Genomic DNA, 57,671 nt, shown 5'->3' on the forward strand with positions numbered 1-57,671 from the left:
ACGGCCGATCAGATTACTGAAACTGCTACCAGAAAATTTGCCTCGCCGGATGAAAAAACGGCCTGGAATGCAAAGCAGGATGCATTACTCTCTGGCACCACTATCCGCACTGTCTTTGGTCAATCGCTGCTGGGTAGCGGTGATGTTTCACCGACACCAGCGCAAATGGGCGTTGCGGGCGCGGATCACTCGCACACCACCGCGGAAATCACTGACTACACGCAAAAAACGAAGCAGCTTATCCATTCCTCGCTGGAAGCCGGGGCGGGCGTGACGCTGAGCTATAATCCGGTGGATGAGAAAACCATTATCAGCGCGGTTGGTGGTTCGGGCACAGGCGGTTCTGGCTATATTGTTGCCGATCGTCAGGGTGCAACAGCGGGACAAAATCATGCATTCAGCATTAGCCCACAAAGTACGTTTAATCTCGCAGCATACGCGCTGAAAGAAGTCGCAGGCGCGGCGAATCAGACTTATGTGGTTGATGATTTCAATGCGTCGAGTGAACAAGGTTATAACGCGACGAATGCGGTTATGTTTGGTGATCTACTACATCTTTACACCGGTGTATCGGTACAGCTGGAAAAAAACGGTGAGTTTTATTCATCGCCAGTTCGCGCGGATGGGAGATTTATCTCGATCGAGCTACCTGATGTTAAAAGTAATATTATCCCTACAATGTCTGCAAATGATTACGAAGGGTTTAGTGCTGCATCCAGTAGTCAATTAAATGAAAACTCACCAGCATATAAGGCTATGAATGGCACAACAATAAATAATCTTGATGCGTGGTGGTCATCAAAAAAACCAACATCAGAATTTCCCCAATGGATACAGGTGAAATGCCCGAACTCAACCAAGATTGATGGGTTACGAATAACCAACATGAATACCCCGTATGCCAATGACTTGGCATCACCAAAGTCATTTCTATTACAAGGGAGTAATGATGGGGTAAATTGGGATGAAATATATTCAGTAGTTAATGATAGTCGAAATGGTAATCAACAGCTGCGAGAGTGGTCATTCCCCAAAAGTGAAGCGTATATTTACTTTAGACTTAATATAACCGATAGCAATGGTAGTGGTAACTTTGTCCAAATTGGAGACCTGAAATTACTTTCAGCTAATGATAGTGTTCTGATAAAAACAGGAACAGGAGAATATTTTACGGCGAGTAACGGTATGTTATTTCCGGCTGAATTAAAATCATTTAATGGATTTTCCGATAGTGGGAAAATCATGGCATCACAGCTGGCTGGAAAATTACCGATATCTATTGTGTCTACATCTCAGCTGAATGTGCCAGTGAAATACGCACCTTACTCACAAATAGCCATTCAAAAATCACTGACGTCCGCAGTATGGTCACAGATTAATTCCGCAACGCTAGCAGCTACACAGACGGGCAACGGCAAGGTGCGTGTTGCTGTAACACGTGATCTGGTGAACTGGTATGTCTTGCGGAACGGGGTGTGGATTGATGTTGGTGCGCTGTCAGCCGATACCGCAGGCGCAGAAGCACTGATTGCGGACGGCATGACGCCAGCCGATCTCGGCGCTATTACAGCGGCGCAGTGGGCGCAACTGTTTTCATCCAATAACGGCGTGCCGGACTCACTCGCGTTTGCGTTTGCACTCGATATCACTGACCCGGTCACCGACGTGGCGACCATTGACCGTCTGGTGCTGAACGTCAACGACGCCTCAAGCTGGAAAGTGCAGTCATCTTCGGAAGTGGAAATCCGCTGGCGTACCAACAGTGTGACATTCCGTACCGTGACGGCAGGTAATTACAAACTGGCGTATCAGGCTCCATAACCCTTCGCCCGATGACCTATTTCAATAGCCGCGTATATCGCGGCCTTTTCGTTTTATACCGCCCAATTTATCCCCAGCCACTTACTGCGTCATTCTAACCGCTTAGCTCGCTATTCTGCCGCCTACCCAAATACCCGCCCCACGCGCGTACGCGATGGCGTAATGTGCCGCCACTATTTTCTTTTATCTGAAATACGCGATAACCCGCGTTATCGCACGACGCATTACCAGGGTTTATTTTTCTAAAGCTAACAAAATCAAACGATTGTTATTTTTAATTGAAGGATGTCTTATGAAGAGCAGTTCCATTCTTAAACACATCCCCTGGATGATTCTTGGAATCATCGGGGCTGCCTGCCTCGGCGTAGTCGCACTACGTCGCGGTGAGCATATCAGTGCATTATGGATTATTGTTGCTTCTGTCGCCGTTTACCTCGTGGCCTATCGATACTACAGCCTGTATATCGCACAAAAAGTCATGCAGTTAGATCCGACCAGAGCAACTCCTGCCGTTGTGAATAACGACGGCCTTAACTATGTGCCGACGAACCGTAATGTTCTGTTCGGGCACCACTTTGCCGCTATCGCAGGGGCGGGTCCGCTGGTTGGACCGGTACTGGCCGCGCAGGTCGGCTACTTGCCGGGTACCTTATGGCTGCTGGGCGGCGTGGTGTTGGCGGGGGCCGTGCAGGACTTCATGGTTCTGTTTATTTCGACCCGTCGTAACGGCGCGTCGTTAGGCGAAATCGTTAAGAAAGAATTAGGCCCGGTACCGGGTACGATTGCGCTGTTCGGCTGCTTCCTTATCATGATCATCATTCTTGCCGTGTTAGCGCTGATCGTGGTGAAAGCACTGGCAGAAAGCCCGTGGGGCGTCTTTACCGTGTGTTCTACGGTGCCGATCGCGCTGTTTATGGGCGTCTACATGCGCTTTATCCGTCCGGGTAAAGTCGGTGAAATCTCGGTGATCGGGATCGTGCTGCTGGTGCTGGCAATCTGGTTTGGTGGCGTAGTGGCACATGACCCGTACTGGGGCCCGGCGCTGACCTTCAAAGATACGACCATCACCTATACGCTGATTGGTTATGCCTTTGTGTCCGCACTGCTGCCAGTATGGTTGATTCTGGCACCGCGTGACTATCTGGCAACCTTCCTGAAAATTGGTGTCATCGTCGGTCTGGCGATTGGTATCGTCATTCTGAATCCTGACCTGAAAATGCCAGCGGTAACGCAGTTTGTGGATGGCACCGGTCCGGTCTGGAAAGGTACGCTGTTCCCGTTCCTGTTTATTACTATCGCCTGTGGTGCCGTGTCTGGTTTCCACGCGCTGATTGCTTCCGGTACTACGCCGAAATTGATGGCTAACGAAAACGATGCACGTTTCATCGGTTACGGCGCCATGCTGATGGAGTCTTTCGTGGCAGTGATGGCGCTGGTTGCGGCGTCTATCATCGAACCAGGTCTGTACTTCGCGATGAATACCCCGCCGGCGGCATTAGGTATTACGATGCCGGATCTGCACCGTCTGGGCACAGCGGATGCGCCGATGATTCTGGCACAGTTGCAGGATGTATCCGCACACGCGGCGGCGACCGTTAGCTCCTGGGGCTTCGTGATTTCTCCTGAGCAGATTCTGCAGACGGCGAAAGACATCGGTGAACCTTCTGTTCTGAACCGTGCAGGCGGTGCACCTACGCTGGCTGTTGGTATTGCACACGTGTTCCACCAGATCATTCCTGGTGCCAACATGGGCTTCTGGTATCACTTCGGTATTCTGTTTGAAGCGCTGTTCATTCTGACAGCACTGGATGCGGGTACGCGTGCGGGTCGCTTCATGCTGCAAGACCTGTTGGGTAACTTCGTTCCGTTCCTGAAGAAAACCGACTCTCTGATTGCCGGTATGATCGGTACGGCTGGCTGCGTCGGTCTGTGGGGCTACCTGCTGTATCAAGGCGTGGTTGATCCGCTGGGCGGCGTGAAGAGCCTGTGGCCATTGTTCGGTATCTCTAACCAGATGCTGGCTGCGGTAGCGCTGGTACTGGGTACGGTTATCCTGATTAAGATGAAACGTACGCAGTACATCTGGGTAACGCTGGTTCCGGCGATTTGGCTGCTGATTTGTACTACCTGGGCGCTGGGTCTGAAACTGTTCAGCGACAATCCTCAGTTGGAAGGCTTCTTCTACATGGCGAACATGTTCAAGGGCAAAATTGCGGAAGGCGGTGCCGATCTGAGCGCGCAGCAGATTTCGAACATGAACCATATCGTGACTAACAACTATACCAACGCCGGTCTGAGCATTCTGTTCCTGATCGTGGTGTACAGCATTATTGCGTACGGTATTAAAGCGGCACTGGCTGCACGTAAAGTAGCTGAACGTACCGATCAGGAAACCCCGTATGTTCCGGTTCCTGAAGGTGGCGTGAAAGTCTCTTCCGGCCACTAAGTGATTCGCGCCCGTCAGATTTTGCGAGACAGCTAGCAAGGCTGAACGTGAAAGATGACGGGTACAGATACCCTGTATAATGTATAACGTTATACAGGGTATTTTTTATCTAGCCGCTATTGCAGGCGATGGTCTGGAGGTAATGATGTTTGGCAATCTGGGAAAAGCAGGAAAATATTTGGGCCAAGCGGCGCGTATGCTGGTCGGTATGCCAGATTATGATACCTATGTGCAGCATATGCAGACTAATCATCCGGATAAACCTGCGATGACGTACGAAGAATTCTTCCGCGAACGCCAGCAGGCGCGTTATGGTGGAGACGGCAAAGGCGGGATGCGCTGCTGTTAACGACTTGGGACCTGTTATGACTCAACCTTTATCCTCTGATGTGACGAAACCCGTGTATGTCACCATTCTGACCGGGTTTCTTGGTGCAGGAAAAACGACCTTATTACGGCATATTCTGAATGCCGAGCACGGCTACAAGATTGCCGTGATTGAAAACGAATTCGGCGAAGTCCCGATTGATAATACGTTAATCGGCGAACGGGCCAGCCAGATTACGACGCTGAGCAACGGGTGCATCTGCTGTACGCAGTCCAATGAGCTGGCCGATGCGCTGCTCGATCTGGTCGATGGCGTGGATAACGGCACGTTGGATTTTGATCACGTCATCATTGAATGCACCGGTATGGCCGATCCGGGGCCGGTGGCGCAGACCTTCTTCTCGCATGAAGTTATCTGTGAACGCTTTGTTCTGGACGGGATTATCACGCTGGTGGATGCAGTACATGCGCAGCAGCAGCTCGATCAGTTCACCATCGCCCAGTCGCAGATTGGCTATGCCGACCGCATACTGCTAACCAAAACCGACGTGGCAACCGAAGACGACACGCTGCTACCGCGTCTTCAGCGCATCAATGCGCGTGCACCGATCTACTCTGTGGTACATGGCGATATCGATCTGAGCGTGCTGTTTAACATCGACGGCTTTGTGCTCAGCGATAAGCTGGACGTGAAAACACCGGTATTTCGCTTTGTTGCTCCTACGCAAAATAACGTGCAATCGATTGTTGTGTATCTCGATAAGGCGGTTGAGCTTCAGTCTGTTTCCGATGTGATGGAAAACCTGTTGCTGCAATTCTCCGATAATCTGCTGCGTTATAAAGGTATTCTGGCCATCAATGGTGATGACCGCCGCCTGCTGTTTCAGGGCGTGCAGCGCTTGTATAGCGCTGACTGGGACAGAGAATGGCAGCTTGATGAAGAAAGAAAGAGCGTGCTGGTGTTTATCGGTGTGGATTTACCTGAACAGGAAATCCGTGACGCTTTCGCTCGCCTGACGGCATAACGCCATTTATCTTCTCTGTGCTGGTCGCTCAGGCCAGCACGATTCCCCCTCGGTTCTACTTTCTTCTAACTACTCCCTTGCACTGTTTACGCGATGCACTGCCTGACAAGGTCGGCCTCTGTCATACGTAAATTTTCTGGATGGGAATAGGGCAATTGCACGAAAAAGATCCTACCTTATTGTAATTATTACGAATACATCTAAAACGTGATCGCCTCTCGCTTTTTAATGGAATAGGGGTGGTATTTTATTAAAACGATATTTCATTTTTTAGTGAGGTTAAGTATGCGTAGTGGTCTTGCCCTGTCATTAATGGCTTCCTGCATCACGTTGGGTATTCAAGCGGGTACCGCACAAGCGGCCAGTTCAGTGAAGTTTCCCGATAAAACCTGTGACGTAACGCAATACGGGGCCGAAGGCCACCGCCTACAGATCGCACTGAATACTCAAGCTTTTCAGAAAGCAATTGATGATTGTGCTGCGGCCGGCGGCGGAACGGTACACGTTCCTCGCGGTAACTATCTGGTCGATCCGCTGTTCCTGAAAAGTAACATCAGACTGGACCTGGCAAAAGATGCGACCATCGTTGCGTCGACCGAAGAAGCGGCGTATCGCGCGACGGAAAAAACCAAGTACGCTGAAGCGGAAAATGGCTGGCTTCCCTTTATCAGTATTGCCGATGCACAGAATGTGGCTATCACTGGGCAGGGCACGATTGATGGACAAGGTGCTGTCTGGTGGGAGCGCTGGCGCGAGAATATTCGTGCAACTGGTAAGAAGGGCGGCACCGATCGTCCACGTCTGATTTATATCAAAAGCTCTAGTAACGTGCTGGTGGATGGCGTCACGCTGACACATTCCCCGAGCTTCCACGTTGTGATGCGTTACTCGCGTGATGTGGATGTGAACGGTACTCGGATTCTGTCGCCGTGGCATGCGCCAAATACCGATGCGATCGACCCGATCGACAGCCAGAATATCCGTATTACCAACAACTATATCGACTGTAATGACGACCACATCGCGATAAAAGCCGAGAAGCCGGATAGCCGCTTCCCGAATGGCGTCGTGGATAACATCTATATCGCCAACAACATCCTGAAGCAGGGGCGCGGCATCTCTATCGGCAGCGAAACCTCCGGTGGCGTGAATAACGTGCTGGTGGAAAATAACCAGTTCGAAGGTTCCATGTACGGTATCCGCATTAAAACCCACCGTGGTAAAGGCGGCGAGGTGAAAAACATCACCTACCGTAATACCAAAATGGTGGATGTTGAAATCCCGCTGGTCTTTGCCGCTTACTACAAAGCCGCGCCGATTGTGCAGGCTGAAGTAGATAAGATGCTGGCCGAAGGTGGCTTCACGATGGGTGAGCAAATTTACCCGCCGGATACCGATCCAGAGCAGCCGTTTGATCAGTACAAGACGCCGCATTTCAGCAATGTGACGATCGAGAATCTGGAGTCGACCGGTAAGACTAAGGCCGCTGCATATATCATCGGCGTACCGGAAGCGCCGCTCAGTGGTTTCCACTTTGATAATGTGCGCATTGATGCGGACAAAGGCATTCGCGTGAGGAATGCGGAGCTGCAAACCAAAGGCCTGACGCTGAATGTGAAAGAAGGCCCGGTGATGCAGTTGGATAAAGGGGCGAAAGTCGATCAGTAATCGATCATACCCTAAATAATTCGAGTTTCAGGACAAAAACGGCAAGGCGTTTTTGAACAGCGCTTGCGCTGACCCCGAAGGGGGAAGGCCATAAGGCCGAATAACGCGGCAAGAGAAGGCATCCCGATGAGCTTACTTAAGTAAGTGATTCGGGGGCGTGAACGCAGCCAACGCACATGTAACTTGAAGTATGACGAGTATATGAAGCGGTAGCAGGGGACACACTGGCCGTGGAGTCCTCTGCTATCTGCTTCGCTTTGATGCTACATCGCCTGGCTGGCTATGTTCGTTTAATAGCGAACATTAATCATGCTTGGCGATATCGGCAAAAGTGGCGCGCAGCAGGCGTGCCAGATCGTCAGCCGACAGCTCAATATCCAACCCACGTTTACCACCGGAAATGAAAATAGTACCGAACTGGCGCGCCGGTTCATCAATCACGGTCGGCAACAGTTTCTTCTGCCCTAGCGGGCTGATTCCACCTACCAGATAACCCGTGACACGCTGAGCGATGATCGGATCGGCCATATCCGCTTTTTTAGCTGACAGCGCGCGAGCAACTTTCTTGAGATCCAGCATGCCAGCGACTGGCGTGACGGCCACGGCGAGATTTTTCGCATCACCATTCAGAGAAACGAGCAGCGTTTTATACACCTGTTCTTTATTCAGCCCCAGCTTTCTGGCTGCTTCTTCGCCAAAGTTGGTTTCGTCGCTGTCGTGGTGGTAGCTGTGTAGCGTAAAAGCGACCTTATTCTTTTCGAGCAGATTGACTGCGGGTGTCATGATTTCACTATCCTTAACCCTGTAGCGGGCTTTATCTTGCGGACGCGGCTACGCGCCATAACGTGTTTTTTCATGGGATTGCGGTATGACCGTTTTTGAGCAGCGTGGGTAAATTCTCATCGCCATACAGATGCAGTGCGCCGACGGCCACAACATAATTGCCGGGTGGCAACGCCTGAAGCTGCTGTTGCCAGCGGCGGTTACGTTGCCCCATCAGCAGGTCGGTCATTTCATTGCTGAATGTCGCGGGGATATCCGGCGTATATTTGCCCGGCCTGCTGTCTAGCCACCAGCCCACCATCGTTTGTAGTAAATGCGCGTTGGTGCGCCAGTGTTTAATCGTATCTTCCAGCAACAGCAGGCCGCCCTGCGGCAGTTGTTGTAACAAATCAACCTGCGTCTGCTGTCCTTCCAGTTCGATAACCTGAATACCGTGAGATTTCGCAGCGTTAATCAACTGATAATCGATGCCATAGTCGGGGCGTAGGCCCAGCAGCTGTGCCTGTCGCGCTTGCAGCATTAGTGCGGCCTGCCAGGCAGGAAGCGTACTGATATTGCTCTCATCGAAAGAGAGCGACTCGCAGATTTTTTGCAGTTGGTGGTAGTTTTCCGGGCTGAGGCGTTGCACGAGCGGTGGCTCGGTGTCACTGTGGCCGAAGGGGGAATGTGAATCGGATATATCGGCTTCGACGATAAGTGCGGTCGCCTGCCGGAGCTGTTGCAGCAGCGTATCGGGCAGCGGTGCCATATCTTTGCTACCCATATGAATACTGCCGACCAGATGCAACTGCCGTTCATTGGCAAGCTGAACGTCTATCGCCGGGTAGGCATAAGCCAGCGGTGAGATAAAGCCAAGAAAAGTCGCGATTCTACGCAGCAGTTGCCCCATTGATTCTGTCTCCTGATGTGGAAGAACTATGCTAAACGCTAGATACGGAACAATACAAGGTATACCGAAGCTGGAGTAAGCGCGGTTGAATGGGTCTGGTTGCCAGCGATAAAAATCGTGACGAAGTTCGGCAAAGGAAAACGCGGCGCGTTGTTGAGGCGCGCCGCGTTTGCATTACTGACTTTTAGGTTTAAAACGCAGCAGGCGGTTGGCGTTGCTGACCACCGTGATGGAGGAGAGCGCCATAGCGGCACCGGCTACCACTGGGCTGAGTAGCGTTCCAGTCAGCGGGTAAAGCACGCCTGCGGCAATTGGGATCCCCAGCGAGTTATAGATAAACGCGCCCAGCAGGTTCTGTTTCATGTTGCGCAGCGTGGCATTGGACAGTGCCAGCGCATCGGCGACGCCGTGCAAGCTGTGGCGCATCAGCGTGATAGCGGCGGTTTCAATCGCGATATCGCTGCCGCCGCCCATCGCAATGCCGACATCGGCCTGCGCCAGTGCTGGCGCATCGTTGATGCCGTCGCCAATCATCGCCACGCGCTTGCCCTGAGCCTGTAGCTTTTTGATGGCTTCCGCTTTGCCGTCTGGCAGCACGCCAGCAATCACCTGATCGATACCCGATTCTTTCGCGATACTCTTCGCCGTGAGCGGGTTGTCTCCCGTTAGCATGACGAGCTGGTAACCTTGCTGGTGGAGACGTTGCAGGGCGCTGACGCTATCGGCTCGCAGCGGATCGTGGATAGATAACACCGCAATGATGTGACCATCTGCTGCAAGCAACACGGGCGTAATACCACGCTGAGCCTGCTCGTTGATCAGTGTTTCGCCTGCGGTGATATCGACCTGATGCTGTTTGAGCAGCGCCGGATTCCCCAGCAGCAGGTCGGCGTCACCAATCTTGCCGCTGACGCCGAGACCACGCAGCGTACGGAACTGTTCGGTTGGCGTGAGCGTCAGATTCTCTGCTCGTTCAAGAATCGCTTTTGCCAGTGGGTGATTTGAGCCTTGCTCCAGCGAGGCCGCCCAGGTCAGCGCCTGAGCTTCCGTCACGTCACCGAAGGTATGAATCGCCACAACGCGCGGCTGCCCTTCGGTTAGCGTACCGGTTTTGTCAAACACCAGCACATCCAGCTTGCTGGCCTGCTGCAAGGCATCGGCATCCCGCACCAGCACGCCAAACTCCGCGGCACGTCCGACGCCGGAAATAATCGACATTGGCGTTGCCAGCCCAAGCGCACAAGGGCAGGCAATGATCAGGACAGTCGTGACGATAATGAGTGTGTAGACAATCTGCGGCTGTGGCCCGACGAAGAACCAGACTGCGCCGCTGAGAAGTGCGATAGCCACGACGACGGGAACAAACACGGCAGAAATACGATCCGCCAACTGGCCGATAGCGGGTTTGCTGCTTTGCGCCTGCCGGACCAGTCGGATAATGCGCGATAGGGTGGTTTGGTTGCCGATCGCATCTGCACGAAAGAGGACGCTGCCGTCGGAAACCAACGTGCCTGCGTGAACCGTATCGCCAGCCGTTTTGGATTGCGGGATCGGTTCCCCGGTCAGCATGGCTTCATCCACCCACACTTCGCCTTGCAAAATCTCACCGTCGACAGGAATACGATCGCCGGTTGTCAGGCGTAACGTCATACCGGACTGCACGTCGGACAGCGGAATGGATTTCTCACCTTCCGGCGTCACGACGCGGGCGGTGGGGGGCGTCAGATCCAGCAGTCGTTCCAGCGCCCGCGAAGATCGCTGACGAGCGCGCTGTTCCAGCGCATGACCGAGATTGATTAAACCGATGATCATCGCGCTGGCTTCGTAGTAAAGATGACGCGCCGCCATCGGGAAAAGATCCGGCCACAGGTTAACGGTAATCGAGTAAAGCCAGGCGGCACCCGTTCCCAACGCGACCAGCGTATCCATGGTAGCCGTGCCATTTCTCAGGCTGCGCCAGGCGTTACGGTAAAAATGACTGCCCGCGAACACCATCACCGCCAGCGTCAAAATACCGATGACCAGCCACGGCGTTTGGCTTTCTGGCGTCAGACTCATGCTGCCGCCCAGCACGCCCCACAGCATTAGCGGTACACCGAGCAGCAAGCCCAACGCGGCCTGCCATTGGAAACGGCGAATAGCTTGCTGAGAGGTTTGCTGCTGGCGCGTGCGGCGTTCTTCTTCGTCCTGAATAATTTCCGCGCCATAGCCCGCTTGCTCAACGGCAGCAATCAGCGCTTCCGGCTCGGCATGACCGCTGACCAACGCGCTACGTTCGGCCAGATTGACGCGTGCCTGTGTGACGCCGCTGACGCTTTGCAGCGCCGTTTGTACGCGGTTTACGCAGCTGGCGCAGCTCATGCCCTGAAGCAGGAACTGCACGCTGTCGTCATCGCTAGTGGATGATGTTGTTGCCGGAAGAATACTCTCGGCCGCTGGCAGCGCTTCCGGCGTCGTCGCTACCTGTGCCAGCGGCTCAGTTTTTGGGTGAACGTTCTCCTGCACGCTGGCGTGATAGCCGGCTTCTTCAATGGCACTAATTAGTGTCGTGGCCTCAACGTTGCCATACACGGTTGCCTGTTCTGTGGTGACATCCGTTGCCACAACGCCGGGAATGGCTTCCAGCACTTTACGCGTAGCGGCGACGCAGTGGTTGCAGCTCAGACCGGAAAGCTGGAGAGACACATCCGGTGTGGTAGCAAGCTGTGCTTCGTAGCCAGCCTGCTCAATGGTGTCGATCAACGTCTGGGAATCCACGTCGCCGCTTACGCTGGCGTACTGTTGGGTGACGTCGGTTTGTTCGACCGCAGGCAGCGCATCCAGTGCTTTTTTAACGCGTTGGACACAGTGTCCGCAGGTCAGTCCCTGCAATGACAACAAGACGGTTTGTGACATAGTAATTTTTCTCCCGTGATCACAGCCGGCGGCGAAAGACGTTGACCGGCCATCTGATTTCTACTAGTTATTGGGTAAGGTAAACCTTCTAGCAAGGGGAGGGTCAAGGGGGAAATCATGAATATCAGTGATGTTGCAAAAAAAACCGGTCTTAGCAGTAAAACCATTCGCTTCTATGAAGAGAAAGAACTTCTGACTACGCCGCTGCGTTCTGAAAATGGTTACCGCAGCTATGATGATCATCATGTCGAAGAGCTGACGCTGCTGCGTCAGGCGCGTCAGGTTGGCTTTAATCTGGATGAATGCCGAGAGCTGGTTACGTTATTTAACGATCCGCTGCGGCGAAGTGCGGATGTAAAAGCGCGAACCTTGCAGAAAGTGCAGGAAATCGAGATGCATATCGAAGAGCTGAAAACGATGCGTGAACATTTACTGGCGCTGGCAGAACAGTGTCCGGGGGATGGAGGCGCAGACTGTCCGATAATCAATAATCTGGCGGGCTGTTGTCAAACGAGAAAAGAGTGATAAAGGGGAGACAAGCTCCCCCAAATAATGCGTTATGTTAGCGCTCAACCGGTCGCACATGCAGCGTGATACCATCAATGGCAATCACTTCAACATGCGTACCAACCGGCAGATCCTGTTCTGATTTCACGCGCCAGCTGCTGTCACCGATGTTTACCCGCCCGAAACCGTTGATCACCGGGTCAGTCAGCGTAGCGCGCAGGCCAATCAACTGCTGCCCGCGCTGGTTGAGCGTTGACTGTGGGCGTGACAGCGTCCGTTTACGTAGCCAATACCACCAGAGCAGCGCCGTGACGATCGTCAGGATGGCAAAAATCGTTCCCTGCCATGGCCAGCCCATCGGCATGACCCACGTTAGTAGCCCAACCAATACCGCTGATAAGCCGCTCCACAGTAAATAACCACTGGCGCCCAGCATTTCGGCGGCTAACAGCAGGCCGCCGAGCGACAGCCAGAACCAGTGCGCATTTTCCATCACCAGTTCAATGCCCATTATTTACCTCGGCTTTCTTTGCTGTCTTTAACCAGTTCTGCAATCCCGCCGATGGCGCCCATTAAATTGCTGGCTTCCAGCGGCATCATGATGACTTTGCTGTTATTGGAAGAACCAATCTGTTGCAGCGCGTCGGTATATTTCTGGGCGATGAAGTAGTTCACGGCCTGAATGTCGCCTGCTGCGATGGCTTCGGACACCATTTTGGTCGCTTGTGCTTCCGCTTCCGCCGCACGCTCACGCGCTTCGGCCTCCAGGAACGCGGACTGACGCAAACCTTCCGCCTTTAGGATCTGCGACTGTTTTTCCCCTTCGGCTTTCAGGATCGCGGCCTGACGTACCCCTTCGGCTTCCAGAATGTCGGCACGCTTGTTACGTTCTGCTTTCATCTGTGCGTTCATCGCGGCAATCAGCTCTGTCGGCGGACGGACGTCGCGGATCTCAATACGGGTGATTTTAATGCCCCACGGGTTGGTCGCTTCGTCCACGATGTGCAGCAGGCGAGTATTGATGCTATCGCGCTGAGACAGCATTTCGTCCAGCTCCATAGAACCCAGTACGGTACGGATGTTGGTCATCGTCAGATTGACGATAGCCTGTTCCAGATTGCTGACTTCATAGGCGGCGCGCGCCGGATCGATAACCTGGATAAAGCACACGGCGTCGATAGTGACGTTGGCGTTATCTTTCGAAATGATTTCCTGTGAAGGAATATCCAGCACCTGTTCCATCATATTAATTTTGCGGCCGACGCGATCCATAAATGGCACGACCAGATTAAGCCCCGGCATCAGCGTTTTGGTATAGCGACCAAACCGTTCCACAGTCCATTGATATCCCTGAGGTACAATTTTGATGCCTGACCAGACAATGATGAGTGCAACAAAGATCAAAATAGGAATGACGGTAAACATAGTTTTCACCTCCAATGGCGTTTACGTGTGTTTATTTGTAATAGTATTTATTAACTATTTGAAAGGGATGGTTTTATTTTCTTTCCTTGCGGGCGCATTCTAACGCTTTCGCTCAGCAAAGCCTATCTTTTCGTCATATTGCTTTTTCAATCCATGGAAAAAGAATAGAGGCAATGACATTACGCCATGGTGGCTGAATGCCACCTGTTTTTATGAGCGAGCTAAAAAAGCTCGCGCAGATAGGCAGCCTTTTAGCGTGGTGGACGTTTTATTACTTCGGGAATCGGTATTCAAATTTATCCAGTGTGAGATCGCCCGCTTGCTGGATAACTTGCGATAATTCAGCGTAATACTTCTCTAACCCATAATCTGTGATTTTCTGTAGCGTGGTCTGAATCGGTGCGCAAAACACCTCTGCGTGGCCCGCTTCAACCTTCTTATTATTCGGTGGCAGTTCGCCAGTGATAGCCTTGAACCAGGTACGGACCGCGCCCTTCAACGGTGTAGACACTTTGGTGAGGTTCTCTTGTCCGGTCAAAACCTGCATGGTAGGGAACTGGTTAGCGATCACCGACTCTTCAAGATTTGAATAGAACTGGCGGAACATGTCGAACGAGTTCAGGTCATTCACTTTTGGCTGAGTCGATAATCTGTTTTTATTCCCAATCTTCCCTGCTGGCGGCTTGGTGCTATCGGCAGACTTTGCCGCGTCGATTTTATCCAGTTGCAGATCAAACAGCAGATTGCCGTGAACCCTGCGATCTTTCACGTTGGGGTACATTTCCAGGAAGTTACGGAGAAATTCAACAATGGTCTGATCGTGCATTTCCTTGTTCATAAGCCATTTTTCACGCAGGAATTCACCGCGATCGGGGTACCAGGCTGGTGCTACGGTGGCTGCTGGCTGCACGTTGCCTTTACTATCAATTTCTATAAATTCCGCTCCGTCGGCAAAAGCAATGCGACAATTTTTGAGCAGCGTGAGTTTCTGGCCTTTGAATGCCTGCAACGTTTGCTTGAACCATTGTGCAACTTCCGGGCTAATTGAAAAAGCGGTGTCATCATCTTTGCGTAACACATAGTGCAGATCTTCCAGAGTCTTAACTCCTGGATCGATGTTTGCGAATTCAAGAAAAACGTGTGACATTTTATAGATTTCCTGTTTTGTCTACCCGCACCAGAATAGCACGAAAAGTTTCAACGGTGCTTTAACTACCAGTGCGAGATAAGTCTTCACGTTTGCGATGTTGTGTAAAAAAATGCGTCCTGGCATATAAACGCATTGTTGCTTTTTTGCTATCAATGCGCATGAGAAGAAACCATCAGCGATCCCGTGTGTGGCGTAGTATTAGTTTCACGTTATCGTTGATAAGAGGAAAACAAAAAAGGCCACCGAATGGCAGCCTTTTAAAAGTGTTGATGAGGGCTTACCAATCGCCGTGGATACCCGCGCCGACCATGTAATCACCAGACAGTGAGTCAGAGTACTGGAAAGTTACCGCGGTGTGTTCAGTCAGTGACTTTTGCAGACCGCCAGCCAGTGCCGCGCCTTCACCATTCGCTGAACCTGTAGACAGTGCCCATGAATCATGATTGCCGTTGAAATGCAGTGAAGACATAGCAGCAGCATTATTCAGGCCGCGTTTCAGATCCTCTTTAGTCTCGTCAATACGTTTCACGTTCTGGTCAATGCGCTGGCTGTTTTGAGCGATAGCGGCGGAGTCCTGATCGAGACGTGCTGAATGTTGGTTGATGACTGTTGTCTGGCGTTGTACAAATACGCCTTGTACAGCCTGTTCTGAGCGTACAGCGCGGAGCGATATCGCGTTGTTACTGACCTGCTGTGTTGTGGCGGTATCGGTTTCAACTTTGGTAATAACCGTCGTCACGCCATCCTTACCGTTCGCACCGTTAACGCCATCGTGGCCAACGACAGGTTGTACGCGCTGGTTAGCAGTACGATCGCGGTTCGCCTGTTGCAGTTGTAAACCTTTCAGATCGTCGGTGTTCACATTCACCTGGTTTTGTGTGGCGGTATCGGTTTCAACTTTGGTGATAATCGTGGTCACGCCATCCTTACCATCCACACCGTTAATACCATCTTTACCCGCTGCGCCGTCTTTACCGTTAACCCCATCAGCGCCATCGTGACCCACGACAGGCTGTACGTGCTGGTTAGCCGTACGATCGCGGTTCATCTGTGTGAGTTCGTCGCCCTGTAATTTCGCATTCGCTGCATTGATCTGGTGTTGCAGATTCGCGTCCGATACTCGGCGTAAGTTAGACTCGCCGAGGAGCTCAATTTCAGTACCTGCAATGGCTTTTGTATTGGCTTTAACCTGGTTTTGTGTGGCGGTATCGGTTTCAACTTTGGTGATAATCGTGGTCACGCCATCCTTACCATCCACACCGTTAATACCATCTTTACCCGCTGCGCCGTCGATCCCATTTTTGCCGTTAGCACCGTCTTTACCGTTAACCCCATCAGCGCCATCGTGACCCACGACAGGCTGTACGTGCTGGTTAGCCGTACGATCGCGGTTCATCTGTGCGAGTTCATCGCCCTGTAATTTCGCATTCGCTGCATTGATCTGGTGTTGCAGATTCGCGTCCGATACTCGGCGTAAGTTAGACTCGCCGAGGAGCTCAATTTCAGTACCTGCAATGGCTTTTGTATTGGCTTTAACCTGGTTTTGTGTGGCGGTATCGGTTTCAACTTTGGTGATAATCGTGGTCACGCCATCCTTACCATCTACACCGTTAATACCATCTTTACCCGCTGCGCCGTCTTTACCGTTAACCCCATCAGCGCCATCGTGACCCACGACAGGCTGTACGTGCTGGTTAGCCGTACGATCGCGGTTCATCTGTGTGAGTTCGTCGCCCTGTAATTTCGCATTCGCCGCATTGATCTGGTGTTGCAGATTCACGTCCGATACACGGCGTAAGTTAGACTCGCCGAGGAGCTCAATTTCAGTACCTGCAATGGCTTTTGTATTGGCTTTAACCTGGTTTTGTGTAGCGGTATCGGTTTCAACTTTGGTGATAATCGTGGTCACGCCATCCTTACCATCTACACCGTTAATACCATCTTTACCCGCTGCACCGTCTTTACCGTTAACCCCATCAGCGCCATCGTGACCCACGATAGGCTGTACGTGCTGGTTAGCCGTACGATCGCGGTTCATCTGTTCAAGTTGTTGACCTTGCACTGTTTCAGTAACTGCCACTATTGCCTTATCAGCTCTCTGAATCATATGCAGTGCAGCCGTTGCGTTAGCGTTCGCATGGTTAGCTCGCTTTTCAACACTATCAACATGATTAGAGACAGTCTGAATAAGGGAAACTTCTTGCGAAGCGGTACGCTTTTGGTTAGCAGGTGTTAGAGCCTTCCCGTGTCCAAAGGCCAACTGTTTGAAGCGGTCTACACGAGCAGCATTAAGAGCATGAGGTTGTGACGCTGCGGTGGCATTAGGAGCTGCGGCAGCAGTTACAGGTGCAGCATGTGCCGCGGTCACAGGTGCAACAGCAGCGGTAACAACCAGAGCGATCAATGTTTTGGTGGTATTGGTTTTCATCTTTATTATTCCTAAAAGAAAAAATTAAATAAGTCTTGAGTGCACCAAGAGTAATTGGTGGCTTTTGATGTTGCGAATCCTACTCTTTGATTAGTGATTCTCAAGTCTTTTTTTAGTGATTTTGATGTGTTTTATTGAAGTGTTTTAAAAGTTAATGATTTTAATTTCTTTTAAGGGTTTTAAATGAAGGGTAGGGTGAGGGAGATAGTGGGGATTAATTTATCATTGCAGGCTATCTATTTTTTTGACGGAAAATGACAATTGTCATTTAAGTCTTTTTGGTGACTTATTGGTGTTTTTATTTGGTTGTGTTATGGCACACTGAATGCCATCATGTTTTTTTACAAGCGAGCTAAAAAAAAAGCCCTTTATGCGAGATAAAGGGCAAATCACCAGGAAAGATAAACCACAAAGAGAAATACGTTCTATCAAGTAATCAGAGGAAGCTGAGTAAAACCTCTGATGATGTCACACTCAAATAACCAATAACAAAAAGCCACTCACGCAGAAAGTTACCTCAAGTCTCCAACAAATTGTCCGTTACGCATTAACACGACTCTTCCCGTTTTGTAGAAAATCAGCGTGTTTAGCCCCTGAGAGTAAACCTGAGCATCTTTATTCCACTCATCTAGCGCAGCGGGCTTTCCATCGACGGTGATGATGCCATCTTTCTCCCGAATCACTGTGATGCCAAAGCCTGCCCATGAGGATTTGGTCGTATTCTTCTGCGTGGCCTTTATGGCTTGATGAGAAGCATGATCAGAGTGTGGTGTACCCGCTAATTCCTTACCGTAGCTGGCTACGGCGATCAGAGAGCCGGTCAGCACCAGTACGCAGAGTGCTACTGTTCCGTTTTTCATATGGGTTAATTCCTTAGCGTACTGCGTGCGCTGCGTTTTCCAGCGCCTGCTTTTCCGCACTGGCATTAATTGTCGCCTGACGGTTCTTTTCCGCGATGTAACAGGCGTCGCGACTGATGCCTTGTGCTTCACATTCCGCCATCCGCGAAGCCTGGGAGGAACAACCGGCTAGCAAACCAAACGTGACTGCGCCGAGGGTGATTACAGCGATTCTTTTCATATTTTTTGCTCTGTTGATGATTAACCTAACTGTTCCCACTTATTGGCTTTGTCGGACAGCTGACATCCAGCACTGATTTCCCGATCCAGGGTACGTCGATCTGAATATCAGGATGTGATGCGAAATAAGTGCTTTATGAAATTAACTCATTGTCATTGAAGATTTTTCTGGCTATCAATGGAACGCCTGCGGCAATCACAGCGAATGATTAGCGTAATTTTTGCATGACAAGCTTTGCCAATGACTTACATGAGTTAATCTTGTCTTCAATGGAGTTGATTTTAGGTGTGTTATTTTGATGTGAAGTTATTTTGTCTTGAGTAATATCTTGAAACTCAAGGCCTAATTGCCCTCAACTGGAAAGAGCTCAGGTGATAAGATAAAATACGCTCCTTTATTGACATGGATCATGTTTTAATGGCGATGTTTTTTCGCTGCATTGGAGACAATTAATATTATGAATGATGCGGATGTGTTCAAAGAGACCTTTGAGCAAATGGGGATTGAGAAGGGGGTTCTGCAAACGATGATGAACCTGCCCAGAGCTACACTATGGAAATATCTTGAAGGGAAAACAACGAACTTTCCTGCTACCGCATTGACGCTGATAGAGTTATTACGCTTCCTGCAACAACGCGATGAAGAATTACTGAGAGAATGGGTTGTGCTTCAAGATTATGGTCTTCGCTCCGAAGTCTATCTTGATAATCCCGAGTTGTGGAAAGAGTGGAAATACTCTAATCAGGAAAAAATTAAAAAAGATGTCCTGCAATACCTGAAATCTACGGAAAAAGACGCTGGAAAGTAAATGCATGGCGGACACGCTGCAATAAGGTGTCCTCCATAGTAGAAAGTGCGTCTGCAAAATGATGATTTTTTGTTTCCATTGGCGAATTTCGCCATACCATTTTCGCTAATTTCTTCGCTAGATATCGAGTTCGATATCGCCCTGAGGCATACAGCAGCAGGGGAGGATTTCATCCTGTTGGATGCAGGCCAGCGGGGTTTGCCGATATGCTACTCTGCCTTTTACCAGACGCAGCCGGCAGGAGCCGCAATAGCCGGATCGGCACTGATATTCAATGCTGACGCGGTTGGATTCCAGCACATCCAGCAGGGAAGGGCCATCGTCTGAACAGGAAAACTGCGCACCGGATGTGCGCAGTGTGATCGTTGGATTGCTCATCGATTACAGTTGGAAATCGCTCAGATCGTCGTCGCTGATTTCTGAATCGATCTGACCGACCAGATAGGAGCTGACTTCGACTTCCTGCGGCGCAACCTGCACGTTATCGGACACCAGCCAGGCGTTGATCCACGGGATTGGGTTGGTGCGCGTCTGGAACGGCAGCGGCAGCCCAACCGCCTGCATACGGATGTTGGTGATGTATTCCACGTACTGGCACAGAATATCTTTGTTCAGACCAATCATCGAGCCGTCGCGGAACAGGTATTCAGCCCACTCTTTTTCTTGCTGAGCAGCAAGCACAAACAGGTCATAACACTCTTGCTGACACTCTTCGGCAATCTGCGCCATTTCTGGGTCGTCATGGCCGGAACGCATCAGGTTCAGCATGTGCTGCGTGCCGGTCAGGTGCAACGCTTCATCACGGGCAATCAGCTTGATGATTTTGGCGTTGCCTTCCATCAGTTCGCGTTCTGCAAAAGCGAAGGAACAGGCAAAGCTGACGTAGAAGCGAATCGCTTCCAGCGCGTTTACGCTCATCAGACAGATATACAGCTGCTTTTTCAGCGTATGCAGATTTACGGTCACGGTCTTGCCATTAACCTGATGTGTCCCTTCACCCAGCAGATGATAGTAGCTGGTCATCTCAATCAGCGAGTCGTAGTAACCGGAGATATCCTTGGCACGTTTCAGAATCTCTTCGTTCGTTACGATATCGTCAAACACCAGCGACGGATCGTTCACGATATTACGAATGATGTGCGTGTAGGAGCGTGAGTGAATGGTTTCCGAGAACGCCCAGGTTTCCACCCAGGTTTCCAGCTCAGGGATAGAAATCAGCGGCAGCAGCGCCACGTTCGGGCTACGTCCCTGAATCGAATCCAGCAGCGTTTGGTATTTCAGGTTGCTGATGAAGATATGCTTTTCATGATCGGGCAGCGCCTGATAGTCGATGCGATCGCGGGACACGTCGACTTCTTCTGGACGCCAGAAGAAAGACAGCTGTTTTTCGATTAGCTTTTCGAAAATTTCATACTTTTGCTGATCGAAACGCGCCACGTTAACGGACTGACCGAAGAACATCGGTTCTAGCAACTGGTCATTTTTGTTCTGTGAAAAAGTGGTATAGGCCATGAGTCTCTCCAAAAAAATGCCGGGAGCATTTTTTAACGTCGCTTGTGAAGGCCCATAAGGGGCGGGCTGCGACGCCTGCTATAAAAGATGAAAGGCTGCATCGGCAGCCTTTCATTAATTGGCTTAAATCTTACACGCGCCGCCTTCGCAGCCGTCGTCCTGTGGTTCTGCTAACAGGTCATCTTGTACGTCTTCAGCGCCGTCACGGGTGTTTTGGTAATACAGCGTTTTAACACCAAATTTGTAGGCCGTGACCAGATCTTTCAGCAGCTGTTTCATCGGTACTCGACCTGATGGGAAACGTGACGGATCGTAATTGGTGTTGGAGGAGATCGCCTGATCGACAAACTTCTGCATCAGACCAACCAGTTGCAGATAGCCGTCGTTACTTGGCATATCCCACAGCAGTTCGTAAGCATCTTTCAGCGTTTCGTACTCTGGCACCACTTGGCGCAGAATGCCGTCTTTGGATGCTTTGACGCTGATATGGCCGCGCGGTGGTTCAATACCGTTGGTGGCGTTGGAGATCTGAGATGACGTCTCAGACGGCATCAGCGCCGACAGCGTGGAGTTACGCAGACCGTACTCTTTGATGTCGTTACGCAGCGCTTCCCAGTCGAGGTGCAGCGGTTCGTTACAGATCGCATCCAGATCGCGCTTATAGGTATCGATAGGCAGAATACCCTGCGAATAGGTGGTTTCATTGAACCACGGGCAAGCACCTTGTTCGCGTGCCAGCACATTCGACGCCTTCAACAGGTAGTACTGAATAGCTTCAAACGTTTTGTGTGTCAGGCCGTTGGCGCTGCCATCGGAGTAACGCACGCCATTTTTCGCCAGATAGTACGCGAAGTTGATCACGCCAATCCCCAGTGTGCGGCGACCCATTGCGCCACGCTCTGCCGCTGTAATCGGGTAATCCTGATAATCCAGCAGGGCATCCAGCGCACGCACGGCCAGCGTCGCCAGCTCTTCCAGATCGTCTAAGCTGTTGATGGCGCCGAGGTTGAAAGCAGACAGCGTACACAGCGCGATTTCACCGTTTTCATCGTTCACGTCGTTCAGCGGCTTGGTCGGCAGTGCGATTTCCAGACACAGGTTGGACTGGCGAACGGGTGCAACCTGCGGATCGAACGGGCTGTGTGTGTTGCAGTGGTCAACGTTCTGAATATAGATGCGGCCCGTAGAAGCACGTTCCTGCATCATCAGGGAGAACAGTTCGACCGCTTTGATGCGCTGTTTGCGGATGCTGTCATCCTGCTCATATTGCACATACAGGCGCTCAAACTCATCCTGATCGGCGAAGAACGCGTCGTACAGCCCCGGTACGTCAGACGGGCTGAACAGCGTGATGTCCTCACCTTTTACCAGACGCTGATACATCAGTTTGTTCAACTGCACGCCGTAGTCGAGGTGACGAACGCGGTTGCCTTCTACGCCACGGTTGTTTTTCAGCACCAGCAGACTTTCCACTTCCAGATGCCACAGCGGATAGAACAGCGTGGCAGCCCCGCCGCGTACGCCGCCCTGAGAGCAGGATTTCACCGCTGTCTGGAAGTGTTTATAGAAAGGAATACAGCCGGTGTGGAATGCTTCACCGCCGCGAATTGGGCTGCCGAGCGCACGAATACGGCCCGCGTTGATGCCGATACCGGCACGCTGGGAAACGTATTTTACGATCGCGCTGGAGGTCGCGTTGATGGAATCCAGACTGTCGCCGCATTCGATCAGCACGCAAGAGCTGAACTGACGCGTTGGCGTACGCACGCCCGCCATGATTGGCGTCGGCAGAGAAATTTTGAACGTAGAGATTGCGTCATAAAAACGTTTAACGTAATCCAGACGCGTCTCACGTGGGTAGCCGGAGAACAGACAGGCGGCGACCAGAATGTACAGGAACTGGGCGCTTTCGTAGATATCACCGGTGACGCGGTTTTGTACCAGGTATTTCCCTTCCAGCTGTTTTACCGCCGCATAGGAGAAATTCATGTCACGCCAGTGATCGATGAAAGCGTCCATCTGGGCGAATTCTTCCGGGCTATAGTCTTCCAGCAGGTGTTTGTCGTACTTGCCCAGTTCTACCATCTTGGTGACGTGAGTCAGCAGAGCAGGCGGCTCAAACTGGCCGTAGGCTTTCTTACGCAGATGGAAGATAGCCAGACGTGCAGCCAGATATTGATAATCCGGGCTTTCGCGAGAGATCAGATCGGCGGCAGCCTTAATGATGGTTTCATGGATATCAGAGGTTTTGATGCTGTCATAAAACTGAATGTGTGAACGCAGTTCGACCTGAGAAACGGAGACATTGTGTAAACCTTCTGCGGCCCAGGTAATGACGCGGTGGATTTTATCCAAATTGATTTTTTCTTTACTGCCATCGCGTTTGGTAACGAGCAAGCTCTGGTTCATGTTGGGATTTACCTGTTGGTGAAAATAAAAAATATCCCCTGTTTATTCACAGAATTGCCTCTGTGACTAACTCTGTGGATAAATACTAGATATAGATATTTTTTGATAAATGGCTACTACATGGTGAGTATTCTAGTCTGGATTCGTTTGAGTACAAGGCTTGATTTTGGTGTTAATTTCAGGGTGCCAAACCGTTGGTTTCTCGAAATCCTGATTTTGTAAGGGCTAAGAGGATGTCAATATTCTGTAAAAAAAATAAGTCGTAGTCATTTTGTTGGTTTTTCAGGTAAAACCTGGAAAATTGCGCGGTGAAAAACCACGCAATTTTTAAGAGTATTCTTAATCGGTTCTATTTATCGTGGCGAGTGTGCAGCATGTAGTTCACGTCCACGTTTGGACCCAGTTTAAAATGGTCCGTCAGCGGGTTGTAGTGCAGCCCGGTGATATGCTTTTCACGCAGTGGTGTGCTGTCAACCCAGTGCATCAGTTCTGCTGGTCGAATGAACTTCTTAATGTCGTGCGTGCCGCGCGGCACCATTTTTAGCACGTACTCCGCACCGATAACGGCCATCATCCACGCTTTCGCATTGCGGTTGATGGTGGAGAAAAAGACGTGCCCGCCGGGTTTGACCAATCTGGCGCAGGCCTGCACCACGGATTGCGGGTCAGGAACGTGCTCCAGCATTTCCATACAGGTGACGACATCGTAGAGACCCGGATGAGCCTGTGCATGCGCTTCTACCGTTTCCTGCACGTAATCGACGGCGACACCGCTTTCTAATGCATGCAAACGCGCGACCTGCAACGGCTCTGCGCCCATATCGAGCCCGGTGACGTCTGCGCCTTCACGCGCCATGCTTTCGGCCAAAATACCGCCGCCGCAGCCGACATCCAGCACTTTCTTGCCGAACAGGCCTTCCGCGTGCTGCGAAATATAGCCCAGACGCAGCGGATTAATGCGGTGCAAGGGTTTGAATTCACCTTCTAGATCCCACCAGCGTGAGGCGATAGCCTCAAATTTGGCAATCTCCTGATGGTCAACGTTCGGAGTTTGATTTTCTACATTCATGTGTCATCACTGCCTTTCGTCATCTTTATACTGCCGCGAGTATACTCCCTTCGCGCTGCAACGTGCAGCGGTGTCGTTTTTCTCTGCAGAATAAAGGTCCGCTGGGAAAACAGTCTGTTCAGAGCGGAAGGGAGTTTCCCCCGAAACGGCGCTTTGTGATATAATTTTTCACCTTTTGAACAGTTCACCTTATCTGAACGGTTCACTTTTCTGAACACGGGTAGATGCCTAAATAGAGGGATAGCGGCTCCATGAGCGACCTTGCCAGAGAAATCACACCGGTCAACATTGAAGAAGAGCTGAAAAGCTCGTATCTGGATTATGCGATGTCCGTTATTGTCGGGCGTGCATTACCAGATGTTCGTGATGGACTTAAACCGGTACACCGCCGCGTACTGTATGCGATGAGCGTACTGGGCAACGATTGGAACAAACCGTATAAAAAATCCGCCCGTGTCGTCGGGGATGTCATCGGTAAATACCACCCACACGGCGACTCTGCCGTTTATGAAACCATCGTGCGTATGGCGCAGCCTTTCTCACTGCGCTACATGCTGGTTGATGGTCAGGGCAACTTCGGTTCGATTGACGGCGACTCCGCGGCGGCGATGCGTTATACCGAAATTCGCATGTCGAAAATTGCTCATGAACTGCTGGCCGATCTCGAAAAAGAGACGGTCGATTTTGTGCCGAACTATGACGGCACCGAGCAGATTCCTGACGTCATGCCTACGCGTATTCCCAACCTGCTGGTTAACGGTTCTTCCGGTATCGCAGTCGGGATGGCAACGAACATTCCACCGCACAACCTGACGGAAGTCGTGAACGGCTGTCTGGCGTATATCGATGATGAAAACATCAGCCTTGAAGGGTTGATGGAACACATCAAAGGTCCAGATTTCCCCACGGCGGCGATCATCAATGGCCGACGCGGCATTGAAGAAGCCTATCGCACCGGGCGCGGCAAAATTTATATCCGTGCGCGTGCTGAAGTGGAAGCGGACGCGAAAACCGGACGTGAAACCATCATCGTGCATGAAATTCCGTATCAGGTGAACAAAGCGCGCCTGATCGAGAAAATTGCCGAGCTGGTCAAAGATAAGCGTATTGAAGGCATTAGCGCACTGCGTGACGAATCCGATAAAGATGGTATGCGTATCGTCATCGAGATTAAGCGTGACGCCGTGGGCGAAGTGGTCCTGAATAATCTGTATTCCCAGACGCAGCTTCAGACGTCATTCGGCATCAACATGGTCGCTCTGCATCAGGGCCAGCCGAAGATTATGCCGCTGAAGGATATTCTGGTTGCGTTTGTGCGCCACCGCCGCGAAGTGGTGACGCGTCGTACCATTTTTGAACTGCGTAAAGCCCGTGACCGCGCCCATATCCTGGAAGGTCTGGCGATTGCGCTGGCGAACATCGATCCGATTATCGAACTGATTCGCCGTGCTCCGTCACCTGCTGAAGCGAAAGCCTCGCTGATCGCACAGGCGTGGGAACTGGGTAGCGTGGCTGCGATGCTGGAACGTGCGGGCGATGATGCTGCGCGTCCAGAGTGGCTGGAGCCGGAATACGGTATCCGTGACGGTCGCTACTACCTGACGGAACAGCAGGCGCAGGCGATTCTGGATCTGCGTTTGCAGAAGCTGACTGGCATGGAGCACGAGAAGCTGCTGGATGAATATAAAGCGCTGCTGGCGGAAATTGCCGAGCTGCTTTATATCCTCAATAGCCCTGAGCGCCTGATGGAAGTCATCCGCGAAGAGCTGGAAGCGATCAAAACGCAGTACAGCGACGAACGTCGTACGGAAATCACGGCGAACACAGCTGACATCAACATCGAAGATCTGATCAACCAGGAAGATGTTGTTGTTACGCTGTCTCATCAAGGTTACGTGAAGTATCAGCCGCTGAGCGATTACGAAGCACAGCGCCGTGGGGGCAAAGGTAAGTCTGCCGCACGTATAAAAGAAGAAGACTTTATCGATCGTCTGCTGGTGGCGAACACCCACGATACGATTCTGTGCTTCTCCAGCCGGGGTCGTCTGTACTGGATGAAGGTGTACCAACTGCCGGAAGCCAGCCGTGGCGCACGTGGTCGCCCGATCGTTAACCTGCTGCCGCTTGAAGCGGATGAACGTATTACCGCGATTCTGCCGGTACGTGAATACGAAGAAGGCCGCCACATCTTCATGGCAACTGCGAGCGGTACCGTGAAGAAAACGGCGCTGACGGAATTCAGCCGTCCACGTAGTGCGGGGATCATCGCAGTTAACCTGAACGAGGGTGACGAGCTGATTGGTGTTGACCTGACCGACGGTAGCGATGAAGCGATGCTGTTCTCTGCGGAAGGCAAAGTGGTTCGCTTCTCCGAGCAGGCGGTGCGTTCCATGGGCCGTACGGCAACGGGCGTTCGTGGTATCAATCTGCAAGGCGAAGATCGCGTCGTTTCTCTGATCATTCCTCGCGGCGAAGGCGATATCCTGACCGTCACGCAAAATGGCTTTGGTAAGCGTACCGCCGTGAGTGAGTACCCGACCAAGTCGCGCGCGACGAAAGGGGTTATCTCTATCAAGGTCAGCGAACGTAACGGTAAAGTGGTTGGCGCGGTTCAGGTTGATGCCGCAGACCAGATCATGATGATCACCGATGCGGGAACGCTGGTGCGGACGCGCGTGTCTGAAGTCAGTATCGTTGGCCGTAACACGCAGGGTGTCACGCTGATTCGTACGGCGGAAGACGAACATGTTGTCGGCCTGCAACGCGTTGCCGAGCCGGTAGAAGATGAAGAGTTGGATGGCGTGGTCAAAGTTGAAGGTGAAGTTGCCGAAGACGATGATGCTATCGACGACATTGATGGCGATGATGATATCGCTGAAGATGACGAATAAGCCTTTTCATTAAACCGGAATGAGTAGAGTAAGCCAGCGCGATGCGCTGGCTTTTTTTATCGACTCTCGGTAGTGTATCAGCCAACTGGTTCTTCCATTATTCAACGGTATCCATTTGAAATATCTCGCCTCATTCCAGACCACATTAAAGGTGTCCCGCTATTTATTTCGGGTTCTGGCGGTCATGCTGTGGGTATTGGGTGCGCTGATATCCGTTTTTTATGTCACTAAAGTATTGAATGAAAAAGAATCGGAGCTGCGGCAGGAGTATAACCTCAGCTTTGATCAGTCGCAGGGTTACATCCGACATGCGTCGGATATTGTGCGCGAACTCCAGTATCTGGCGGCAAATCGCCTGATGCTGGCAAGAGAAAAGGCAGAGCCGCCAGCGGAAGGGGGCCCCGGTGTCTCCGTTTATGCGCTGGCTCCCGGCGCAACCTGTTCCACGCAATATGGCGGAAATGCGGCCCTGCTCTCATTGAGCCATTTTTTCAACGGCTGGCAGGATAATTTCTCTGCCGTCTACGATCTTAACCGGGTCTTTTTTGTCGGTGGCGATCGGCGCTGCATGGTTGATTTTGGCATCCGTAACCAGTCGCTCGACCGTGATAACTTGCTTAAAAATGTGCAGGATCGGTTTCAGGATCAGAAAAAGAGTCGTACCCAAACTGGACGCGATGAAACGGTCTATTGGATTACCCCTGCCTCTATCCCCGATGTTGGCTATTTATATGCACTGACGCCGATTTATGTGGATAACAAGCTGGAAGTCATCATGGGGATTGAACAGACGATTCGTCTGGATGATTTTGTCACCATGGGTAAATTTCCGATCAGTGCCCGGCTGCTGGATCAATATAATCAGGTTGTTTTGCAGTTTTCCGATGATAAAGAGCGTTACGCTTCCTCGGTAGACGGCTATCCCTCCGATCATAATTATTTTGGCTATGTGAATGGGTATGATGAACTCATTCTGAAGAAATCGCTGCCGCCGACGTCATTCAGCATCGTGTACTCGCTGCCGTTGAAGGTGCTGCTCTCCCATATCAGCGCCTTGATGATCAACATGCTGGTGCTGAATATGCTATCGGCTATCTTGCTGTTTGTACTGGCGCTGGTGTTTGAGCGGAAAATGCTGTTGCCAGCGGAAGTGAATGCGTTCCAGTTGGAAGAAAACGAGCAGTTTAACCGCAAGATTGTCGCATCGGCACCCGTAGGCATTTGTATCCTGCGTATTAATGACGGCACGAACATCCTCAGTAACGAATTGGCGCATAACTATCTCAACCTGCTTACGCACGAGGATAGGCTGCGCATTACCCGCATCATTTGCGAGCAGCAGTCCAAGTTTGTGGATGTCATGACGAGCCGCAATCATCACCTGCAAATCAGCTTTGTCCATTCGCGCTATCGTAATGAAAACGTGGCGATTTGTGTGCTACTGGACGTCAGCGCGCGCGTCAAAATGGAAGAGTCGCTACAGGAAATGGCGAATGCCGCCGAGCAGGCAAGCCAGTCTAAATCGATGTTCCTTGCCACCGTCAGCCATGAATTGCGTACGCCGCTGTACGGGATTATCGGTAACCTCGATTTACTGCAAACCAAATCGCTGCCGCAGGATGCCAATCGTCTGGTTGCCGCGATGAACAACTCTTCCTCACTTCTGCTGAAAATCATCAGCGATATCCTCGATTTTTCCAAGATTGAGTCGGAGCAGTTGAAGATCGAAGCGTGTGAATTTGCGCCGCATGAGGTTATTAGCCACATCACCAGCAACTACCTCCCGCTGGTGGTCAAGAAACGCCTGACGCTGTACTGCTTTATCGATCCCAATGTGCCAGTTAGCCTGTTCGGCGATCCTGTACGTTTGCAGCAGGTGTTATCTAACCTGTTGAGTAATGCCATCAAATTTACGGACACGGGCTGCATCATTTTCGAAGTCGGCTGCCGCGATGGTTATCTGGAATTTGTGGTGCGTGATACCGGTGTGGGCATTCAACCTCGCGAGGCGGTGAAGCTGTTTGACCCGTTCTTCCAGGCCGGAAGCGGTGTTCAGCGGCATTTTCAGGGCACGGGCTTAGGGCTGGCGATTTGTGAAAAGCTGGTCAATCTGATGGATGGAGACATTACCATCGAGTCGGAACCTGGGCTCGGCAGCCTGTTTGGCGTCAGGATTCCGCTGTATAAAGCGCGCTATGCGCCAGCGGCGATCAACGCCAGCCTGCAAGGTAAGACATGCTGGCTGAGGATACGCAATGCCAGGCTGGAGGCTTATCTGCTGACGCTGTTGCAGGATCAGGGGCTCCATGTGGCGCGTTATCAGAATCAAACCGTGTCGCCTGATGATGTGATGATTAGCGATTACGCGTCAGAAGAGGACATTAACGTTCGGGCGCATATCGTGATGAGTGGCTCGCATACCGGGTTAGCACAGGAAGTGAGCGGCGGCCACTGGGTGCAAGGGACGTCCACACCTCAACATCTGCCGGATTTGCTGGAGAAAATCTATCGTTCAGAAAGCGAGGATAGACATCGCATCGAAATTTCACCGCCGCTGACCAGCTACGTACGGGCTGAGAATGGCGACATTATGATTCTGGTGGTTGACGATCACCCCATCAACCGTCGACTGCTGGCGGACCAGCTCAATTCTCTGGGTTATCAGGCGATGACGGCGAATGATGGCGTAGATGCACTGGGCGTATTGAGTAAAAACCACATCGATATCGTGCTGACGGATGTCAACATGCCGAATATGGATGGTTATTTGTTCACACGACGTATGCGCGAGCAGGGGTTACGTTTCCCGGTTATCGGCGTGACGGCAAATGCGTTGGCGGAAGAAAGAGAGCGTTGCCTCGGGGCTGGGATGGATCACTGTTTGTCAAAACCGGTTACGCTGGATACGTTACAGCAGTCGTTGGCACATTACAGTAACATAGTGCGTCAGGCGAGAACCTCTGAGGAATAACCTGCACCAGCGGCTGCCGGTGCAGGAGAGGAAAGGCTTAGTCTACCTGCGTCGCGCCGCCGTTAACGGAGGACAGGTAATTCAGCAGGGCGATATCGTTCTCGACGCCTAGCTTGGTCATGGCTGATTTCTTCTGGCTACTGATCGTTTTGATACTGCGATTCAGTTTTTTGGCGATTTCGGTAACCAAAAAGCCTTCTGCAAACAAGCGCAGTACTTCACTTTCTTTCGGGGACAGACGTTTGTCGCCGTAGCCGCTGGCGCTGATTTTCTCCAGCACTTTGGATACGCTGTCCGGCGTGAATTTCTTCCCTTTTTGCAGGGCAGCCAGCGCTTTGGGTAAATCGGTCGGCGCACCCTGTTTCAATACGATGCCTTCGATATCCAAATCCAACACCGCGCTCAGAATGGCCGGATTATTGTTCATGGTAAGAACAATAATAGAAAGGTGAGGAAAATGGCGCTTAATGTATTTAATGAGGGTAATACCGTCGCCGTATTTATCGCCTGGCATGGATAAATCGGTGATTAAAACATTAGCGTCCAGCTTAGGTAGGTTATTGATCAGTGCTGTTGAGTCTTCAAATTCGCCAACCACATTGACCCATTCAATCTGCTCAAGCGATTTTTTGATGCCAAAAAGGACAATAGGATGGTCGTCGGCAATAATTACGTTTAAGTTACTCATCGTTTTGGTTACTCATCTTGTTGGCTACCTTGCTGCCCTTTAGGTTCTTCTGGGGATAGTAATGCACTGACAAACCTCTCGATTTCATGAAGGTTAGCCTCAATCTGTTCACTATCATGCGCGGTAATATGCTGTTCAAGCTGTTCACACAACTGTTTGCCAGGATGCAGATTAAGCATGGCAAACACGCCTTTCAGCCGGTGTGCCGTCTGCGAAAGCGACGGAAAATCGCCTGCTTCCACTTCAGTATACAGCCTCTTTAAATCATCCGGTACTGTCTCCACGAACAGCGAATAATAGTCGCTTGCTGCCAATTGCGCGGCGTAAAATTCGACATTATCCGGTTCCCCTTCCTGTAGCGCATCGGGTGATGTTTCCAGTTGTAGCTCAATCAGCTTAAGTAATGCCTCCAGCAGGAGGTGGCTGATATTATAATTCACCCGTAAACGGCGCGGGCCCAAAGGCGTTACTGTGTCATCGTCATGACTCAACAGCAGCGTGTAATCTGCTTTTTTCTCCGGGTCGTCAGTCATGCAGATATCTGCTTCCTGATTAATCTGGCGTTCATCGCTAACCAGATAATTCGCACCCCAGCCCGTCAGCATATTGCCGACAATATGCTGTACTTCATCAGACGTCACATCTAGCAGAACGGTAATACCATCCAGCAGTTTTTCTTCCTCAACGGGAAGCGCTTCCGGCTCCAGTTTTAGCGTCAGAATATAGTGTGTGCCTAATCCGGCCTTACTGTTGATCGTTAACGCACCGCCCAGTTTATTACAGAGTTGATTGCACAAAAATAAGGTCAATCCTGAATTTTGTCCGAAACGATCGGATGTCGCAGGATGCAGGAAAGGGTGTCGAATATTTTCCTGCTCTTTGCCTGAAACATTCGTTCCCGTATCGCTGATCTGAATAATCAGCGTATCCGACTCATTATTTTTTCTATCAATCGACACCGTAATCTTGCCGTAATCCGTATTGGTCACCGAATAATTCAGCAGCAGCGCCAGCGTCTTTTTCAACAGCTCGACATCGCCCACGTAGGTTTGATTCATATCCAGATTGTAATGATGGAATAGGGTCAGACCTTTTTGATTCAATCGCGGCAGCAGCTCAAGGAGAACATGGTCGATAGCCGTCAGCAGTGAAAAGCTCTCGTTGACCGCATTCCATTCCTGCGCTTCCAGCTTTTCGTGCAAGGCGATATTTTCCAGCAGCTCGATAGCGCAGCGGGTATCCGCCGTTAGCTGATCCAGCGTGGGTGCCGGTACGGTTGCTGTCTCGCTGTGGCGTAGTGCATGAATATGCTGCCGTAGTGAAATCAGCGGCTGTTTGAATTCGCTGAGCAGGTTTTGGAATAACCGTTTTCTGGCATGAATATTCTTTTCGTATTCACGCTGGGCGAGCAGCAGTTTGCGCTGTACCAGAATCTCTTTATCCTGTTCACGCAGCAGGAAGAGGCAATAGTCAGGCGAATATTGGCTGCGGATTTGGCGGATTTCATACATCTCATTATTAATTGTGACCTGAATGACCCCTTGATGCTCGTCCGCCATATTGGTGATTTTTTGCAGGCTCAGGTGCGGAAGCAACTGCTCAGCGCGCTCATTCTGTATGACGACTTTATTGCTGCTGAAATCATAAAGCAGCACGCCCATCGGGATTCTGCCCGTTGTTTCGCGGTAAACATCCAGCGTCTTTTCCAACTGACGAGAGACATCCTCGCCGGGACGCACATACTGCCGACGGAAAAGATAAAAGCCGACGATGGACAAACTCAGCAGGACCAGATTCAACAGCAGAAGCCAGATGTTATTACGCAATGAATCAATAATCAGGGCTTTTACAGGCATCTGAAAAACGATTTTTATCGGTGCATTCACGAGCGTGGCGGAGATTTCAAGATTCGAGCCATGAAGCTGAACGTCAGCCGTACCTTCGCCATTATTGTTGTCCATATTGCTGGCCGCTGGCGTATCCGGCTTCAGCATAAGATGCTCACGCGGAATGGTGTCTGGGATTAAATCGTTAATCGGTAAATCGAACGCCAGAATCGTCGCCAGATGACCCGGCTGATTGAATGTGGTGCGCAGCGTAAAATAGTAGTCGTTATAGAAGCGTAATTTACGCAGCGGGGAAAAACTTTCGCGTTCGTCTAATACATTCGCCTGTTGCAGCATTTCCGTCCGGCGGGCTTCGGCGATGACCGTAATATAATTACCACGGAACTGCGAGGAGATATCTTTCAGCGTCTGCGTGGAAATCATCGTCAGGCTGTTGTCGATACCATTCAGATAATACATGGAATAGACGCTATTCTCCGCGCCCCAGAGAATATCAAGGTAACGTGATATCCGGCGAACCGAGGTCAGTGTGTTTTTATCGTGTTGCCCAAAAATCAGCGCGTCCGTTTTCTGACCGTTTTTTTCTACGTAGAAAACATTCGGCATTAAATTAATGGCGGTAATGTTGGTGTCGCTACCGGCTGGTTCGCTGTTCAGGCTGCCGTATATTTGATAGGTGAAAAAACGATAGGTATCGACGCGTTTTTGTATGCCCTGAGCGATGGTCGTCAGAGAATGTTTTTTGTCCGTCAGCAAATCGTTGATGTAGTTATAGCCAAACGTTCCGGTAATCAGGAGCGAGAGCACCGTAAGGAGTGAAAAATAACGCAGGATCATGGCTGGCATCAATTAACGCTCCTGATTAGCGGATAACGGCACGGGCGCTGGCGCTAACGCCCAGCAATAGCAGTGCGACAAACCCGAATGCGGTAGCCAAATTGCTGAACTGTGCAATAAAGCCAAGAATGGTCGGGCCGATCAGAATACCTGCATAGCCTACGGTAGTAATGGAGGCGATGGCCAGATTCGGCGGCATGATCTTTTGATTCCCCGCTGCGCTGAAAAGGATCGGCACCACATTTGATGCGCCGATACCCACCATCACAAAGCCAAGAATGGCGGTGATCGGATTATCAATGCTGATCGTTAACACCAGGCCAAGTGCGGCGCAGAGGCTGCCACCGGTCAGAATCGCGTAGCGGCCGAGTGCATTAACGATGCGATCGCCGTTCAGTCTGCCTAGCGTCATCGCGACGGAAAACGCCGCATAGCCCATGCCCGCCTGCGCGCCGCTCAGGTTGCGTTCAACCGTTAAAAAGAGGGCGCTCCAGTCCAGTATGGACCCTTCGGCTAAGAACATGATGAAGCACAGTGAGCCAATAAACATCACCCAGCCGCGCGGGATAACAAACAGCGGGCCACCCTCATCTTGATTTGTGGTGCGCAGCAGGTGTTTGTGTGCCGTTGCCATAGCGATCAGCATAAGGGCGACAATCGCCAGAATTGCCATCAGCGGAGACAGGCCAAGCCACAGCAGGGCGCTGACGCCGCCTGCGCCGACAATCCCCCCGATGCTAAAGAAACCATGAAAACCGGACATCATCGCCCGACCACTGGCCCGTTCGACGATGACAGCCTGAATGTTCATCGCGACATCAATCATCCCCATGGACGCGCCGAAAAAGAGCAGCGTGATCGCCATCAGAGGCAGCGTTTCTGCCTGCGTCAGTGCGGGCAATACCAGACAAAGCAGTGCGCTTGCCAGCAAAATAACGCTGCGGCACCCCAGTTTACTGGTGAGAAAACCGGTCAGCGGCATGGCTAGGAGCGAGCCAATACCGAGAGAAAGCAGCAACATCCCCAAAGAGGCATCACTGATAGCCAGCCGCGTTTTGACAAAGGGTACCAGCGGTGCCCAGGAAGCCATAGCAAAGCCCGCAACAAAGAAAACGATGCGCGTGGCTGCCTGTGCTTTCTTGCCTGGCAGATTCTGATTAATGCATAACGGGTTGGAATTCAGTGTTGTACTCATCCTGATGAGGCTATCCGGTCGACGTAACAAAGGCCTATTTTTACCATAGTTAGCGGTCTGAATGGAAAGAATCCTGGTGTACGGTTTTGGCGCGAGGGCAGAAGGGGGGGCAGGGGGAGTGGCGCGGGCAAAAAAATGCCGATTAGATAATCGGCAAAAGAATCGGTCAATTGAAGCAATAATGATGATGGAGTGGGATTTTAAAGCGATGCGCGCGACCCGTTTTGCCGTTTGGTGCGATTTCAGCCTGTGCTCGCCGTTATGGTCTTGCGTAACCTCTCACCCACGACGTGTTTTTTTCCCGTATAATCCCCTACTTTGTGTTAGGTCTCCGGGGTAACGGTGAAACAACTTTCCGACTTGCTGCGGCATTTGCAGCAGGATTTGCGCGAGCCACAGCCTGAACGCGCAGGTTTCAGACAAATAACGCGTTCGTTGACCCTCAGCGACGCGTCTGAGCTATTGCCGTGGCTGGCGACCCAGCCAGTGTACCCCCAGTTCTATTGGCAGCATCGTCAGGATCGTGAAGAAGCCGCCGTGTGCGGCAACGTGTGCGGATTTCGCCACATTCAGGATGCTGAGGCATTCCTTGTTCAGCAGCAGTGCGATCCCGATGTGCGCATCTGGGGGCTGAACGCGTTTAATCAAACGAAAGAGGACGGTGCTGCTTCACCCGGCTACCTGTTTTTGCCTCGTGCGGAACTGCGGCGTCAGGATGAGATGCTCAGCCTGAGTATTAACCTGTTCAGTGACACCTCATTGCAGCAGGATGCCATTGAAGCCTCTGCGTTTATTAACCTGCTTCTGCCACCCGCTCCGCAGCCTCTTTTGCATGCGGAAGTGCAATCCGTCGGTCATCAGCCGGAGCGTCAGGGATGGATCGATTTGCTCCAGCGAGCGCTGCATGACATCAATGCCGGGCTGATGGAAAAAGTGGTTCTGGCGCGGGCGACCACGCTAACGCTGACGCAACCGCTACAGGCCACCACCTTCATGGCCGCCAGCCGAGCGGCAAATCACCACTGTTTCCATTTCATGTTGGCACACGATGCGCGTCATGCGTTTCTCGGCTCCAGCCCAGAACGGCTTTACCGCCGCCGGGGTAGCGAACTGGAAACCGAGGCGCTGGCGGGGACGGTGGCAAGCGATCGCGATGCACGCAAAGCCGCGGAGCTGGCCGACTGGCTGATGAATGACACCAAAAATCAGTGCGAGAACATGCTGGTGGTGGATGATATTTGTCAGCGATTACAGCAGTCCGCGCTGTCGTTGGATGTGATGCCGCCGGAAATTGTGCGCCTGCGCAAAGTACAGCATCTGCGCCGTACCATTCACGCCACGCTGCGCACTTCATCCGATAGCGCGTGCCTGAATGCGTTACAGCCCACGGCAGCCGTCGCGGGTCTGCCGAGGCAAGAGGCTCGCCGTTTTATTGCTGAACATGAACCGTTTAAACGTGGCTGGTATGCGGGTTCCGCAGGTTACCTTTCGCGTCAGCAGTCTGAATTCAGCGTGGCGCTACGTTCGGCCGAAGTGCGGGATCATGTTTTAACGCTTTATGCCGGTGCCGGAATTGTGGCGGCTTCTGATCCAGAACAAGAATGGCAGGAGTTAGAAAACAAAGCCGCAGGGCTAAGATCCCTGTTAGACGGTGATATGTCATAGTTTTGTTTTATGGTTGTTGTGCGAGGTACTGGTTTATATCAAAGTCAGCGTGATAAAAAAAAATATAATAAGGCTGATCTCGATGTTTGCTGAAGGGCAACCAGGCCGACAACAGTTTGATCATTATTATTTGCTTAATACCTTAAATAATTCGAGTTGCGTGAAGGCGACGACCGCATGAACGCCAGGAGCTTACTCAGGTAAGTGACTGGGGTGAGCAAGATAAGCCGACGCACAGGCAGCTTGAAGCATAACGGGTATCACCTGCAACCTGAGTTGTTGAGTACAACATGTCAACAAGTGTATTTAATCGCCGCTGGGCTACATTACTGCTGGAATCGCTGACCCGCCACGGTGTCCGGCATGTCTGCATCGCGCCTGGTTCTCGTTCCACCCCGCTGACGCTGTCTGCGGCGGATAATCACGCACTGATTTGCCACACGCATTTCGATGAGCGGGGGCTTGGGCATCTGGCGCTGGGGCTGGCAAAAGCCTCGCGTGAACCGGTTGCGATTATCGTGACGTCAGGCACCGCTGCCGCGAACCTTTATCCAGCCATCATCGAAGCGGGGCTGACCGGCGAACGCTTGGTGGTTCTGACGGCCGATCGCCCGCCGGAACTGATTGACTGCGGTGCGAATCAGGCGATTCGCCAACATGCACTGTATGCTTCACACCCTACGCTGGCGCTGGATTTACCGCGCCCCACGCCCGACATTCCGGCTAGCTGGCTGGTTTCCTCTGTGGATAGCGCAATGGCGCGACTGACGCACGGCGCGCTGCACATTAATTGCCCCTTTGCCGAACCACTGTACGGTGCCGATGACGGCACGGCGTATCAGGATTGGCTGATGACGCTGGGCGACTGGTGGAACAGCCGTGAACCCTGGCTGCGTGAAATGCGCCAAAGTACGTTGGTAGTGCAGCCGGACTGGCCGCAGTGGCGACAGAAGCGGGGCGTTGTCCTCGCTGGCCGTGTGACGCCAGAACAAGGCGCATGCCTCGCCGCGTGGGCGAACGAACTGGGCTGGCCGCTGATTGGTGATGTCCTGTCGCAAAGCGGGCAGCCGTTGCCCTGTGCGGATATTTGGCTGGCGCATCCTGATGCAGCGGATCGCTTACGGCAGGCGGAAATTGTCCTGCAGTTCGGCGGCAGCCTGACCGGTAAGCGTTTGCTGCAATGGCAGGAACAGTGCCAGCCGCAAGAATTCTGGTTAATTGACGATTTGCCGGGACGGTTGGATCCGGCGCATCATCGCGGACGTCGTCTGGTGGCGGACGTGGGCGAATGGCTGTCTGCGCATCCGGCACATAAACAAGCACCGTGGGCGGATTTGTTGGCGGATATTGCCGACAAAACGCAGCGGCAGATCGACGCGCATCTGGCTTCCCGTTTTGGTGAAGCGCAGCTGGCGCAGCGCATACCAGCGCTGTTGCCGCCGGACGGACAGTTATTTGTCGGCAACAGCCTTGTGGTTCGCTTGATCGATGCGCTGGCGCAGCTCCCGCAGGGATACCCGGTGTACGGTAATCGCGGTGCCAGCGGTATTGATGGCCTGATCTCCACGCTGGCTGGTGTACAGCGTGCCACGTCAAAAGCTACGCTGGGCATCGTCGGCGATCTTTCCGCGTTATACGATTTGAATGCGCTGGCGCTGCTGCGTCAGGCTCCCGCACCGCTGGTGTTGATCGTGGTAAACAATAACGGCGGCCAGATATTTTCCCTGCTGCCGACGCCGGTTGCACAGCGCGAAGCGTTTTACTGCATGCCACAAAATGTGGAGTTCGGCCACGCGGCAGCGATGTTTGGCCTGAATTACCTGCGCGCCGAGAGCTGGGAACAGCTGGCGAATACGGTGGCGGATTGCTGGACTCAGGGCAGCGTCACGCTGTTGGAAGTGGTGGTTGAGCCTAAAGACGGTGCGGAGACGCTCAATGAACTGGTCGCTCAGGTGGCGACGTGGGCGCACTAGAGTTTCAGAGGCCTGATTTTCAGGGGCCAAGTTTTCAGGTGATAAGTTGCCGGAAAGTGACGCATGGCGCGGTGGCGCCGGGGCAGCCGTGGCTGGTGTGTCTACATGGTTTATTAGGCAGCGGCGAAGACTGGCTGCCTGTTTTGCCGTTTTGTCGTGACTGGCCGGTGCTGCTGGTGGATTTACCCGGACACGGTGCGTCGCGAACGATTTCCACAACAGATTTTGCCGATGTCAGCCGCCAGTTAAGTAAGACGCTGTTGGATCAAGGCATTGAGAATTACTGGCTGCTAGGCTATTCGCTCGGTGGGCGTATCGCGATGTATCACGCCTGCAACGGACAGCATGACGGCATGCTGGGGCTGCTGGTCGAAGGCGGTCATCCTGGTCTGGCAACGCCGGAGCTGCGTACGGAACGTATCCAACATGATGCACGCTGGGCGCAGCGATTTCGTCAGGAGCCGTTGCCAGCGGTCCTGCAGGACTGGTATCAGCAGGCGGTGTTTGCCGATCTGGATTCAGCGCAGCGTGAACAGTTGATCGCGCGTCGCAGCGCGAATCAGGGTGCGTCCGTTGCGGCAATGCTGGAAGCCACCTCGCTGGGGCAACAGCCCTTTTTGGCGGAACACCTCCGGCACCTGTCGATACCTTTTGTTTACTTATGCGGTGCCAGCGACGTGAAGTTTCAAACGCTGGCGGCGCAATACGGCCTGCCGTTACTGAGCGTAGCTCAGGCGGGTCATAATGCTCATCAGGCGAATCCAACGGCTTATGCCGAGCGGGTTCGCTCTTTTCTTTTGCATCACGTTAAGGATTGATAACTATGCTTTATCCGAGTGAAGACCTGCTTTACGCACCGATTGAATGGCATGATTGCAGCGGCGACTTTGCCGATATTCTCTACCATAAATCCATCGATGGTATTGCCAAAATCACGATTAACCGTCCTCAGGTTCGCAACGCATTTCGTCCGCAAACGGTAAAAGAGATGATTCAGGCGCTTGATAATGCCCGTCACGACGACGGTATCGGGACGATCATTCTGACCGGCGCTGGCGATAAGGCATTCTGCTCCGGCGGCGATCAGAAAGTACGCGGCGACTACGGCGGTTATCAGGATGACAGCGGTGTGCATCACCTGAACGTGTTGGATTTCCAGCGTCAGATCCGTACCTGTCCGAAGCCGGTTGTTGCGATGGTTGCGGGCTATTCCATCGGTGGCGGACACGTTCTGCACATGATGTGTGACCTGACGATTGCGGCAGAGAACGCCATCTTCGGTCAAACGGGTCCACGCGTCGGTTCCTTCGACGGTGGCTGGGGCGCTTCTTACATGGCGCGCATCGTGGGTCAGAAAAAAGCGCGTGAAATCTGGTTCCTGTGCCGCCAGTACGATGCGGCGCAAGCGCTGGATATGGGCTTGGTTAACACCGTGGTTCCATTGGCAGAGCTGGAAAAAGAAACGGTGCGCTGGTGCCGTGAAATGTTGCAAAACAGCCCGATGGCGTTGCGCTGCCTGAAAGCAGCACTGAACGCAGACTGCGACGGTCAGGCTGGCTTGCAGGAACTGGCGGGTAACGCCACCATGCTGTTCTACATGACGGACGAAGGGCAGGAAGGCCGTAACGCGTTCAACGAAAAACGTCAGCCTGACTTCAGCAAATTCAAACGGAATCCATAATGCGTCAGGTCACTCTCTATCGTTACAGCGTGCCGATGGAAGCTGGAGTGGTGCTGCGCAATCAGCGTTTGAAAACCCGCGATGGGCTTATCGTTCGCCTGCAAGACGGCGAGCGATTGGGCTGGGGCGAGATTGCGCCGCTGCCAGAATTCAGCGTGGAAACGCTGGCAGAGGCGGAATCAGTCGCGCTTGAACAGCTAAAATCGTGGGCGGCAGGGGCGGCATTTTCTGACGAGCTTCCGCCTTCTGTTGCCTTTGGTTTGAGCTGTGCGCAGGCCGAGCTGGATCAGCGTCTGCCGCAGGCGGCGGACTATCGCAAAGCGCCATTGTGCAGCGGCGATCCTGACGAGCTGTTTGACATGCTACAGGCGATGCCGGGCGAGAAAGTGGCAAAGATCAAAGTCGGCCTGTACGAAGCGGTGCGTGACGGCATGATCGTTAACGTGCTGCTGGAAGCCTTGCCGGATCTGAAACTCCGTCTGGATGCCAACCGCAGTTGGACGCGCGCCAAAGCGGACGGCTTTGCCCGCTACGTCGCGCTGTCATTGCGTTCGCGCATTGCCTTTCTCGAAGAGCCTTGCAAAACCCGTGAAGAATCTCGCGAATTTGCGCGGGAAACGGGCATCAGCATTGCCTGGGACGAAAGCGTGCGCGATGCGGATTTTCGGGTAGAAGCCGAGCCGGGCGTGAGCGCGATTGTGATCAAGCCTACGCTGGTCGGCAGTCTCGCACGTTGCCAGCAACTGGTGCAGGAAACGCATCAGGCTGGATTAACGGCGGTGATCAGCTCCAGCATCGAATCTAGCCTAGGCTTAACGCAGCTGGCGCGTCTGGCACACTGGCTGACGCCGGACACGATCCCAGGGCTGGACACGTTGGATCTGATGCAGGCGCAGGTGATTCAACGCTGGCCGGAGAGCGCGTTGCCGCTGCTGGCTGCTGAGCAACTGGACGTGGTATGGCAATCCTGACTGACTGGCCGTGGCGACACTGGGCTAACCAGACGGCGCAGTTTGTTTCTATGAATGAGCCTGTCTCGTTGAATGAGTCAATCGCGCTGATTGACGACGAAACCCGCTGGAGCTGGCAGTCGCTTGCCCAGTGGGTGGATCATCTGGCAGATCATTTCACACAGCAGGGCGTGATGGCCGACAGTACGGTCGCGCTACGCGGGAAAAATAGCGTCCAGATGCTATTCAGCTATTTGGCGCTGTTACAGTGCGGCGTGCGCGTGCTGCCGCTGAATCCACAGCTACCTGATGCACTCACCGAGGCGCTGCTGCCTGCGCTGAATGTGGCGCATGGTCTGTGCCTGAATGATAAACCGTGGCCGAATGCGATACGCACGCTTTCTTTGCCCCCTATTTCTTTGTCATCAGACGCTTCTCCATTAGGCGATACCGAAGAAAATCACTGCATCGACCGAGTACGCTGGCAGACCGATCGGCTGGCGACGCTGACGCTGACATCCGGCTCCAGCGGGATGCCAAAAGCCGCGGTGCATTCATTTGCTGCCCATCTCTCCAGTGCGGAAGGTGTGGTGCAGATGATGGCGTTTTCCTCCAGCGACAGCTGGCTGCTGTCACTTCCGCTCTTCCACGTTTCCGGGCAGGGTATCGTCTGGCGCTGGCTTGCGACTGGGGCAACGCTCGTTGTCCGCGCACATCAGCCTCTGGATCGCGCACTGCGCGATTGCACTCATGCTTCTCTGGTGCCAACACAACTGTGGCGACTGCTGTCAGAGGGGACATTCCCTTCGGCATTGAAGGCCGTATTGCTCGGCGGCGCGATGATTCCGCAGGCGCTGACGCAACAGGCAGAAGCGCGAGGCGTTAGCTGCTGGTGTGGCTACGGTCTGACGGAGCTGGCGTCCACGGTCTGCGCGAAACGTGCTGACGGGCGTTCGGGCGTCGGTATGCCGCTGTTCGGGCGAGAGATCCGGCTGGTGGAGGAGGAAATTCTGCTGCGTGGCAGCACGCTGGCCACTGGCTATTGGCGTGACGGAAAACTGATTCCACTGGTTGATGATGACGGCTGGTTCCACACGCGGGATCGCGGGCTATTCTCCGAAGGTGAGTGGCACATTCTGGGGCGCCTGGATAACCAATTCTTCAGCGGCGGAGAAGGGATTCAACCCGAGAATATTGAAGCCGTACTGTTGGCGCATCCTGACGTTCAACAGGCCTGCATTGTGCCCGTTGATGATGCGGAGTTCGGCCACCGTCCTGTTGCGGTATTGGAGGTGGCACAAGCCACGACGCTTGATGCAATACGCGATTGGCTACAGCCACAGCTTGCCGGATTTCAGCGTCCGGTTGCGTATTATACGCTGCCCGCTGAACTGAAAAATGGTGGGATTAAGCTTTCTCGCCAGCAGGTGAAAAGCTGGGTCAATGCAGTGCACCATTCGCTCAACACAACAGGCGGCGCAGCGCGCTCGTAGGTTAGTTGTCCGGTGCGCTGGTGCCGGATTTCGCCACCTTTCGCGGATGATTGGTCTGATTACTGGCGCTGGTTTCACGATCAAACAGCGCCAGCTTTTCCAGAAACCACATGTCCTGAAATCGCATCGGGCTGTGCCTGTCGGCACTGACTGTGTGAGGGGTATCCATCGTCGTTGCGCGCTTTTCTGTAGCTAATTTTCCTTCTCTCATCATCGTTTCCTTCTGCCTGTCTTATCGTCATCCGTGATGATTACTATTGTTCACTTTGTCTTTTTTGAGCAAATAGGCGGCGCTTATTGCTGCTATTGTCAGCAGCGCTGAAGGCAAACTCTCATGATTACTAAAAGAATAAATCGCTGCTCAGGGCAATTTCATGCTGGAGTGAGGGGGCGTTTCGGGTAGAATCGGCAACGATAACACCTTTACACGCGCGTTTAACGACGGTTTTTAAGGATATTGAAAATGAAAAAGTTTGTGATTGCCTGTGCGGGAAGCTTGTTACTTGCAAGTGCTTCTGTACATGCCATTAGCCTTTCCGGGGAAGCAGGTCGCGATTACGCTGGTGCCAGTGCAGGCTTCGGTCTGGGCATTCCTGGGCTTGCGGGCAATGTGAGCTATGCCCACGGCGACAACAACAATGATGTATACGGCTTCGGTCTGGGATACACCATTCCTGTTGGCCCGCTCAAGCTGACTCTGGGTGGAAAAGCGCTGTACCTGAATCAGGATCACGGCAATGATGGCTATGGCGTAGCATTGGGCGGTGGCGTGCAGTGGCCGCTGAGCCGTCAGTTCTCGCTGTATGGTGAAGGTTACTATTCACCGGATGCCTTCTCCAGCCATGTCGACCACTATGTGGAAGGGAAAGCAGGCGTCCGCTGGCAGGTGTTTGCACCGCTGAGCGTTGATGTCGGTTACCGCTACATCAATATGGCGCGTGAGAACGGCCCAGATAACAGACTGGCGGATTCTGCCTATATTGGCGTTGGTCTGAACTTCTAATCGCTGGTTCGAAAGAAAAAAGAGCGTGAATGCTGAGTTCACGCTCTTTTTTTATGACGGACAAAGATGTCCGCCACCCTGCGGGCCGTCGCAAACGACGTTGAAAAACGCTCCCAGCGTTTTTTTATGCGCGGAAGGTTAGCTGATTGACGGTAGCCAGCCTGCCACCATCGCCAGTTGGATCAGGATAATCGCGACGCCGCTGGCGAAGACCATTGCCAGGACCGGCGCGCCACCGCGTGTTGCGCGTATTTCAGGGCGTTGTTTGCGTACCTGCCAGCTCAGCAGAACGGGAATAAGCAGTGCCAGTACAGCCAGCGCAATCGCCGCATAGCCTAGCGCCATCACAAACCCTTGCGGGTAAAAGAGGGCAAATACCAGCGGGGGAATAAAGGTCAGCAAGCCCGTTTGCGCGCGCCCGATGACGCTATTTTTACGTTTAAACAGATCGGCTAAATAATCGAACAGCCCAAGCGCCACGCCGAGGAAAGAGGTCGCCAGCGCCAGATCGGCAAACAGGTGGACGGCCAGTTCAACGTGCGGAGAGGCAACCAGCGTGCGAATAGCCTGCATCAACCCATTCAATCCCGCCTGATCGGCCAAAATAGCGTTGAATGTTGAAGAGCTGAGGCTGCCCAGCATCACGAGCTGCCAGAAAATGTAGGCAATCAGCGGTATTACGCTACCGATAAGGAATATTCGGCGCAGCTTACGGCTGTCTCCACCCATGTAGTGCACGATGCTGGGGATACTGCCGTGAAAGCCGAATGAGGTCAGAATGACGGGTAATGCCGAGAGCGTCAGACCCTGTTGCAGCGGCAGCGTTAAGAGGTTGACGCGCTGAATATGCGGCACCATGACGGCCAGCATGATGACAAGCATCAGGACTTTTCCGCTAAACAGGATGCGGTTAAATAAATCGACAGAGGATGTACCGATACAAACGACGCCGCCGGCAACCAGCGTAAAGAGCAGAATGCCTGCGGACAATGGAAGTGAGTAGCCACTCCACTGGCTGATGCTGCTGGCGAGCAGCTCGCCTGCGCCGCTGATATACGCTGCCGTGAGCGCATACATCAGAAATAGCATACTGAAGCCGGTGATCCACTGTCCCCAGCGGCCAAGGTAGATTTTTGCCAACGTGCCTAGCCCGGTGTGCGACGGCTGATGCTGATACACCTCGACCAGCAATAAGGCGCTGTAACACATCAGTGCCCACAAACCGATTAATATCATCAATGTAGTACCAAACCCGACGCCGGCGGTGGCTAGCGGCATCGCCAACATTCCCGCGCCAATGGTAGTGCCTGCAACGATAAAAATGCTGCCAAGAGTACGATTTTTCACCTATTCCTCTATAAATAGCGTGGCTATCCAGATATTTTTGGCAGCAGGGTAGAGTATTCAGTGATTTCTGTCAAAACGCCGTTACGAGAGGTGTAATTTTATATTTACACTGGAGTGAGGTTCGCCGGCGGTAGCGTATTTTGGGGCGGGCTGAAAGAAATATTGTGTTTGTTCATCCGACTTTTTAAAGTGGTTTCAGGATCGTCACGAGGAATAAAAAAATGCTTAGGGTCGAGATGTTATGTACCGGCGATGAAGTGCTGCATGGTCAGATTATTGATACCAATGCGGCCTGGCTGGCGGATTATCTGTTTCAGCAGGGATTACCGATGACCAGCCGGATGACGGTGGGGGACGATCTCGATGCGCTGGTGACTGCGATAACGCAGCGTAGCCAGATAGCCGATATCCTGATTGTGAACGGCGGCTTAGGGCCGACCAGCGACGATCTCAGCGCGTTGGCAGCGGCCACCGCCGCAGGAGAAGGGCTGGTTGAGCATGCAGAATGGCTGGCGCGTATGGAAGCGTTCTTTGCCGAGCGTGGCAGAGTGATGGCACCGAGCAACCGCAAACAGGCGCAAATCCCTGCCAGCGCGGAAATGGTCGATAACCCAGTGGGCACCGCCTGTGGTTTCGCGCTGCAACTGAACAAGTGCCTGATGTTTTTTACACCGGGCGTACCGTCTGAGTTTAAGGTCATGGTCGATCAGCAAATTATGCCGCGCCTGCGCGAGCGTTTTGCTGTCGCAGATGCTCCGCTGTGCCTGCGCCTGACCACCTTTGGCCGATCCGAGAGCGATCTGGCAAGCCAGTTGGACGGCATGGCGTTACCGCCGGGCGTGGTGCTGGGCTACCGCTCTTCTATGCCGATTATCGAGCTGAAGCTAACCGGCCCTGCTGCCCAGCAGGAAAATATGGAACAACTGTGGGAAACGGTGCGCACCGTGGCCGGGGAAAATACCATCTTTGAAGGAACTGAAGGGTTACCGGCACAGCTGGCACGGCGTCTGGCCGAGCGTGATATGACGCTGGCAGTGAGTGAACACTTCACGGCAGGATTGCTCAACTGGCAGCTCCAGTCGGCAAATACCCGGTTGGCGGGAGGAGAACTGCTGGCAAACGTTGAGGATACCAACCTGTCTTGGCTAGCGGACTATGCTCGCCATCTGGCGGAGCGTCAGGGTGCGTCGTTAGCGCTGGTCGTGGGGAATCGGAACGATGCGGAGCTGTCATTGGCGCTGCATACGCCGGAGGGATCTTTCGCCCAAACGATACAGTTCAACGTGCAGCGCTACAGCCTGAAAACGCATCAGGAAGTCGTTGCGATGCTGGCGATGAACATGCTGCGCCGCTGGCTAAACGGCTGGTCAGTGTATGGCGGACACGGTTGGATCACGGTGTTGAAGACGCTTTAGTCAGCGGGGATCCAAGACTGCCTCTGAGTCGCATTTTTATGCCGCTATCGAGGCTGTTTCGTGCGCGATGATACCGTTATTTTCATGCTACCTCGTAGCACGCGCCCGACACGGGACGGCTCAAGCGCCGCTCGTCCCGTGACCCCAGGCTTTTTGGCGTGAATTATGCCGCTGTGCGGTGCCTTCGGCGATCGTTTCCGCTTGTCGAGCCGCCAGTGACGCGTTTACTCGCCCCATAAATGGGGCTCGCCCTTCGGGCCAGCACAAGTGCTGTTCAAAAACGTCTCTGACGTTTTTGTCCGACGTGGCGCAAGCTTTCGCCGCGTCCTGCGGCTCATCCGAAGCCAGCTATCTTCTCAGCATAATTTTTTACGCCGGATAACGTCAAACCCCGCGCTGAATCCCTGTATTGGTGTATAAAAAATAGCCCCTGTGAAGGGGCTGCGGGATAGCTTGGGGATATTTCTAATAAATTAGGTATCAATATAATAACGAATAAAGCTGCCGGCGGTAGCGGGCGGCAAGGGCGTCGCTGGTGCCGAGGGCGGCCATGATGTCCATTAGCGTTTTACGTGCGCTGCCGTTAGCAACGGTCAGATCTTTCTTCAGGAATCCCATCAGCAGTTCGAGCGCTTCTTCGTTACGCCCAACCTGATGCAGTTGCAGCGCCAGCTGTACTGCCAGCTCCGCATTTTGCGGATCGGCTTCCAACTGCTGATGTAGATGCTGAATTTCCGGCGTATCTGCTGCCTGTTTCAGTAATTCAATCTGGGCAACAAGGCTGTGATAGCGGGTATCCCTGTCTTGTAAAGGAATCGTGGCCAACACGGCTTCAGCATCTTCACTGCGGTTGATCTGAATCTGCACTTCTGCCAGCATCAGACCGATGTCGCTACGCTGCTGGCTGAGTTGCCAAGCGTCCTTCAGCAGTTGCATCGCTTCCGGCAGTTTATCTTCCTGAATCAGCTGCTGCGCCTGTGCGACTTTCAGCTCTTCTTCTTTCGGCAGCGCGCGTTTCAGCAATTCACGAATGGCTTCTTCCGGCTGTGGCCCTTGAAAACCGTCCAGCGGTTGCCCGTCTTTAAACAGATACACCGTTGGGATTGAGCGCAGGCCAAACTGGGCGGCTACGCGCTGTTCGGCATCACAGTCAACCTTCGCCAGAACAAACTGCCCGGCGTATTCCTGCGCCAGCTTGTCCAGCACTGGTTCCAGCTCCAGGCAGTGCTGGCTACGCCCCGACCAGAAGTAAAACAGGACTGGCAGTGTCGCGGAGTGTTCCAACACCTGATGCAGGTTGGATTCATTGACGTCAACGATAGTCGCTTGTTGTTCTAACATGAGTAGTCTCTCTTACTTCTTGAATTCATTTGACTCTTAGATGGGGCCTGTTGGTGTCACTTACAAGCCTCGTGCAGAGGTGAGTGCGCAATACATCGCCCTCTGCGACCTTATCCTCGTAATACCTTATCCAGAAGACACCCCGGTAGCAAACGACGCAGCCAGGTTAAGGCGTGAGCCACCAGCGTCACGGGATAGCGTAATTTAGGCCGTGAGCTTTCCAGCGCATGATGGAGCTTCGGTAATATCGCTTCCGGCGGCAGCGTGAAGCGCTTGGCGATGCCGGGATTGGTAACTGGTTTGTCCGTCTGCGTCTGTGCGACATTGCTGGTAAAGCGCGTACTGATTGGGCCGGGCTCGATCAGGCTGACATGCAGGCCGCTGCCGTGTAATTCCATACGCAACGCATCTGACCAGGCTTCCAGCGCATATTTGCTGGCGGCATACGCACCGCGACCCGGCGTTGACACCAGCCCCAGCACGGAACTGGTCTGGATGATACGGCCTTCGCCATGCGGCAACATCGCAGGCAATAACAGCTGCGTGAGCTGATGCGTGCCGAACAGGTTGCTGGAAAACTGCTGTTCAAGCTGCTGGCGCGAAATGGTATTCAGCGGGCCATACAGACCATATCCAGCGTTATTAAACAAACCGTACAGGCGGTTATCGGTCAGTCTGATCACCTCCGCCGCGGCTTGTTCCACGCTGGCGCTGTCATCCAGATCGAGCGTAATCGCTTCCAGACCGAGCGCGGTCAGGCGAGCGACATCCTCTGCGCGGCGGCAGGCCGCAATCACGCGATAGCCACGTTTTTGCAGATCCTGAGCGGCAATCAGGCCAATGCCGCTGGAGCAACCGGTAATGAAGACCGTTTTTTGCATAACTTTACCTAATTCAAAAGCCTATTTATTAAGACTCATGGTTAACTAAGGGTTCCAGCTGCTTCGCCATCCATTCTGCGATAAACGGTTGGGCATCCCGGGTTGGATGGATGCCATCTTCCATCATCCACTCCGGTTTAAGATACACCTGCTCCATAAAGAAAGGCAGCAGCGGAAGCGCAAACTGCTCCGCCAATTTGGGGTAGATATTGCTGAATGACTCGGTGTAGCGGCGGCCATAGTTGGTCGGCAAACGGATCTGCATGAGCAGCGGCTGGGCGTTAGCCTGTTTGACCAGCGTGATGATTTTCGTCAGATCCTGCTCGATATTGGCTGCCGGAAAACCCCGAAGCCCATCATTGCCGCCCAGTTCAATCAACACCCAACGTGGCTGATGCTGTTTCAACAGGGCAGGAAGACGCGCCAGCCCTTGTGCGGTGGTGTCACCGCTAATACTGGCATTAACCACCGCGATGCCTTTTTTCTGCGTCTGCCACTGCGTGTTCAGCAGCGTTGGCCACGCGTTGGCGGCCGGCATCTGGTAGCCCGCACTGAGGCTATCGCCCAGAATTAATAATGTGTCAGCGGCGAAAGCGCGTACGCTGCATAATCCCAGAAGCAAAAGGACGAAAACATGTTTGCGAAGACCAGCCCAGCGAGTGCTACGCCAAGCGAAACTGCGCACGTAGAAAACATTCTTGAAGTTCATCATCTTAGTAAGCACGTTGGTCAGGGAGAAAATCGGCTTTCCATCCTTACCGGAGTTGAGCTCATTGTCAAACCTGCGCAGACAATTGCCCTGATTGGGGAATCCGGTTCGGGGAAATCAACCTTGTTGGGGATTCTGGCCGGGCTGGATGATGGCACCGAAGGCGACGTTAGCCTGATGGGCAAATCACTCAACGCATTGGACGAAGAAGGTCGTGCGGCGCTGCGTGCTCAGCATGTTGGTTTTGTCTTCCAGTCCTTCATGCTGGTGCCGACGCTGAATGCGTTGGAGAACGTGCAATTACCCGCGTTGCTGCGCGGTGAAAGTGACAGCCACAGTCGTGGACAGGCTGAACAGCTTTTACAGCAGCTCGGGCTAGGTGAGCGCTTACATCATCTTCCCGCTCAGCTTTCCGGCGGTGAGCAGCAGCGTGTGGCGCTGGCACGCGCATTTAGCGGTCGTCCTAACGTCTTGTTTGCCGATGAACCTACCGGGAATCTGGATCGTAAAACCGGTGAACGCATCGTTGATCTGCTGTTTTCCCTCAATCGCGATTATGCCACGACGCTGATTCTGGTGACGCACGATGAACAACTGGCGGCACGCTGCGAGCGACGTCTGCGGTTAGTCGACGGCAAGCTGCGGGAGGACGCATGATCTGGCGGTGGTTCTGGCGCGAATGGCGCTCTCCTTCCTTATTGATTGTCTGGCTAGCGCTAACGCTGGCCGTCGCCTGCGTGCTGGCGCTGGGCACGATCAGCGACCGCATGGAAAAAGGGCTCAGCCAGCAGAGCCGTGATTTTCTAGCGGGCGATCGCGTGTTGCGTGCATCGCGGCCTGTCGCGGATACCTGGCTTCAGGAAGCGGAGCAGCGCGGGCTGACGCTTAGCCGCCAGATTTCTTTCATGACCATGACGTTTGCGGGCGATACGCCGCAGTTGGCACAGGTTAAAGCGACGGACCAACGCTATCCGCTGTACGGCAATTTGCAGACGCGCCCCGAAGGGCTGCATGCGGAAGCGGGAACGGTGCTGGTGGCGCCGCGCCTGCTGGCGTTACTTGGGCTGAAAGTTGGTGACATGCTGGATGTCGGCGATACCTCGCTGCGCATCAGCGGCGAACTGATTCAGGAACCGGATTCCGGTTTCAATCCGTTTGAGACCGCGCCGCGTATTCTGATGAATCTGGACGATGTCGAGAAAACGGGGGCGATTCAGCCGGGAGGCCGCATTACCTGGCGCTATATGTTTTCCGGTGATGAGAAGCAGATTAGTGAATTCGGTAACTTCATCAAGCCACAGCTCAAGCCCGATCAGCGCTGGTATGGCATGGAGGATTCCGAAGGTGCGCTGAGCCAGTCGTTGAAACGGTCACAGCAGTTCCTGTTGCTGTCGGCGCTGCTGACGCTGTTGCTGTCTATCGCCGCGGTCGCGGTGGCGATGGGGCACTACTGCCGCAGCCGCTATGATTTGGTCGCTATTCTAAAAACGCTGGGGGCAGGCAAACAGGCGCTGAGGCGATTAATCATCGGGCAGTGGCTTTCTGTGCTTGGTCTGGCGGCAGTTTGCGGTAGCGTGCTCGGCCTGGGATTTGAGGCGCTGTTGATGAAAATGCTGGCACCGGTGCTGCCTGCGACACTGCCTGCCTCCGGGCTGTGGCCGTGGGTATGGGCGCTGGGATCGCTGGTGCTGATCTCACTGCTGGTTGGGCTACGCCCTTATCGACTGCTGCTGGCGACACAGCCGCTGCGCGTGTTGCGTCAGGATGTGGTGGCGAACGTGTGGCCGCTGCGCTATTACCTGCCGATTGTCCTGATTATTGTCGTTGGGCTGTTGGCTGTGTTGTCCGGTGGCGGCGTGCTGCTGTGGTCGCTGCTCGGCGGCGTGGCAGTTCTATCGCTACTGCTGGGTGTCATTGGCTGGGGCGGTCTGCTGCTGTTACGGCGTTTGACGGTTAAACGACTGGCGTTGCGTCTGGCGATTAATCGCCTGCTGCGCCAACCGTGGTCGACGCTCAGTCAACTGGCCGCGTTTTCGCTGTCCTTCATGCTATTGGCGCTGCTGCTGGTGATGCGCGGTGATTTGCTGGAACGCTGGCAGCAGCAGTTGCCGCCGGGTAGCCCGAACTATTTCCTGCTGAATATCACGAAGGAACAGGTGCCACAGATAAGGGATTTCCTCTCTCAGCATGACGTGATGCCGGAGCAATTCTTCCCGATTATTCGCGCGCGGCTGACGGAGATTAATCAGCAGGTCGCTACGGAAGTGATCCACGAAGACGATCCGGGCGGCAACACGGTAAACCGTGAACTGAACCTGACCTGGATGAACGGAATCCCGCAGCACAATGTGCTGGTAGAAGGTGAAGCACCGAAGGCGGGTGAAGTCTCGATGGAAGCGAAAGAAGCCAAAGAGATGGGGATCAAGATTGGCGATACGCTGACCTTCACCGGCGACACGCAGCCATTTAGCGCCACGGTGACCAGTTTCCGTCAGGTGGATTGGGAAAGCCTGCGTCCGAATTTCTTCTTCATTTTCCCTGTGGGGGCGTTGGATAACCAGCCGCAGTCCTGGCTGACCAGCTTCCGCTACGATGGTGATGAGAAGATGATTACGCAGATGAATCGCCAGTTCCCGACGGTGAGCGTACTGGATATTGGCAGTATTCTGCGTCAGGTGGGGCAGGTCTTACAGCAGGTGAGCCGCGCGCTGGAGATTATGGTCATTCTGGTACTGTTCTGTGGCGTGCTGTTGTTACTGGCACAGATTCAGGTCGGGATGCGCCAGCGACGTCAGGAACTGATGGTATACCGTACGTTGGGTGCCGGGTTGCGCCTGCTACGTACCACGCTGTGGTGTGAATTCGCGGTGCTGGGTTTGGTGGCGGGAACGGCGGCGGCGATTGGCGCAGAGTCGGCGCTGTGGCTGTTGCAGCGTAAGGTCTTTAACTTTGCCTGGGAACCGAATATCGCGATGTGGATAACGCTCCCGTTAATCGCGGCGTTCCTGCTGTCGCTCTGCGGCGGCTGGCTGGGGCTACGACTCTTACGCGGTAAAGCGCTGTTCCGGCAGTTTTCGGGATAAAAATGTATTTACTGAGTTAGCTTCAGGCAATAAACACAATAGCGTGATGATTTTGCTCATCATCCGGTGTAAAAAATTATGCAGCGGTGGGCATGAACGTCGAGTGAGCGACAGGACGTCGCGAAAGCCAGTGCCGCGTCTGACAAAAACGTCAGAGACGTTTTTGAACAGCACTTGTGCTGGCCCGAAGGGCGAGCCCCACTTATGGGGCGAGTAAACGCGTCACTGGTGGCTCGATTAACGGTCATGAACACCGATGGCACCGCAAAGCGGCATAATTTAGCCGGAAAGCCTGGGTTCGCAGGGCGGCGGCGACTGAGCGCCCTGCGTCGGGCGCGTGCTACGAGGTAGCATAAGAATAGCGGTATTGTTGCGCACGAAACCGTCTCCAAGCCTACATAAAACGGGCTTAAGAGACGTGCGAAAAGAAGAAGTAAATCGCTTTAGGCCAGCGAGCTGGCCTTTTTACCTTACTGGCTGATTGAACTTCCCGGCGCTTCGCCGCCGGTTCCCGTCACGGTTTTGTGTTTCGCCATATATTGATGTTGGAAAATGCACATGCGGATCGTGTTGCGGTATTCACCGTTGATGAAAAACTCGTGGATCAGCTCGCCTTCGACCTCAAACCCCAGCTTGCTGTAGATGTGGATCGCTTTCTTGTTTTCCTTATCCACAATCAAATACAGCTTGTAGAGGTTCAACACCGAGAAGCCATAATCCATCGCCAGCTTGGCCGCCGCGCTGGCGTAACCTTTGCCTTGATACGCGGGATCGATAATGATCTGAAATTCCGCGCGGCGGTGGATGTGGTTAATCTCCACCAGCTCAACCAGACCTACTTTGGTCTGCTCGTGTTCAATAATGAAGCGCCGCTCGCTTTGGTCATGAATATGCTTGTCGTACAGATCGCTGAGTTCGACAAAGGCCTCGTAAGGTTCTTCAAACCAATAACGCATCACACTGGCATTGTTATCTAACTGATGAACAAAAGTGAGATCGTCTCGCTCCAGCGGTCGTAGCCGAACGGAATTGCTCGTACCGGACATAGTGAATCCTTAATTGATATAAAGGGACGTGAACCGTTGTTTCCGAGGTCACGCTGGCATGAGTATGCCAATGCTAGTATAGCGGCGGGGAGGCTGGTGCTGAACTCTCAATGTGGAATGAAACACGGCAAGATGCCCCGCATCGGTGAGACGCGGGGCAAAAGTGCATCAGAAATCGACGCTGGCGCGCAGCACCACCTGACGTGGTTCACCGACGGCGACGCGCAGATTGTTACCGCTGGATGGATAATAGGTCTGGTCGAACAGGTTCTTCACGTTGAGCTGCCATTTCACCTTGTAACCGTTGAGCGGCAAGCTATAGGCAACAAAGGCATCGGCGACGGTGTAATCATCCAGATAGAAGGTGTTTGCTGCATCGCCTGCGCGACGGCTGACGTAGCGTGCGCCTGCGCCAGCACGCAGATCGTCACCGGCTGCTAAACCAATGTTGCCGAAGTCCTGTGTCAGGAACAGCGAGGCGGTATGGCGCGCAGCGTTAGGCATGCGTTTACCGGTGTTTTCTGGATCAGCGGTGACACGGGCGTCGGTGTAGGCATAAGAACCAATCAGGCTCAGGGTATCCGTTAGACTGCCCGCTAGATCGAGTTCAACTCCCTGTGAGCGTACTTTCCCTGCTGTGCGGTAAAGATTGTCATCGACCTTGACCATCACGTTTTGTTTTTCAATGTCGAACAAAGCTACGTTACCGGTAATGCGATTGGGCAGATCCAGCTTGGCACCAATTTCGTAAGATTTGCCGATTTCAGGCGGCAGGGCACCGATGTTATTGGCGATATTGCTGTTGGGTTTAAATGACCCGCTGTAGCTGGCATAGAGCGATGAGTACGACGTCAGGCTGTAAATGATGCCTGCACGTGGTACGACGCGGTGGTATGAGCTGTCTGTGTTGGTGAGGAAAGGTCGTCCTTTACCTGCCATGACATCGAACGTGTCATAACGCAGACCGCCCAACAACTGCCAGCGGTCGTTAAGGCGGATAGCATCCTGCATAAAGAGCGCTTTGCTGTCGATATTCTCGCGCTGGTCGCTGTCTTTTGCGTTGACGGCGGTAGAGGCAGGCAACTGGCCGTATACCGGGTTATAGATGTTGAACCCTGAAGTCGCTGTGCCGCGAATCATATCGCCACGGAATGTTCTATCTGCTTCATAATCAAACCCAAACAGCAATTGGTGATTGATACGCCCCCAGTCCACATCGCCGTTCAGCGTGAGCTGGACAATTTGCGCCTGGCTATGTGCATAGCCTGTAGCGTCTGGCTGGCGCGTCAGGATTCCCGTGTTGGCATTGTACTTCGTGGCGCGTGCCTGATTGTCGCTGTAGCGGTTGCGGTTGTACGAGTAGGTCAGGCTGCTTTTCCAGCGGTCATTCAGGTTACGGTCAACCTGCATAGTGACGCTGTCCTGATCGCCGCGTGTCGCATTGTAGCTTTCATCAAAGCGGCGGTCGCGCGGCGTATTAACCGGTTTGCCCGTCTTCGGATCGATAAGGGTGCCACGATCGAAAGGCGTCAGGTATTCCATATGTTCGTAGGAGACACGCACGGTGGTGTCTTCGCCATACCACATCAAAGATGGAGCAACCGTCGTCTGGCGGTTACGCCCGAAGTTGCGCCAGTAATCAGTTTCATCGTGATCGACCACCATACGGTAAGCCAGACCGGACGTACCTAACGGGCCGGTGATATCCAACTGCCCGCCGCCACCTTTGAAGCTGCTTCCCCAGCCTTCAATGTGCGTTTTCTGTACCAGTTCCGGTTTTTTACTGATGATATTGATGACGCCGCCGGGTTCGCCCATGCCGTAGAGCATGGATGCCGGACCTTTCAGCACTTCGACGCGGTCGCTGCTGGGCGTAAAGTTGCGCGCCTGAATAGAGCGCACGCCATCACGAAAGATCGAACCGTCGCGGTTATCGCCGAAGCCACGTTTGATGATGGCATCCTGCGTGCCGCCCAACGTATTGGACTGGGTGATGCCGCTGACGTTATACAGCGCTTCATCAATGTTGCGCACTGCACGATCCTCGAGCACCTGAGTCGGGACGACGTTAACGGCCTGTGGGACATCCAGCAGACTGCTTTCGGTGCGTGTGCCCGTCACGGTTTTATGCGGCTGATAGCCGGTCTCTTTTCCTGCCTGATCGCCAGAGGTGGCATTGACCACCATGGTGTCTGCTTTGCCATCAACAGTTTTGTTATCAACAATGGCAGCCTGAATGCTAAACGGCAACAGCGCCAGCAGCGGCCAGCCGTGGCGGAACGCGGCCTTTTTTATAAAAAACTTATTCATGCGAAATCTGACTCCAATAAATCCCTGAAAATTCAATAGGTAAAAACTGTTGATAGAGTTGTTGTAGTGTTTGTTGCGGATCGATATCGGCAAATCGCTCTGGGTGGAGCGCCTTGGCAAACATCTCGACCATTACGACGTGGTACGGGCTGAGATAGAAGTTGTGCCACATACTCCAGGCATGGCCTGTTTGCACGGCACGCAGGTGAGACAAAATAGGTTCCTGACGGATAAGCGTGTCGAAGCTCTCTTTCGCCTGTTCTGCATTAACCAGAGGTCCGAGCATCAGGCTGGAGAAGCGTTTTCCCTCCGGTCCTGCCATGCCGGTTGCGATATAGACGTCGGGATTGGCGGCCAGAACGCGCTCCGGGCTTAGCTCTCCGTAGACGCTATTGATAGTGCCGCTGGCAATATTCTCGCCACCAGCGAAAGTCAGCAGATCGCCCAGGCTGCCGCCGACCGCCGTGGTGCAGCAGGTGTCCCGTCTGCCCAGATGCAGATGCAGCATGACCGTCGGTTTCTTGCCGTGGTATTGCGCGATGCGTTGGCGAATCACGTCCATATGTTTCTGATAGAAATCGCTGAAGGCGGTAGCGCGCGGAGATTGGTTCAGTACCTCACCGAGCAGATGAATACTGGGCAATGTGTTGTTAAGCAGATCGATACGCAGATCGACGTAAATAAACGGGATACCCGCACGAGTCAACGTCTGTTGCAGGAGGTCTTCATTAGCCGCATTTTTTGCCAGCCGTGGAAGAATGACCAGATCGGGTTTTAACGGCAGCAGCATTTCTGCATTCATCGCTTGCAGGCTGCCGTTACCTAACTGGGGGATCTGGCTCAGTTGTGGGAATTTTTCGGTATAGCGTGACCAGCTCTGCGCATCGTAGCGCGCCATATCTCCCGGCCAGCCGACGACATGCTTTGCCGGGTTATCAGGTTGGAGCAACGCCAGCGTATACAGCATGCGGCTCTCGCCCAGAATGATGCGCTGAGGATTGTCTGGGATCGCCACCTGTCGGCCTAAAATGTCGGTGACGGTTTTTGCCTGCAAGAGCGGGCTGAGAACAAGCAGGCAAAGTAGTAAGACGGTGCGCATGATGGAGTTCACAAAATTTAAGATGGGGAAAGATAATCATTGTCATTTTCGTTTTCAACCGATGAAGAGTGCGTGTAATGTCGGTTGATAGAAATGTTCTTTTTTATCTGAGTCTTAGTGATTACTACGTAAAGATTAGTAAATATTTAAAGCGCAGAGAGGGAAGGGAAAAGAGTGATGATCGACGAGGTGTGGAAAGGAAAGACGTGATAAGAAGACGTAATAAAAAGTAAGGCTCCGCAGGGAAGCCTTACTCTATGATGAAGCGATGCGCTGACAACATCACTCGGCAGCGTAGCCCTGCGGTGGAATACGCACGCTGTCCAGCCAGGCTTCATTATCCCGCATCACCAGTCTGCCGTTCAGGAACCAGTTAATGACCATCGGATAAATCGTGTGCTCGTGCGTCTTCACGCGCTCGCTCAGGCTTTCTTCCGTGTCGTCACTGAATACAGGAACTTTCGCTTGCAGAATCAGCGGGCCGCCGTCCAGTTCATCGGTGACGAAATGAACGGATGTCCCATGTTCCCGATCGCCATTTTCCAGCGCCTTGCGGTGCGTATGCAGGCCGGGATATTTGGGCAGCAGGGAAGGGTGAATGTTCAGCATTTTGCCAGCAAACTGGGCAACAAACTCTGGGCTAAGAATCCGCATGTAGCCGGCTAAGATCACCAGCGCGGGTTCATATTGCTCAATTTCGTTTGCCAGTGCGGCATCAAATGCAGCACGGTCGGCAAAGTCTTCAGGGTTCAGGACGCACGTAGGAATATCCGCATCCTGTGCGCGTTCTAGCCCATAAGCCTCCGCATTATTACTGAATACGGCGGCGATCTTTCCTTTGAGGCGTCCGTTCTTACAGGCGTCAATCAACGCCTGTAAGTTGCTGCCATGACCTGAAATCAGCACAACGATGTTTTTCATCAGTTAATAACCACTGCGTCTCCGGCATCGGTTTGAGTAATGACGCCGATTTTCCATGCGTTTTCGCCGCTGCTGTTGAGTAA

44 protein-coding genes and 1 pseudogene (1 of these 45 running past the window's edge) are annotated in these 57,671 nt (G+C 53.0%); 19 read left to right on the top strand and 26 right to left on the bottom strand.

Going from position 1 to position 57,671, the window contains the following annotated elements; all coding sequences use genetic code 11:
* The 5 genes from NXT09_RS13730 to NXT09_RS13750 form a co-directional block, all read left to right on the top strand.
* A partial coding sequence (locus NXT09_RS13730; RefSeq protein WP_268580050.1) for a discoidin domain-containing protein occupies positions 1 to 1,821 on the top strand: 1,821 nt, incomplete at its 5' end.
* 292 nt (positions 1,822 to 2,113) lie between these two features.
* Positions 2,114 to 4,267 carry a carbon starvation CstA family protein gene (locus tag NXT09_RS13735; RefSeq protein ID WP_039274650.1) on the top strand — a complete coding sequence of 718 codons (2,154 nt, stop codon included), beginning with the start codon at positions 2,114 to 2,116 and terminating at the stop codon, positions 4,265 to 4,267.
* 145 nt (positions 4,268 to 4,412) lie between these two features.
* Positions 4,413 to 4,616 (top strand): YbdD/YjiX family protein, encoded by a 204-nt coding sequence (locus tag NXT09_RS13740; protein ID WP_005976130.1) that lies wholly within the window; start codon positions 4,413 to 4,415, stop codon positions 4,614 to 4,616.
* Positions 4,617 to 4,632: 16 nt separating this feature from the next.
* Positions 4,633 to 5,619: a GTPase gene (gene yjiA, locus NXT09_RS13745; protein WP_268580051.1), complete on the top strand. Its 987-nt coding sequence runs from the start codon at positions 4,633 to 4,635 to the stop codon at positions 5,617 to 5,619.
* A gap of 285 nt (positions 5,620 to 5,904) precedes the next feature.
* On the top strand, positions 5,905 to 7,287 hold the full coding sequence (locus NXT09_RS13750) for a glycoside hydrolase family 28 protein (protein WP_268580052.1): 1,383 nt from the start codon (positions 5,905 to 5,907) through the stop codon (positions 7,285 to 7,287).
* Positions 7,288 to 7,590: 303 nt separating this feature from the next.
* On the opposite strand, the gene ybaK is transcribed toward NXT09_RS13750, so the two are convergent.
* The 3 genes from ybaK to copA all read right to left on the bottom strand — a co-directional run bounded on the left by ybaK (position 7,591) and on the right by copA (position 11,854).
* Complete coding sequence (gene ybaK / locus NXT09_RS13755) at positions 7,591 to 8,070, bottom strand: Cys-tRNA(Pro)/Cys-tRNA(Cys) deacylase YbaK (RefSeq protein WP_014914564.1); 480 nt, start codon at positions 8,068 to 8,070, stop codon at positions 7,591 to 7,593.
* A gap of 70 nt (positions 8,071 to 8,140) precedes the next feature.
* Complete coding sequence (locus NXT09_RS13760) at positions 8,141 to 8,959, bottom strand: TraB/GumN family protein (RefSeq protein ID WP_268580053.1); 819 nt, start codon at positions 8,957 to 8,959, stop codon at positions 8,141 to 8,143.
* A 174-nt stretch (positions 8,960 to 9,133) separates the two neighbouring features.
* Positions 9,134 to 11,854, bottom strand: coding sequence for a copper-exporting P-type ATPase CopA (copA, locus tag NXT09_RS13765; RefSeq protein WP_268580054.1), 2,721 nt, complete (start codon positions 11,852 to 11,854; stop codon positions 9,134 to 9,136).
* Positions 11,855 to 11,971: 117 nt separating this feature from the next.
* On the opposite strand from copA, the gene cueR reads away from it, so the two are divergent.
* Positions 11,972 to 12,379 carry a Cu(I)-responsive transcriptional regulator gene (cueR, locus tag NXT09_RS13770; RefSeq protein ID WP_205552735.1) on the top strand — a complete coding sequence of 136 codons (408 nt, stop codon included), beginning with the start codon at positions 11,972 to 11,974 and terminating at the stop codon, positions 12,377 to 12,379.
* 37 nt (positions 12,380 to 12,416) lie between these two features.
* Here cueR and NXT09_RS13775 read toward each other — a convergent pair whose 3' ends face one another.
* From NXT09_RS13775 to NXT09_RS13800, 6 genes and pseudogenes are all read right to left on the bottom strand, one after another.
* Positions 12,417 to 12,872 (bottom strand): NfeD family protein, encoded by a 456-nt coding sequence (locus NXT09_RS13775; RefSeq protein WP_014914568.1) that lies wholly within the window; start codon positions 12,870 to 12,872, stop codon positions 12,417 to 12,419.
* Positions 12,872 to 13,786: an SPFH domain-containing protein gene (locus tag NXT09_RS13780; protein ID WP_040032929.1), complete on the bottom strand. Its 915-nt coding sequence runs from the start codon at positions 13,784 to 13,786 to the stop codon at positions 12,872 to 12,874. Before NXT09_RS13780 ends, NXT09_RS13775 begins: the two co-directional genes overlap by 1 nt.
* Before the next feature lie 271 nt (positions 13,787 to 14,057).
* Positions 14,058 to 14,933 (bottom strand): hypothetical protein, encoded by an 876-nt coding sequence (locus NXT09_RS13785; protein WP_268580055.1) that lies wholly within the window; start codon positions 14,931 to 14,933, stop codon positions 14,058 to 14,060.
* A 280-nt stretch (positions 14,934 to 15,213) separates the two neighbouring features.
* Positions 15,214 to 17,364 (bottom strand): collagen-like domain-containing protein, encoded by a 2,151-nt coding sequence (locus NXT09_RS13790; protein ID WP_268580056.1) that lies wholly within the window; start codon positions 17,362 to 17,364, stop codon positions 15,214 to 15,216.
* A 512-nt stretch (positions 17,365 to 17,876) separates the two neighbouring features.
* On the bottom strand, positions 17,877 to 18,224 hold the full coding sequence (locus NXT09_RS13795; protein ID WP_268580057.1) for a hypothetical protein: 348 nt from the start codon (positions 18,222 to 18,224) through the stop codon (positions 17,877 to 17,879).
* A gap of 16 nt (positions 18,225 to 18,240) precedes the next feature.
* Positions 18,241 to 18,444, bottom strand: a pseudogene (locus NXT09_RS13800) (hypothetical protein); the annotation flags it as partial.
* A gap of 457 nt (positions 18,445 to 18,901) precedes the next feature.
* Here NXT09_RS13800 and NXT09_RS13805 point away from each other — a divergent pair.
* Complete coding sequence (locus NXT09_RS13805; protein WP_205565624.1) at positions 18,902 to 19,252, top strand: hypothetical protein; 351 nt, start codon at positions 18,902 to 18,904, stop codon at positions 19,250 to 19,252.
* Positions 19,253 to 19,369: 117 nt separating this feature from the next.
* Here the strand turns inward: NXT09_RS13805 and yfaE are convergent, their stop codons facing one another.
* The 4 genes from yfaE to ubiG all read right to left on the bottom strand — a co-directional run bounded on the left by yfaE (position 19,370) and on the right by ubiG (position 24,242).
* Positions 19,370 to 19,630: a class I ribonucleotide reductase maintenance protein YfaE gene (gene yfaE, locus NXT09_RS13810; RefSeq protein WP_010284079.1), complete on the bottom strand. Its 261-nt coding sequence runs from the start codon at positions 19,628 to 19,630 to the stop codon at positions 19,370 to 19,372.
* A 3-nt stretch (positions 19,631 to 19,633) separates the two neighbouring features.
* Positions 19,634 to 20,764 (bottom strand): class Ia ribonucleoside-diphosphate reductase subunit beta, encoded by a 1,131-nt coding sequence (nrdB, locus tag NXT09_RS13815; protein ID WP_014700796.1) that lies wholly within the window; start codon positions 20,762 to 20,764, stop codon positions 19,634 to 19,636.
* Positions 20,765 to 20,887: 123 nt separating this feature from the next.
* Positions 20,888 to 23,173: a class 1a ribonucleoside-diphosphate reductase subunit alpha gene (gene nrdA / locus NXT09_RS13820; protein ID WP_205565625.1), complete on the bottom strand. Its 2,286-nt coding sequence runs from the start codon at positions 23,171 to 23,173 to the stop codon at positions 20,888 to 20,890.
* A 349-nt stretch (positions 23,174 to 23,522) separates the two neighbouring features.
* A complete protein-coding gene (ubiG, locus tag NXT09_RS13825) occupies positions 23,523 to 24,242 on the bottom strand; it encodes a bifunctional 2-polyprenyl-6-hydroxyphenol methylase/3-demethylubiquinol 3-O-methyltransferase UbiG (protein ID WP_039506507.1) in 720 nt (239 codons plus the stop codon).
* A gap of 251 nt (positions 24,243 to 24,493) precedes the next feature.
* On the opposite strand from ubiG, the gene gyrA reads away from it, so the two are divergent.
* Together gyrA and rcsC are read left to right on the top strand one after the other, a co-directional pair.
* Positions 24,494 to 27,133 (top strand): DNA topoisomerase (ATP-hydrolyzing) subunit A, encoded by a 2,640-nt coding sequence (gene gyrA / locus NXT09_RS13830; protein ID WP_205552727.1) that lies wholly within the window; start codon positions 24,494 to 24,496, stop codon positions 27,131 to 27,133.
* 115 nt (positions 27,134 to 27,248) lie between these two features.
* Entirely contained in the window at positions 27,249 to 30,104 is a 2,856-nt protein-coding gene (gene rcsC / locus NXT09_RS13835) for a two-component system sensor histidine kinase RcsC (RefSeq protein ID WP_268580059.1), read from the top strand.
* A gap of 37 nt (positions 30,105 to 30,141) precedes the next feature.
* Here the strand turns inward: rcsC and rcsB are convergent, their stop codons facing one another.
* From rcsB to NXT09_RS13850, 3 genes are read right to left on the bottom strand one after another with little or no spacing between them, the layout of a single operon-like run.
* Positions 30,142 to 30,792, bottom strand: a complete 651-nt coding sequence (gene rcsB, locus NXT09_RS13840) for a response regulator transcription factor RcsB (RefSeq protein WP_005976164.1) — start codon at positions 30,790 to 30,792, stop codon at positions 30,142 to 30,144.
* Between the two features lie 8 nt (positions 30,793 to 30,800).
* Positions 30,801 to 33,485: a phosphotransferase RcsD gene (gene rcsD, locus NXT09_RS13845; protein ID WP_268580060.1), complete on the bottom strand. Its 2,685-nt coding sequence runs from the start codon at positions 33,483 to 33,485 to the stop codon at positions 30,801 to 30,803.
* A 16-nt stretch (positions 33,486 to 33,501) separates the two neighbouring features.
* Positions 33,502 to 34,671 (bottom strand): MFS transporter, encoded by a 1,170-nt coding sequence (locus tag NXT09_RS13850; protein WP_205552721.1) that lies wholly within the window; start codon positions 34,669 to 34,671, stop codon positions 33,502 to 33,504.
* Positions 34,672 to 35,013: 342 nt separating this feature from the next.
* On the opposite strand from NXT09_RS13850, the gene menF reads away from it, so the two are divergent.
* From menF to menE, 6 genes are all read left to right on the top strand, one after another.
* Complete coding sequence (gene menF, locus NXT09_RS13855; protein WP_268580061.1) at positions 35,014 to 36,336, top strand: isochorismate synthase MenF; 1,323 nt, start codon at positions 35,014 to 35,016, stop codon at positions 36,334 to 36,336.
* A 290-nt stretch (positions 36,337 to 36,626) separates the two neighbouring features.
* On the top strand, positions 36,627 to 38,309 hold the full coding sequence (menD, locus tag NXT09_RS13860; protein ID WP_268580062.1) for a 2-succinyl-5-enolpyruvyl-6-hydroxy-3-cyclohexene-1-carboxylic-acid synthase: 1,683 nt from the start codon (positions 36,627 to 36,629) through the stop codon (positions 38,307 to 38,309).
* A 38-nt stretch (positions 38,310 to 38,347) separates the two neighbouring features.
* Positions 38,348 to 39,127, top strand: a complete 780-nt coding sequence (menH, locus tag NXT09_RS13865) for a 2-succinyl-6-hydroxy-2,4-cyclohexadiene-1-carboxylate synthase (RefSeq protein WP_370690956.1) — start codon at positions 38,348 to 38,350, stop codon at positions 39,125 to 39,127.
* A gap of 5 nt (positions 39,128 to 39,132) precedes the next feature.
* Complete coding sequence (gene menB / locus NXT09_RS13870; protein ID WP_010284115.1) at positions 39,133 to 39,990, top strand: 1,4-dihydroxy-2-naphthoyl-CoA synthase; 858 nt, start codon at positions 39,133 to 39,135, stop codon at positions 39,988 to 39,990.
* A complete protein-coding gene (menC, locus tag NXT09_RS13875) occupies positions 39,990 to 40,961 on the top strand; it encodes an o-succinylbenzoate synthase (protein ID WP_268580063.1) in 972 nt (323 codons plus the stop codon). The genes menB and menC overlap by 1 nt, the downstream gene beginning before the upstream one ends.
* Positions 40,949 to 42,433 (top strand): o-succinylbenzoate--CoA ligase, encoded by a 1,485-nt coding sequence (menE, locus tag NXT09_RS13880; RefSeq protein WP_268580064.1) that lies wholly within the window; start codon positions 40,949 to 40,951, stop codon positions 42,431 to 42,433. The genes menC and menE overlap by 13 nt, the downstream gene beginning before the upstream one ends.
* A gap of 1 nt (position 42,434) precedes the next feature.
* On the opposite strand, the gene NXT09_RS13885 is transcribed toward menE, so the two are convergent.
* Positions 42,435 to 42,647 carry a catalase gene (locus NXT09_RS13885; protein ID WP_268580065.1) on the bottom strand — a complete coding sequence of 71 codons (213 nt, stop codon included), beginning with the start codon at positions 42,645 to 42,647 and terminating at the stop codon, positions 42,435 to 42,437.
* Positions 42,648 to 42,896: 249 nt separating this feature from the next.
* On the opposite strand from NXT09_RS13885, the gene NXT09_RS13890 reads away from it, so the two are divergent.
* Positions 42,897 to 43,436 (top strand): YfaZ family outer membrane protein, encoded by a 540-nt coding sequence (locus NXT09_RS13890; protein WP_039494163.1) that lies wholly within the window; start codon positions 42,897 to 42,899, stop codon positions 43,434 to 43,436.
* A gap of 138 nt (positions 43,437 to 43,574) precedes the next feature.
* Here the strand turns inward: NXT09_RS13890 and tyrP are convergent, their stop codons facing one another.
* Positions 43,575 to 44,783 carry a tyrosine transporter TyrP gene (tyrP, locus tag NXT09_RS13895; protein WP_268580066.1) on the bottom strand — a complete coding sequence of 403 codons (1,209 nt, stop codon included), beginning with the start codon at positions 44,781 to 44,783 and terminating at the stop codon, positions 43,575 to 43,577.
* Between the two features lie 221 nt (positions 44,784 to 45,004).
* On the opposite strand from tyrP, the gene NXT09_RS13900 reads away from it, so the two are divergent.
* Positions 45,005 to 46,198, top strand: a complete 1,194-nt coding sequence (locus NXT09_RS13900; RefSeq protein ID WP_268580067.1) for a nicotinamide mononucleotide deamidase-related protein YfaY — start codon at positions 45,005 to 45,007, stop codon at positions 46,196 to 46,198.
* A gap of 480 nt (positions 46,199 to 46,678) precedes the next feature.
* On the opposite strand, the gene NXT09_RS13905 is transcribed toward NXT09_RS13900, so the two are convergent.
* The 3 genes from NXT09_RS13905 to tesA form a co-directional block, all read right to left on the bottom strand.
* The gene (locus NXT09_RS13905; RefSeq protein WP_268580068.1) at positions 46,679 to 47,539 is read right to left on the bottom strand and encodes a co-chaperone YbbN; all 861 of its coding nucleotides are present in this window, start codon (positions 47,537 to 47,539) and stop codon (positions 46,679 to 46,681) included.
* Positions 47,540 to 47,649: 110 nt separating this feature from the next.
* On the bottom strand, positions 47,650 to 48,420 hold the full coding sequence (locus tag NXT09_RS13910) for an SDR family oxidoreductase (protein ID WP_109411882.1): 771 nt from the start codon (positions 48,418 to 48,420) through the stop codon (positions 47,650 to 47,652).
* A 28-nt stretch (positions 48,421 to 48,448) separates the two neighbouring features.
* A complete protein-coding gene (gene tesA, locus NXT09_RS13915) occupies positions 48,449 to 49,132 on the bottom strand; it encodes a multifunctional acyl-CoA thioesterase I/protease I/lysophospholipase L1 (protein WP_071822632.1) in 684 nt (227 codons plus the stop codon).
* Here tesA and ybbA point away from each other — a divergent pair.
* Entirely contained in the window at positions 49,055 to 49,786 is a 732-nt protein-coding gene (ybbA, locus tag NXT09_RS13920; protein WP_010284146.1) for a putative ABC transporter ATP-binding protein YbbA, read from the top strand. The two genes, tesA and ybbA, sit on opposite strands and share 78 nt — an antisense overlap.
* Positions 49,783 to 52,212, top strand: a complete 2,430-nt coding sequence (gene ybbP, locus NXT09_RS13925) for a putative ABC transporter permease subunit YbbP (RefSeq protein WP_268580069.1) — start codon at positions 49,783 to 49,785, stop codon at positions 52,210 to 52,212. Before ybbA ends, ybbP begins: the two co-directional genes overlap by 4 nt.
* Before the next feature lie 470 nt (positions 52,213 to 52,682).
* Here ybbP and speG read toward each other — a convergent pair whose 3' ends face one another.
* The 5 genes from speG to purM form a co-directional block, all read right to left on the bottom strand.
* A complete protein-coding gene (gene speG, locus NXT09_RS13930; protein WP_039472461.1) occupies positions 52,683 to 53,258 on the bottom strand; it encodes a spermidine N1-acetyltransferase in 576 nt (191 codons plus the stop codon).
* 168 nt (positions 53,259 to 53,426) lie between these two features.
* A complete protein-coding gene (locus NXT09_RS13935) occupies positions 53,427 to 55,568 on the bottom strand; it encodes a TonB-dependent siderophore receptor (protein WP_268580070.1) in 2,142 nt (713 codons plus the stop codon).
* Positions 55,561 to 56,667, bottom strand: a complete 1,107-nt coding sequence (locus NXT09_RS13940) for an ABC transporter substrate-binding protein (RefSeq protein WP_268580071.1) — start codon at positions 56,665 to 56,667, stop codon at positions 55,561 to 55,563. The genes NXT09_RS13935 and NXT09_RS13940 overlap by 8 nt, the downstream gene beginning before the upstream one ends.
* Before the next feature lie 282 nt (positions 56,668 to 56,949).
* Entirely contained in the window at positions 56,950 to 57,588 is a 639-nt protein-coding gene (gene purN, locus NXT09_RS13945) for a phosphoribosylglycinamide formyltransferase (RefSeq protein ID WP_010307471.1), read from the bottom strand.
* Positions 57,588 to 57,671: the 3' portion of a phosphoribosylformylglycinamidine cyclo-ligase gene (gene purM / locus NXT09_RS13950; protein ID WP_268580072.1), read on the bottom strand. The gene runs 954 nt beyond the window's last position; the window shows 84 of its 1,038 coding nt (coding positions 955-1,038); its start codon lies off the right edge, out of view — the gene reads right to left on this strand; its stop codon occupies positions 57,588 to 57,590. Before purM ends, purN begins: the two co-directional genes overlap by 1 nt.

Source organism: Pectobacterium jejuense, assembly GCF_026800125.1.
Lineage (GTDB): Bacteria > Pseudomonadota > Gammaproteobacteria > Enterobacterales > Enterobacteriaceae > Pectobacterium > Pectobacterium jejuense.

Bases quoted from the DNA above. Each gene is read 5' to 3' on its own strand.
- NXT09_RS13735 (WP_039274650.1), top strand. From the start codon at position 2,114: ATGAAGAGCAGTTCCATTCTTAAACACATCCCCTGGATGATTCTTGGA.
- NXT09_RS13740 (WP_005976130.1), top strand. From the start codon at position 4,413: ATGTTTGGCAATCTGGGAAAAGCAGGAAAATATTTGGGCCAAGCGGCG.
- yjiA (WP_268580051.1), top strand. From the start codon at position 4,633: ATGACTCAACCTTTATCCTCTGATGTGACGAAACCCGTGTATGTCACC.
- NXT09_RS13750 (WP_268580052.1), top strand. From the start codon at position 5,905: ATGCGTAGTGGTCTTGCCCTGTCATTAATGGCTTCCTGCATCACGTTG.
- ybaK (WP_014914564.1), bottom strand. From the start codon at position 8,070: ATGACACCCGCAGTCAATCTGCTCGAAAAGAATAAGGTCGCTTTTACG.
- NXT09_RS13760 (WP_268580053.1), bottom strand. From the start codon at position 8,959: ATGGGGCAACTGCTGCGTAGAATCGCGACTTTTCTTGGCTTTATCTCA.
- copA (WP_268580054.1), bottom strand. From the start codon at position 11,854: ATGTCACAAACCGTCTTGTTGTCATTGCAGGGACTGACCTGCGGACAC.
- cueR (WP_205552735.1), top strand. From the start codon at position 11,972: ATGAATATCAGTGATGTTGCAAAAAAAACCGGTCTTAGCAGTAAAACC.
- NXT09_RS13775 (WP_014914568.1), bottom strand. From the start codon at position 12,872: ATGGGCATTGAACTGGTGATGGAAAATGCGCACTGGTTCTGGCTGTCG.
- NXT09_RS13780 (WP_040032929.1), bottom strand. From the start codon at position 13,786: ATGTTTACCGTCATTCCTATTTTGATCTTTGTTGCACTCATCATTGTC.
- NXT09_RS13785 (WP_268580055.1), bottom strand. From the start codon at position 14,933: ATGTCACACGTTTTTCTTGAATTCGCAAACATCGATCCAGGAGTTAAG.
- NXT09_RS13790 (WP_268580056.1), bottom strand. From the start codon at position 17,364: ATGAAAACCAATACCACCAAAACATTGATCGCTCTGGTTGTTACCGCT.
- NXT09_RS13795 (WP_268580057.1), bottom strand. From the start codon at position 18,224: ATGAAAAACGGAACAGTAGCACTCTGCGTACTGGTGCTGACCGGCTCT.
- NXT09_RS13805 (WP_205565624.1), top strand. From the start codon at position 18,902: ATGAATGATGCGGATGTGTTCAAAGAGACCTTTGAGCAAATGGGGATT.
- yfaE (WP_010284079.1), bottom strand. From the start codon at position 19,630: ATGAGCAATCCAACGATCACACTGCGCACATCCGGTGCGCAGTTTTCC.
- nrdB (WP_014700796.1), bottom strand. From the start codon at position 20,764: ATGGCCTATACCACTTTTTCACAGAACAAAAATGACCAGTTGCTAGAA.
- nrdA (WP_205565625.1), bottom strand. From the start codon at position 23,173: ATGAACCAGAGCTTGCTCGTTACCAAACGCGATGGCAGTAAAGAAAAA.
- ubiG (WP_039506507.1), bottom strand. From the start codon at position 24,242: ATGAATGTAGAAAATCAAACTCCGAACGTTGACCATCAGGAGATTGCC.
- gyrA (WP_205552727.1), top strand. From the start codon at position 24,494: ATGAGCGACCTTGCCAGAGAAATCACACCGGTCAACATTGAAGAAGAG.
- rcsB (WP_005976164.1), bottom strand. From the start codon at position 30,792: ATGAGTAACTTAAACGTAATTATTGCCGACGACCATCCTATTGTCCTT.
- rcsD (WP_268580060.1), bottom strand. From the start codon at position 33,485: ATGCCAGCCATGATCCTGCGTTATTTTTCACTCCTTACGGTGCTCTCG.
- NXT09_RS13850 (WP_205552721.1), bottom strand. From the start codon at position 34,671: ATGAGTACAACACTGAATTCCAACCCGTTATGCATTAATCAGAATCTG.
- menD (WP_268580062.1), top strand. From the start codon at position 36,627: ATGTCAACAAGTGTATTTAATCGCCGCTGGGCTACATTACTGCTGGAA.
- menB (WP_010284115.1), top strand. From the start codon at position 39,133: ATGCTTTATCCGAGTGAAGACCTGCTTTACGCACCGATTGAATGGCAT.
- menC (WP_268580063.1), top strand. From the start codon at position 39,990: ATGCGTCAGGTCACTCTCTATCGTTACAGCGTGCCGATGGAAGCTGGA.
- menE (WP_268580064.1), top strand. From the start codon at position 40,949: ATGGCAATCCTGACTGACTGGCCGTGGCGACACTGGGCTAACCAGACG.
- NXT09_RS13885 (WP_268580065.1), bottom strand. From the start codon at position 42,647: ATGATGAGAGAAGGAAAATTAGCTACAGAAAAGCGCGCAACGACGATG.
- NXT09_RS13890 (WP_039494163.1), top strand. From the start codon at position 42,897: ATGAAAAAGTTTGTGATTGCCTGTGCGGGAAGCTTGTTACTTGCAAGT.
- NXT09_RS13900 (WP_268580067.1), top strand. From the start codon at position 45,005: ATGCTTAGGGTCGAGATGTTATGTACCGGCGATGAAGTGCTGCATGGT.
- NXT09_RS13905 (WP_268580068.1), bottom strand. From the start codon at position 47,539: ATGTTAGAACAACAAGCGACTATCGTTGACGTCAATGAATCCAACCTG.
- NXT09_RS13910 (WP_109411882.1), bottom strand. From the start codon at position 48,420: ATGCAAAAAACGGTCTTCATTACCGGTTGCTCCAGCGGCATTGGCCTG.
- ybbA (WP_010284146.1), top strand. From the start codon at position 49,055: ATGTTTGCGAAGACCAGCCCAGCGAGTGCTACGCCAAGCGAAACTGCG.
- tesA (WP_071822632.1), bottom strand. From the start codon at position 49,132: ATGATGAACTTCAAGAATGTTTTCTACGTGCGCAGTTTCGCTTGGCGT.
- ybbP (WP_268580069.1), top strand. From the start codon at position 49,783: ATGATCTGGCGGTGGTTCTGGCGCGAATGGCGCTCTCCTTCCTTATTG.
- speG (WP_039472461.1), bottom strand. From the start codon at position 53,258: ATGTCCGGTACGAGCAATTCCGTTCGGCTACGACCGCTGGAGCGAGAC.
- NXT09_RS13935 (WP_268580070.1), bottom strand. From the start codon at position 55,568: ATGAATAAGTTTTTTATAAAAAAGGCCGCGTTCCGCCACGGCTGGCCG.
- NXT09_RS13940 (WP_268580071.1), bottom strand. From the start codon at position 56,667: ATGCGCACCGTCTTACTACTTTGCCTGCTTGTTCTCAGCCCGCTCTTG.
- purN (WP_010307471.1), bottom strand. From the start codon at position 57,588: ATGAAAAACATCGTTGTGCTGATTTCAGGTCATGGCAGCAACTTACAG.